The sequence below is a fragment of the Actinospineispora spinosispora DSM 44797 genome (genome assembly GCF_000429025.1).
Classification (GTDB): domain Bacteria; phylum Actinomycetota; class Actinomycetes; order Mycobacteriales; family Pseudonocardiaceae; genus Pseudonocardia; species Pseudonocardia spinosispora.
In genome coordinates, this window is sequence record NZ_AUBB01000006.1 from 453,796 (window position 1) to 510,126 (window position 56,331).

The 56,331-nt window shown below is 69.8% G+C and carries 55 protein-coding genes, 2 tRNA genes and 1 pseudogene (2 of these 58 cut by a window edge); 19 read left to right on the forward strand and 39 right to left on the reverse strand.

The window, feature by feature from the left end:
• Window positions 1-200, forward strand: partial view of a dihydroxy-acid dehydratase gene (gene ilvD, locus G406_RS0102270; RefSeq protein WP_028932537.1) — the final stretch only. It extends 1,642 nt beyond the left edge of the window; the window shows 200 of its 1,842 coding nt (coding positions 1,643-1,842); its start codon lies beyond the left edge, outside the window; the stop codon is at window positions 198-200.
• A 43-nt stretch (window positions 201-243) separates the two neighbouring features.
• Here the strand turns inward: ilvD and G406_RS44165 are convergent, their stop codons facing one another.
• Complete coding sequence (locus G406_RS44165) at window positions 244-852, reverse strand: DoxX family protein (RefSeq protein ID WP_051341337.1); 609 nt, start codon at window positions 850-852, stop codon at window positions 244-246.
• Between the two features lie 102 nt (window positions 853-954).
• Here G406_RS44165 and G406_RS0102280 point away from each other — a divergent pair, with 102 nt between their 5' ends.
• Window positions 955-2,145 carry a PQQ-dependent sugar dehydrogenase gene (locus G406_RS0102280; RefSeq protein ID WP_245606980.1) on the forward strand — a complete coding sequence of 397 codons (1,191 nt, stop codon included), beginning with the start codon at window positions 955-957 and terminating at the stop codon, window positions 2,143-2,145.
• 96 nt (window positions 2,146-2,241) lie between these two features.
• Here the strand turns inward: G406_RS0102280 and gatB are convergent, their stop codons facing one another.
• Genes gatB through gatC form a run of 3 tightly spaced genes read right to left on the reverse strand, consistent with a single transcriptional unit; the run spans window position 2,242 to window position 5,554 of the window.
• Window positions 2,242-3,741, reverse strand: coding sequence for an Asp-tRNA(Asn)/Glu-tRNA(Gln) amidotransferase subunit GatB (gene gatB / locus G406_RS0102285; RefSeq protein WP_028932539.1), 1,500 nt, complete (start codon window positions 3,739-3,741; stop codon window positions 2,242-2,244).
• A complete protein-coding gene (gene gatA, locus G406_RS0102290) occupies window positions 3,738-5,258 on the reverse strand; it encodes an Asp-tRNA(Asn)/Glu-tRNA(Gln) amidotransferase subunit GatA (protein ID WP_028932540.1) in 1,521 nt (506 codons plus the stop codon). Before gatA ends, gatB begins: the two co-directional genes overlap by 4 nt.
• On the reverse strand, window positions 5,255-5,554 hold the full coding sequence (gene gatC / locus G406_RS0102295; RefSeq protein ID WP_028932541.1) for an Asp-tRNA(Asn)/Glu-tRNA(Gln) amidotransferase subunit GatC: 300 nt from the start codon (window positions 5,552-5,554) through the stop codon (window positions 5,255-5,257). The genes gatA and gatC overlap by 4 nt, the downstream gene beginning before the upstream one ends.
• Window positions 5,555-5,851: 297 nt before the next feature.
• Here gatC and G406_RS0102300 point away from each other — a divergent pair, with 297 nt between their 5' ends.
• A complete protein-coding gene (locus G406_RS0102300; protein WP_028932542.1) occupies window positions 5,852-6,505 on the forward strand; it encodes an ACT domain-containing protein in 654 nt (217 codons plus the stop codon).
• 26 nt (window positions 6,506-6,531) lie between these two features.
• On the opposite strand, the gene G406_RS0102305 is transcribed toward G406_RS0102300, so the two are convergent.
• The 4 genes from G406_RS0102305 to G406_RS0102320 form a co-directional block, all read right to left on the reverse strand.
• Window positions 6,532-7,260: a 3-keto-5-aminohexanoate cleavage protein gene (locus tag G406_RS0102305; protein WP_028932543.1), complete on the reverse strand. Its 729-nt coding sequence runs from the start codon at window positions 7,258-7,260 to the stop codon at window positions 6,532-6,534.
• Window positions 7,261-7,333: 73 nt separating this feature from the next.
• Entirely contained in the window at window positions 7,334-9,535 is a 2,202-nt protein-coding gene (ligA, locus tag G406_RS0102310; RefSeq protein WP_028932544.1) for an NAD-dependent DNA ligase LigA, read from the reverse strand.
• A gap of 412 nt (window positions 9,536-9,947) precedes the next feature.
• Complete coding sequence (locus G406_RS0102315; protein ID WP_028932545.1) at window positions 9,948-10,358, reverse strand: YccF domain-containing protein; 411 nt, start codon at window positions 10,356-10,358, stop codon at window positions 9,948-9,950.
• Window positions 10,359-10,513: 155 nt separating this feature from the next.
• Window positions 10,514-11,614 carry a pyridoxal-phosphate-dependent aminotransferase family protein gene (locus G406_RS0102320; protein ID WP_028932546.1) on the reverse strand — a complete coding sequence of 367 codons (1,101 nt, stop codon included), beginning with the start codon at window positions 11,612-11,614 and terminating at the stop codon, window positions 10,514-10,516.
• A gap of 85 nt (window positions 11,615-11,699) precedes the next feature.
• Between G406_RS0102320 and G406_RS0102325 the strand changes: the two genes are divergently transcribed.
• On the forward strand, window positions 11,700-12,617 hold the full coding sequence (locus tag G406_RS0102325) for an LLM class F420-dependent oxidoreductase (protein WP_028932547.1): 918 nt from the start codon (window positions 11,700-11,702) through the stop codon (window positions 12,615-12,617).
• Between the two features lie 4 nt (window positions 12,618-12,621).
• Here G406_RS0102325 and G406_RS0102330 read toward each other — a convergent pair whose 3' ends face one another.
• The 7 genes from G406_RS0102330 to G406_RS0102360 form a co-directional block, all read right to left on the reverse strand.
• Window positions 12,622-13,656 carry a methionine synthase gene (locus G406_RS0102330; protein WP_028932548.1) on the reverse strand — a complete coding sequence of 345 codons (1,035 nt, stop codon included), beginning with the start codon at window positions 13,654-13,656 and terminating at the stop codon, window positions 12,622-12,624.
• 175 nt (window positions 13,657-13,831) lie between these two features.
• On the reverse strand, window positions 13,832-14,911 hold the full coding sequence (gene mnmA, locus G406_RS0102335) for a tRNA 2-thiouridine(34) synthase MnmA (protein ID WP_028932549.1): 1,080 nt from the start codon (window positions 14,909-14,911) through the stop codon (window positions 13,832-13,834).
• 5 nt (window positions 14,912-14,916) lie between these two features.
• Complete coding sequence (locus G406_RS0102340) at window positions 14,917-16,146, reverse strand: cysteine desulfurase family protein (RefSeq protein WP_028932550.1); 1,230 nt, start codon at window positions 16,144-16,146, stop codon at window positions 14,917-14,919.
• Between the two features lie 80 nt (window positions 16,147-16,226).
• Window positions 16,227-17,201: a lysophospholipid acyltransferase family protein gene (locus G406_RS0102345; protein WP_051341339.1), complete on the reverse strand. Its 975-nt coding sequence runs from the start codon at window positions 17,199-17,201 to the stop codon at window positions 16,227-16,229.
• The gene (locus tag G406_RS0102350) at window positions 17,198-17,974 is read right to left on the reverse strand and encodes a GNAT family N-acetyltransferase (protein ID WP_028932552.1); all 777 of its coding nucleotides are present in this window, start codon (window positions 17,972-17,974) and stop codon (window positions 17,198-17,200) included. The genes G406_RS0102345 and G406_RS0102350 overlap by 4 nt, the downstream gene beginning before the upstream one ends.
• A 377-nt stretch (window positions 17,975-18,351) precedes the next feature.
• The gene (locus tag G406_RS0102355) at window positions 18,352-19,308 is read right to left on the reverse strand and encodes an electron transfer flavoprotein subunit alpha/FixB family protein (RefSeq protein ID WP_028932553.1); all 957 of its coding nucleotides are present in this window, start codon (window positions 19,306-19,308) and stop codon (window positions 18,352-18,354) included.
• Between the two features lie 28 nt (window positions 19,309-19,336).
• Window positions 19,337-20,119 (reverse strand): electron transfer flavoprotein subunit beta/FixA family protein, encoded by a 783-nt coding sequence (locus tag G406_RS0102360; protein ID WP_028932554.1) that lies wholly within the window; start codon window positions 20,117-20,119, stop codon window positions 19,337-19,339.
• A gap of 331 nt (window positions 20,120-20,450) precedes the next feature.
• Between G406_RS0102360 and G406_RS0102365 the strand changes: the two genes are divergently transcribed.
• From G406_RS0102365 to G406_RS44175, 3 genes are read left to right on the forward strand one after another with little or no spacing between them, the layout of a single operon-like run.
• Window positions 20,451-21,221: a class I SAM-dependent methyltransferase gene (locus tag G406_RS0102365; protein ID WP_028932555.1), complete on the forward strand. Its 771-nt coding sequence runs from the start codon at window positions 20,451-20,453 to the stop codon at window positions 21,219-21,221.
• Window positions 21,218-22,762 carry a 1,4-alpha-glucan branching protein domain-containing protein gene (locus G406_RS44170; RefSeq protein ID WP_037074671.1) on the forward strand — a complete coding sequence of 515 codons (1,545 nt, stop codon included), beginning with the start codon at window positions 21,218-21,220 and terminating at the stop codon, window positions 22,760-22,762. The genes G406_RS0102365 and G406_RS44170 overlap by 4 nt, the downstream gene beginning before the upstream one ends.
• 5 nt (window positions 22,763-22,767) lie before the next feature.
• Window positions 22,768-24,078: a glycosyltransferase family 4 protein gene (locus G406_RS44175; RefSeq protein WP_051341341.1), complete on the forward strand. Its 1,311-nt coding sequence runs from the start codon at window positions 22,768-22,770 to the stop codon at window positions 24,076-24,078.
• 316 nt (window positions 24,079-24,394) lie between these two features.
• Here G406_RS44175 and G406_RS0102380 read toward each other — a convergent pair whose 3' ends face one another.
• From G406_RS0102380 to G406_RS0102415, 8 genes are all read right to left on the reverse strand, one after another.
• Window positions 24,395-25,150 carry an acyltransferase gene (locus G406_RS0102380; protein ID WP_028932556.1) on the reverse strand — a complete coding sequence of 252 codons (756 nt, stop codon included), beginning with the start codon at window positions 25,148-25,150 and terminating at the stop codon, window positions 24,395-24,397.
• 11 nt (window positions 25,151-25,161) lie between these two features.
• On the reverse strand, window positions 25,162-25,338 hold the full coding sequence (locus tag G406_RS56450; RefSeq protein WP_156934631.1) for a hypothetical protein: 177 nt from the start codon (window positions 25,336-25,338) through the stop codon (window positions 25,162-25,164).
• Between the two features lie 97 nt (window positions 25,339-25,435).
• Complete coding sequence (locus G406_RS0102390) at window positions 25,436-26,086, reverse strand: response regulator (RefSeq protein WP_028932557.1); 651 nt, start codon at window positions 26,084-26,086, stop codon at window positions 25,436-25,438.
• Window positions 26,083-27,183: a MacS family sensor histidine kinase gene (macS, locus tag G406_RS44180; protein WP_037074675.1), complete on the reverse strand. Its 1,101-nt coding sequence runs from the start codon at window positions 27,181-27,183 to the stop codon at window positions 26,083-26,085. Before macS ends, G406_RS0102390 begins: the two co-directional genes overlap by 4 nt.
• 156 nt (window positions 27,184-27,339) lie before the next feature.
• A complete protein-coding gene (locus tag G406_RS0102400; protein WP_037074679.1) occupies window positions 27,340-28,008 on the reverse strand; it encodes a response regulator in 669 nt (222 codons plus the stop codon).
• A 211-nt stretch (window positions 28,009-28,219) separates the two neighbouring features.
• A complete protein-coding gene (locus G406_RS0102405; protein WP_028932559.1) occupies window positions 28,220-29,176 on the reverse strand; it encodes a class I SAM-dependent methyltransferase in 957 nt (318 codons plus the stop codon).
• Window positions 29,177-29,219: 43 nt separating this feature from the next.
• Entirely contained in the window at window positions 29,220-29,999 is a 780-nt protein-coding gene (locus tag G406_RS0102410) for an enoyl-CoA hydratase/isomerase family protein (RefSeq protein ID WP_028932560.1), read from the reverse strand.
• Between the two features lie 11 nt (window positions 30,000-30,010).
• Entirely contained in the window at window positions 30,011-30,850 is an 840-nt protein-coding gene (locus tag G406_RS0102415; RefSeq protein WP_037074950.1) for an ABC transporter ATP-binding protein, read from the reverse strand.
• Window positions 30,851-30,861: 11 nt separating this feature from the next.
• Between G406_RS0102415 and glgX the strand changes: the two genes are divergently transcribed.
• The 4 genes from glgX (at window position 30,862) to G406_RS0102435 (ending at window position 36,226) form a co-directional block, all read left to right on the forward strand.
• Entirely contained in the window at window positions 30,862-32,907 is a 2,046-nt protein-coding gene (gene glgX / locus G406_RS0102420; RefSeq protein WP_051341342.1) for a glycogen debranching protein GlgX, read from the forward strand.
• Between the two features lie 96 nt (window positions 32,908-33,003).
• On the forward strand, window positions 33,004-34,200 hold the full coding sequence (locus G406_RS0102425; RefSeq protein WP_028932563.1) for a PepSY-associated TM helix domain-containing protein: 1,197 nt from the start codon (window positions 33,004-33,006) through the stop codon (window positions 34,198-34,200).
• Between the two features lie 29 nt (window positions 34,201-34,229).
• The gene (locus G406_RS0102430; RefSeq protein WP_245606981.1) at window positions 34,230-34,727 is read left to right on the forward strand and encodes a PH domain-containing protein; all 498 of its coding nucleotides are present in this window, start codon (window positions 34,230-34,232) and stop codon (window positions 34,725-34,727) included.
• On the forward strand, window positions 34,724-36,226 hold the full coding sequence (locus G406_RS0102435; RefSeq protein ID WP_051341344.1) for a PH domain-containing protein: 1,503 nt from the start codon (window positions 34,724-34,726) through the stop codon (window positions 36,224-36,226). Before G406_RS0102430 ends, G406_RS0102435 begins: the two co-directional genes overlap by 4 nt.
• A 1,075-nt stretch (window positions 36,227-37,301) precedes the next feature.
• Here G406_RS0102435 and G406_RS0102440 read toward each other — a convergent pair.
• Window positions 37,302-38,828, reverse strand: a complete 1,527-nt coding sequence (locus G406_RS0102440; protein ID WP_028932566.1) for a helicase HerA-like domain-containing protein — start codon at window positions 38,826-38,828, stop codon at window positions 37,302-37,304.
• Window positions 38,829-38,974: 146 nt separating this feature from the next.
• Between G406_RS0102440 and orn the strand changes: the two genes are divergently transcribed.
• Both orn and G406_RS0102450 read left to right on the forward strand, forming a co-directional pair.
• Entirely contained in the window at window positions 38,975-39,595 is a 621-nt protein-coding gene (gene orn, locus G406_RS0102445; RefSeq protein ID WP_028932567.1) for an oligoribonuclease, read from the forward strand.
• A 76-nt stretch (window positions 39,596-39,671) separates the two neighbouring features.
• Window positions 39,672-39,747 (forward strand) — tRNA-His (locus G406_RS0102450).
• A 54-nt stretch (window positions 39,748-39,801) separates the two neighbouring features.
• Here the strand turns inward: G406_RS0102450 and G406_RS0102455 are convergent.
• Complete coding sequence (locus G406_RS0102455) at window positions 39,802-40,911, reverse strand: Ig-like domain-containing protein (protein WP_156934632.1); 1,110 nt, start codon at window positions 40,909-40,911, stop codon at window positions 39,802-39,804.
• 222 nt (window positions 40,912-41,133) lie between these two features.
• On the opposite strand from G406_RS0102455, the gene G406_RS0102460 reads away from it, so the two are divergent.
• A tRNA-Lys gene (locus tag G406_RS0102460) sits at window positions 41,134-41,209 on the forward strand.
• Window positions 41,210-41,539: 330 nt separating this feature from the next.
• Here the strand turns inward: G406_RS0102460 and G406_RS0102465 are convergent.
• The 3 genes from G406_RS0102465 to G406_RS56460 form a co-directional block, all read right to left on the reverse strand.
• Window positions 41,540-42,412 carry an alpha/beta fold hydrolase gene (locus G406_RS0102465; RefSeq protein ID WP_028932569.1) on the reverse strand — a complete coding sequence of 291 codons (873 nt, stop codon included), beginning with the start codon at window positions 42,410-42,412 and terminating at the stop codon, window positions 41,540-41,542.
• Window positions 42,413-42,448: 36 nt separating this feature from the next.
• The gene (locus tag G406_RS56455) at window positions 42,449-42,592 is read right to left on the reverse strand and encodes a hypothetical protein (RefSeq protein WP_156934633.1); all 144 of its coding nucleotides are present in this window, start codon (window positions 42,590-42,592) and stop codon (window positions 42,449-42,451) included.
• Between the two features lie 299 nt (window positions 42,593-42,891).
• Entirely contained in the window at window positions 42,892-43,095 is a 204-nt protein-coding gene (locus G406_RS56460; RefSeq protein WP_156934634.1) for a hypothetical protein, read from the reverse strand.
• A gap of 426 nt (window positions 43,096-43,521) precedes the next feature.
• Here G406_RS56460 and G406_RS53555 point away from each other — a divergent pair, with 426 nt between their 5' ends.
• Window positions 43,522-43,935 carry an ATP-binding protein gene (locus G406_RS53555; protein WP_156934635.1) on the forward strand — a complete coding sequence of 138 codons (414 nt, stop codon included), beginning with the start codon at window positions 43,522-43,524 and terminating at the stop codon, window positions 43,933-43,935.
• Window positions 43,932-44,720 carry a SigB/SigF/SigG family RNA polymerase sigma factor gene (locus tag G406_RS0102480; RefSeq protein WP_028932570.1) on the forward strand — a complete coding sequence of 263 codons (789 nt, stop codon included), beginning with the start codon at window positions 43,932-43,934 and terminating at the stop codon, window positions 44,718-44,720. The genes G406_RS53555 and G406_RS0102480 overlap by 4 nt, the downstream gene beginning before the upstream one ends.
• 111 nt (window positions 44,721-44,831) lie before the next feature.
• On the opposite strand, the gene G406_RS44190 is transcribed toward G406_RS0102480, so the two are convergent.
• Window positions 44,832-45,101: a hypothetical protein gene (locus G406_RS44190; protein WP_245606982.1), complete on the reverse strand. Its 270-nt coding sequence runs from the start codon at window positions 45,099-45,101 to the stop codon at window positions 44,832-44,834.
• 250 nt (window positions 45,102-45,351) lie between these two features.
• On the opposite strand from G406_RS44190, the gene G406_RS56465 reads away from it, so the two are divergent.
• Window positions 45,352-45,801, forward strand: a complete 450-nt coding sequence (locus G406_RS56465) for a hypothetical protein (RefSeq protein ID WP_156934636.1) — start codon at window positions 45,352-45,354, stop codon at window positions 45,799-45,801.
• Between the two features lie 413 nt (window positions 45,802-46,214).
• Window positions 46,215-47,213: a MerR family transcriptional regulator gene (locus tag G406_RS44195; RefSeq protein WP_051341350.1), complete on the forward strand. Its 999-nt coding sequence runs from the start codon at window positions 46,215-46,217 to the stop codon at window positions 47,211-47,213.
• On the opposite strand, the gene G406_RS59610 is transcribed toward G406_RS44195, so the two are convergent.
• From G406_RS59610 to G406_RS0102505, 4 genes are all read right to left on the reverse strand, one after another.
• Window positions 47,135-47,371 carry a hypothetical protein gene (locus tag G406_RS59610; protein WP_425414555.1) on the reverse strand — a complete coding sequence of 79 codons (237 nt, stop codon included), beginning with the start codon at window positions 47,369-47,371 and terminating at the stop codon, window positions 47,135-47,137. The two genes, G406_RS44195 and G406_RS59610, sit on opposite strands and share 79 nt — an antisense overlap.
• A 13-nt stretch (window positions 47,372-47,384) precedes the next feature.
• A complete protein-coding gene (locus G406_RS59615; RefSeq protein WP_425414556.1) occupies window positions 47,385-47,651 on the reverse strand; it encodes a hypothetical protein in 267 nt (88 codons plus the stop codon).
• Between the two features lie 137 nt (window positions 47,652-47,788).
• Entirely contained in the window at window positions 47,789-48,559 is a 771-nt protein-coding gene (locus tag G406_RS0102500) for a GAF and ANTAR domain-containing protein (RefSeq protein WP_037074684.1), read from the reverse strand.
• Window positions 48,560-48,589: 30 nt separating this feature from the next.
• A complete protein-coding gene (locus G406_RS0102505) occupies window positions 48,590-49,363 on the reverse strand; it encodes an ANTAR domain-containing protein (protein WP_342666179.1) in 774 nt (257 codons plus the stop codon).
• A gap of 378 nt (window positions 49,364-49,741) precedes the next feature.
• On the opposite strand from G406_RS0102505, the gene G406_RS57710 reads away from it, so the two are divergent.
• Complete coding sequence (locus G406_RS57710) at window positions 49,742-49,897, forward strand: DUF6131 family protein (protein ID WP_169736567.1); 156 nt, start codon at window positions 49,742-49,744, stop codon at window positions 49,895-49,897.
• 4 nt (window positions 49,898-49,901) lie between these two features.
• On the opposite strand, the gene G406_RS44200 is transcribed toward G406_RS57710, so the two are convergent.
• The 6 genes and pseudogenes from G406_RS44200 to G406_RS0102540 form a co-directional block, all read right to left on the reverse strand.
• Window positions 49,902-50,765: a glycosyltransferase family 2 protein gene (locus G406_RS44200; RefSeq protein ID WP_051341354.1), complete on the reverse strand. Its 864-nt coding sequence runs from the start codon at window positions 50,763-50,765 to the stop codon at window positions 49,902-49,904.
• A complete protein-coding gene (locus G406_RS0102520) occupies window positions 50,762-51,775 on the reverse strand; it encodes a glycosyltransferase (RefSeq protein WP_028932575.1) in 1,014 nt (337 codons plus the stop codon). The genes G406_RS44200 and G406_RS0102520 overlap by 4 nt, the downstream gene beginning before the upstream one ends.
• Window positions 51,772-52,836: a glycosyltransferase gene (locus tag G406_RS0102525; RefSeq protein ID WP_028932576.1), complete on the reverse strand. Its 1,065-nt coding sequence runs from the start codon at window positions 52,834-52,836 to the stop codon at window positions 51,772-51,774. The genes G406_RS0102520 and G406_RS0102525 overlap by 4 nt, the downstream gene beginning before the upstream one ends.
• Window positions 52,833-53,891 carry a glycosyltransferase family protein gene (locus G406_RS0102530; RefSeq protein WP_028932577.1) on the reverse strand — a complete coding sequence of 353 codons (1,059 nt, stop codon included), beginning with the start codon at window positions 53,889-53,891 and terminating at the stop codon, window positions 52,833-52,835. Before G406_RS0102530 ends, G406_RS0102525 begins: the two co-directional genes overlap by 4 nt.
• A gap of 265 nt (window positions 53,892-54,156) precedes the next feature.
• Window positions 54,157-54,399 (reverse strand): annotated as a pseudogene (locus G406_RS0102535) (NAD(P)/FAD-dependent oxidoreductase); the annotation flags it as partial.
• Window positions 54,400-54,502: 103 nt separating this feature from the next.
• A protein-coding gene (locus tag G406_RS0102540) for a M13 family metallopeptidase (RefSeq protein WP_028932579.1) crosses the window boundary here: on the reverse strand, window positions 54,503-56,331 show its 3' portion. It continues 169 nt past the right edge of the window; the window shows 1,829 of its 1,998 coding nt (coding positions 170-1,998); the start codon falls outside the window, past its right edge — the gene reads right to left on this strand; the stop codon is at window positions 54,503-54,505.

Sequence of the window (56,331 nt, forward strand, 5' to 3'; positions counted from 1 at the left end):
GCATCCGCATCGACGTGCACTCGCGGTCCCTGGAGCTGCTGGTGTCCGACGAGGTGCTCGCCGAGCGGCGCGCCAAGATGGACGCCTCCGAGCGCCCGTGGCAGCCGGTCGACCGCCAGCGTGTGGTCTCGAAGGCCCTGCGCGCCTACGCCGCGCTGGCCACCTCGGCCGCCACCGGCGCCGTCCGCGAGGTCCGCTAAACCACCCGTGAGTGATGTGGGCTGCCAGAGCAGCCCACATCACTCACGGGGTGTGCAGTAGGAGGCGGGCGGCGACGGCCGCGCCGACGCCGAGTACCAGGCAGGGGAAGCCGATCGCGGCCGAGCGGCGGAACAGCGGGAGCACCCGGTCCAGGGCGAGCCTGCCCGCGCCGGTGAGGACCACGGCCGTGGCGGCACCGGCGAGCACCAGCTCGAACTCGTAACCCCTGCCCTCGGGGGCGAGGAAGAACCCGCCGGGCAGCTTGAGCCAGATCGCATTGATCATGATCGCCAACAGGCCGGCGGCGGCGAGCGGGGTGAACGCGCCCAGCACCAGCATCGCGCCGCCACCCAGCTCGGTCACCGCGGTGAGTCCGGCGAGCAGTGAGCTCTGCTGGAAGCCGTTCGTGGCGAGGAACGCGGCCGCGCCGCTGATCCCCGGTCCACCGAACACGCCGAACATCTTCTGCGCCCCGTGCCCGATGAAGATCACACCGAGCACCACCCGCAGGACCAGCAGGCCCAGGTCCGCGCCGGAGTGCCACCGCACCTGATGGGCCACCCGGCCGGGCTTGTCCATGGTGACGGTCGGTTCCTCGGGGTCAGCGTCGTAGGCGCTGTACCGCTGCTCTCGCCCGGACGCCCACGTCATCGACGCAGAGTAACCAGCGTCGAGATGATGTCGCCGCAACCGGTACGCGACGCGCCGAACTCCTCACCTGAGGTTCACGGCCCGCTGCCTAAGGTTCAGCGCGTGACCCGATCGCCGTCCCGCGTCTCGGCGCGCCGGCACACGGCGCTCCCCCGCCGGCCCACCCTGATCGCCGTGGTACTGGCGATCGCGGTGACGTTGCTGGCCGGTTGTGCCACGTTCCAGGACACCGGCGCCCGCCAATGGCACGACAAACCCCAGGAGGGCGGGCCGCTGGCCGCGCCACCGAGGGTCCCCGACCAGCCGCCGGAGTCCGAGCAGCCCGCACAGCCTCCCGGTTCGCCGGGCGGGCAGGCGAGCCCCAACGGTTGCGTCGACCCCGACCCCCAGGTGGTCGCGACGTGCCTCAACCCGGTGTCCGCGATCGCCGTCATGCCGGACGCCCAGAGCGCTCTGGTCGCGGAACGGGCCACCGGCCAGGTGTTCCAGGTCCAGAAGGGCAAGCCCGCCCAGCTCGTCTCGAGCATCCCGGTCGACGCCGCGAGCGGCGGCCTGATCAGCCTGGTCCTGTCCCCCAGCTACGACGAGGACCAGCTGCTCTACGCCTACATCGCCACCCCCGCCGACCACCGTGTGGTGCGGATCGCGCCGGGTGACCCGCCGGTGCCGGTACTGACCGGTATCCCGCGGTCGACCGGTAGCGACGCGGGCGCGCTGGCTGTGGGCAGGGACGGTGCGCTGCTGGTCGCCACCGGGAGCGCGGGCGGCGACAACGGCTCGCTCGCCGGCAAGCTGCTGCGCATCGACACGTTCGGGCATCCGCTCAAGGACAACCCCAACCCGGCGTCACCGATCTACAGCTCCGGCCTGCAGACCCCCGGCGGTCTGTGCGTCTCGCCGACCGACGGCACGGTGTTCATCACCGACCACCTGTCGGACCGCGACGTGCTGTACCAGGCGACACCGGGCCAGCTCGGCACTCCGGCCTGGAGCTGGCCGGACCGCCCCGGGGTGGCGGGCTGCACCGCGCCGCCCGGCGCCATCGCGGTGGCCGAGCGCACGTCGTCCGCGCTGTTCCTGCTGCACACGAGCCCACAGGGTGGCTTCACCGGCGTCCCGCAGACGATGCTCGCCGGCACCTACGGCCGCCTGGGCCCGGCCACCCTGGCCTCCGACGGCCTCATCTGGCTGGGCACCAACAACAAGGGCGCGGGCGGCCCGATCGTCTCGAGCGACGACCGGGTGATCCGCATCCAGCCGCCGTCGGGCGGCAGCGGCTCAGGCCCCGACTAACCACACAAAACCCCGACCGGCTACGCGGCCGTCGAACGCGCCGCGCGGCTCGTGAGTGGTACGGGCGCCTATAGGCGCCCGTACCACTCACGAGGGTCAGGAGCAGCGTTCGACGATGAGCTCGCGGACCCGCTTCGCGTCGGCCTGGCCCCGGGTCGACTTCATGACCGCGCCGACGATCGCCCCGGCCGCGGCGACCTTGCCGCCTCGGATCTTCTCCGCGACGTCCGGCTGCTCGGCGAGTGCGGCGTCGACCGCGGCGATCAGCGCCGAGTCGTCCGACACGACCTTCAGGCCACGCGCGGCGACGACCTCGTCCGGCGAACCCTCACCGGCGAGCACACCGTCGACGGCCTGCCTGGCGAGCTTGTTGTTCAGCTCACCGGAGGCGATCAGCTCGATCACCCTGGCCAGCTGAGCGGGCGTGATGGCCAGCTCGTCGAGCGCAACACCCTGGGTGTTGGCCTGCTGCGACAGGTAGGACACCCACCACGAGCGAGCCTCACCGGACGGTGCACCGGCCTCGACCGTGGCCGCGACGAGGTCGAGCGCACCGGCGTTGACCAGGTCGCGCAGTTCCTCGTCGGTCAGCGACCACTCGGTCTGCACCCGCTTGCGCCGTTCCCACGGCATCTCCGGCAAGGTCTGGCGGATCTCCTCGACCCACTCCCGGGACGCCTCGATCGGCACCAGGTCCGGCTCGGGGAAGTAGCGGTAGTCCTCCGCCGTCTCCTTGCGCCGACCGGCCGAGGTGGAGCCGCTGGACTCGTCGAAGTGCCGGGTCTCCTGCACGACCGACTCGCCCGCGTCGAGCACACCGGCCTGGCGGCACATCTCGAACCGGACAGCGCGCTCGACCGACCGCAACGAGTTGACGTTCTTCGTCTCGCTGCGGGTACCCAGCTCGCCCGAGTCGCGCGGCGCCAGCGACAGGTTGACGTCACAGCGCATCGAGCCCTGGTCCATCCGCACGTCGGACACATCGAGCGCCTTGAGCAGGTCCCGCAGCGTCGCGACGTACGCCCGCGCCACCTCGGGCGCCCGCTCCCGCGTGCCCGGGATCATCTTCGTGACGATCTCGATCAGCGGCACACCTGCGCGGTTGTAGTCCAGCAGCGAGTAGTCCGCGCCGTGGATACGTCCGGTCGCACCGCCCACGTGCAGCGACTTGCCGGTGTCCTCCTCCATGTGCGCGCGCTCGATCTCCACCCGCACCGTCGAACCGTCGTCCAGCACGACGTCCAGCCAGCCGTTGACCGCGATCGGCTCGTCGTACTGCGAGGTCTGGAAGTTCTTCGGCATGTCCGGGTAGAAGTAGTTCTTCCGGGCGAACCGGCAGCGCGGCACGATCTCGCAGTTCAGCGCTAGACCGATGAGGATCGCCGAGCGAACCCCGATTCCGTTGACCACCGGCAGCGAACCCGGCATGCCCAGGCACGTCGGGCAGACCTGCGTGTTGGGCTCGGCCCCGAAGGCCGTCGGGCAGCCGCAGAACATCTTGGTGTTCGTGTTCAGCTCGACGTGGACCTCGAGCCCCATCGTGGGGTCGAAACGCTCGACGACGTCGTCGTAGTCGACAAGTTCGAGAGTCGTCATACCGATGCCTCCAGGCCGTTCACCCGCTGGATCAGCGGACCACCGTCGGCGGCGTCGCGGGCGGCCTCCAGCGCGGCGGCCACCCGATACATCACCGCCTCCCCCAACGCGGGCGCCATGATCTGCAGACCCACCGGCAGCCCGTCCGACTCGGAGATACCGGCCGGGACGGACATCGCGGCGTTGCCCGCCATGTTGGACGGGATCGTGCACAGGTCACACAGGTACATCGCCAGCGGGTCGTCGACCTTGTCGCCGAGCCCGAACGCGGTCGTCGGCGTCGTCGGCGAGACCAGGACGTCGGCCTTGCCGAACGCACCGGCGAAGTCGTTCGAGATCAGCGTGCGGACCTTCTGCGCCTGCCCGTAGTACGCCTCGTAGTAGCCGGAGCTCAGCGCATAGGTGCCGAGCATGATGCGGCGCTTGACCTCGGGCCCGAAGCCCACCTCACGCGTCGCGGCCATGACCTCCTCCGCCGAGGAGTACGCCTCCGGCGAGACCCGCAGGCCGTAGCGCATCGCGTCGAACCGAGCGAGGTTCGACGACACCTCGCTCGGCATGATCAGGTAGTACGCGGACATCGCGTACTCGAAGTGCGGACAGCTCACCTCGACGAGCTCGGCCCCCAGCGACTCGAGCCTGCGCAGCGAGGCCTGGAACGCGGCCTCGACCTCGGGCTGGTAGCCCTCGCCGCCGAGTTCACGGACGATGCCGACCTTCAGGCCGCGCAGGTCACCCTCGGCACCCTGACGGGCGGCCTCGACGACAGCGGGCACCGGTGCGTCGATCGACGTGGCGTCCCTCGGGTCGTGCCCGGCGATCACCTCGTGCAGCAGCGCGGCATCCAGCACCGTGCGGGCGCAGGGCCCGGCCTGGTCCAGCGAGGACGCCGCGGCCACCAGGCCGTACCGGGACACCCCACCGTAGGTCGGCTTCACGCCGACCGTCCCGGTGAGCGCGGCCGGCTGACGGATCGAGCCGCCGGTGTCGGTCCCGATCGCCAGCGGCGCCTCGAACGCGGCCAGCGACGCCGCCGAGCCACCGCCGGAACCGCCGGGGATCCGTGAGGTGTTCCACGGGTTGTGCGTCGGACCGAACGCGGAGTGCTCGGTCGAGCTGCCCATCGCGAACTCGTCCATGTTGGTCTTGCCCAGGATCGGGATCCCGGCGGCCCGCAACCTGGCGGTGAGCGTCGCGTCGTACGGCGGCTGCCAGTTCTCCAGGATCCGCGAGCCGCACGTCGTCGGCATGTCGATCGTGGTGAACACGTCCTTGAGCGCCAGCGGCACACCGGCGAGCGGCGAGACCGGAGCTTCGCCCCCGGCCAGCGCCGCGTCGACGCGCGCGGCCGCACCCAGCGCCGACTCGGCACCGACGTGCAGGAACGCGTGCACCGCCGGTTCGACCGCCGCGATGCGGTCCAGGTGCGCCTGGGTGACCTCGACCGAGGACACCTCGCGGGCGTGAATCTTCGCGGCCAGTTCCGCCGCGGTCAGCCTGGTCAGTTCGGCGCTCATGCTTCCTCCCCCAGAATCCTGGGAACCTGGAACCGGCCCTGTTCGCTGGCCGGCGCGCCGGCCAGTGCCTGCTCCTGTGTCAACCCGGGACGCACCTCGTCGGCGCGGAACACATTGGTCAGCGGCACGGCGTGCGAGGTCGGCTGGATGTCGTCGGCCGCGATCTGGCCAACCCGCGCCACCGACGTCAGAATGACGTCGAGCTGCTGGGCAAACGTGTCGAGCTCGTCCTGCGTGACGGCGAGCCGGGCCAGCCGGGCGAGGTGCGCGACCTCGTCACGGGAGATGGCAGGCATGTCCCTCCTGGTGTTCAACAAAGCCCTCGGGGACGAAATAGTGGTGATCATGGTGATCGGCGCACGAGCCCCGGGAGAGGTAGACAACCAGTCTAGTGCTCCTGGTCAGGGCATTTTTACCGGCTCCCGGGCCAGTCGCTCTCACCCCACGTAGCCTCGCTATCACCCGCTGGTGCAGCAAATAGGGCCCCTCTGCCGAGCCAACCAGGACACCGGACTGACACAATTCGTCGGGTTTGCTCTTCGTTCGACATACCCACCTGCACGTGCACGCGGTAATGAGGAGGCGGTTGGAGCGTGTCTTTCCTGATCCGGGTCCAGGTCCCGGACCAGCCTGGCATGCTCGGCGCGATCGCCACCGCGCTGGGCCACGCCGGGGTGGACATACTCGGTCTCGACGTCGTGGAACGGGCCGAGGACGTCGCGATCGACGATCTCACGGTGGACCTGCCGAACGGCCGCCCACCGGACGTGCTGATCACCGCCGTGGAGTCGATCCCGGGTGTCCACGTGGAGTCGGTCCGGCCGCACACCGGAAAGCTCGACACGCACCGCGAGCTGGAGCTGATCGAGGAGATCAGCGCGAACCCGGCCGACGGGTTGCAGACCTTCGCCGACGGAATCCCACGCATCTTCCGCGCGGGCTGGGCACTGGTCGTCATCCAGGAGGACCGGCGCGCCTACCGGCTCGCCGAGAGCCAGGCGTCACCGGAGACGCGGGCCGGCAGCCTCCCCTGGCTTCCCCTGACCAAGCCGATCGTGCTCGACCCGTCGGTGCACTGGGCACCGGAACCGTGGTTCGAGCTGGACACCGAGCTGGCGGCCGCGCCGTTCGCCTCCAAGGACAAGGCGCTGGTGGTCGGACGGCCGGGCGGCCCGGGCTTCCGACCCTCCGAGCTGGCGCGGCTGGCTCACCTCGGCGGGATCGTGTCCACCATCCTCGGCCTCTGAGCAGACCCCGACGGGTCCGCTCGGCCTCAGGTCATCAGGGCGTGAGCAGTCTTGATCAGGTCCTCGTTGCCGGTGGCGAGCCACTTGTCCGGGCGCACCAGCACATCTTCGAAACCCATCCGGGTGTCGATGTTCTTGACGCTCAGCGCGTAGTTGAACACCGGCCACGCGCCGTCTTCCTCGCCGTGCAGCAGCACCGAGACACCGGACTTCGGGGTGCCGAGCGCGCGCATGATCCGAGCGGCCTCGGCCACCGCGGTCTCCGGTTCGCTCACCGTCGGCTCGGCGACGATCCGCACCGTGCCCGGCGGGATGCCCAGCTGCTTGAGGGTGACCGCGTCGGCAGTCGTCCAGATGCCCAGCTCGAGACCGATACCGAGCGAGTAGGCGGCGGCGCACACCTCGCGCCAGCCGAGATCGTGCACGTTGACCGCGACGACGTCCGGCTTACCGGTGCCCAACCTGCCCCAGGCCATGACCGCGTCGATCCGGTCCTTCGGGTCGGGCTGAACCCAGCGCGCGGCGGGCACACCGACCTCCATGCCGGGGACCTCGGCGTGGATCGCGGCGACCGCGTCGCCGACGTGCAGCGGGTCGAGCGTCTCCAGCCCGTCCGGGCTGCGGGGATGAACGTGCACCGACGTGACGCCGTAGCGGGACACCGCCCGCGCATCACGAGCCAGGTAGTAGGGCGTGACAGGCAAGGCGGGGTGCGCATCCGCCGGCCGCGCACCGTTCAGACAACCTTGCAGCACAGAACTACCTCCCCGACGTACTTAAGATTAAGCCACGAACCGCCTGGATGGGCGTCTCGATCAGCGCTATTCGCTAATCCGAACGTGACGCTTCCAACGCGGCTTCCGGACCTTGATCCAACAATACGGTGAACCCATCCTCGTCCAACACGGGCACACCCAGTTCCACCGCCTTGTCGTGCTTGCTCCCCGGAGCCTCGCCGGCGACCACGAAGGCCGTCTTCTTGGACACCGATCCGGCGGCCCGACCACCACGCGCGGTGATCGCTTCCTTGGCCTCGTCGCGGGAGTAGCGTTCCAGACTCCCGGTGACCACGATGGACAGCCCCTCCAGACTGCGCGGAACGGACTCGTCCCGCTCCTCCGCCAGCCGGACGCCCGCCGCCCGCCACTTGGCCACCACGTCACGGTGCCAGTCGACCGAGAACCACTCACGCACCGCCGAGGCGATGGTCGGACCTACCCCGTCGACCGCCGCCAACGGGTCGACCCGCTTGGTCTTCTCCTTCGGCGCGTCGTCCTCACCGGTCTGCTCGTCGAGCTCCTGGCTCCCGCCGGTGTCGGCGACGGCCACCTCGATCGCGTCGAGCGAACCGAACTCCCTGGCCAGCGCCTGCGCGGCGGTCGGGCCGACGTGCCGGATCGACAACGCGACCAGCACCCGCCACAGCTGTTGGTCCTTGGCGGAGTCCAGGTTGGCCAGGAGCTTGCGCGCGTTCGCGGACAGCTCACCGGCCTTCGTGCGGAACAGCTCGACGCGTGCCAGGTCGTCCTCGGTCAGCGCGAAGACATCACCCTCGTCGGTCAGCACGCCCGAGGTGAGCAGCGCCGTCGCCGCCTCGTAACCGAGCACCTCGATGTCGAACGCCTTGCGACTCGCCAGGTGGAACAGCCGCTCACGGAGCTGGGCCGGACAGGACCGCGAGTTCGGGCAACGCAGGTCGATGTCGCCCTCCTTCTGGTGGGCCAGCTCCGTGCCGCACTCAGGGCAGTGCGTCGGCATCACGAACTCGCGCTCGTCACCGGTGCGCACGTCGGCAACCGGGCCGAGCACCTCGGGGATCACGTCGCCCGCCTTGCGGATGACCACCCGGTCACCGATCAGCACACCCTTGCGCCGGACCTCCTGCGCGTTGTGCAGCGTCGCCATCGCCACCGTGGAGCCCGCCACCACAACCGGTTCCATCACCGCGAACGGCGTGACCCGGCCGGTGCGCCCCACGTTCACCTGGATGTCGAGCAACTTGGTCGTCGCTTCTTCCGGCGGGTACTTGTAGGCGATCGCCCACCTCGGGGCGCGGGAGGTCGCGCCGAGCCGACGCTGCAGCGTCACCTCGTCGACCTTGATCACGATGCCGTCGATCTCGTGTGCGATGTCGTGGCGGTGCTCGCCCCAGTACGCGACGTGCTCGACGATCTCCTCGGCGCCCCGGCGCACGACCGTGTGCTCGGACACCGGAAGACCCCAGGCGCGCAACGCGTCGTAGGCCTCTGACTGGCGCGCCGGCGCGAAACCCTCCCGCTTGCCGAAACCGTGGCAGATCAGCCGCAGGTTGCGGCTCGCGGTGACCCTCGGGTCCTTCTGCCGCAACGAGCCCGCCGCGGTGTTGCGCGGGTTGGCGAACGGCGGCTTGCCCGCCTCGACCAGGGTCGCGTTGAGCGCGGCGAAGTCCTCCAGCCGGAAGTACACCTCGCCGCGTACCTCCACGAGCGCGGGCAGCGGGAACTCCTCGGTGCCGGTCAGCTTGTCCGGCACCTCGCGCAGCGTCCGCAGGTTGAGCGTGATGTCCTCGCCGGTGCGCCCATCACCCCGGGTGAGCGCCCGGGTGAGCTGGCCGTTCTCGTAGAGCAGGTTGACCGCGAGGCCGTCGATCTTGAGCTCGCACAGGTAGTGCAGCTCGTGCCCGACCTCCTTCTCGACCCGCTCCACCCAACTGCGCAGCTCGTCGGACGAGAACGCGTTGTCCAGGCTGAGCATCCGCTCCAGATGGTCGTGCGCGGTGAACTCGGTGGAGAACCGCGCCACCACCCTCTGCGTCGGCGACTCGGGAGTGACCAGCTCCGGGTACTGCTCCTCGAGCGCGACCAGCTCACGCCACAGCTCGTCGAACTGGCCGTCCGACACGACCGGCGAGTCGAGCACGTAGTAGCGGAACTGATGGTCGGCGATCTCGGTGGCCAGCCGGCCATGGCGCTCACGTTGCTCACCGGGGACCGGTGTGACCTCGGCGGTCTCGGTTCCGGAGGTGGCTGTTGCGGGATCGGCGGCGCTCACGGGACAAGGTTAATGCTCACCACCGACGGTTTCTCTCGGGCCTGTTCCGCCGTCCTTTCGGGCCTGTTCCGCGCGGAGTTTTTCTGTGACCACCCCGGCTCGCGTAAACGCTCGCTGGGGTACTCCAAGAAAAACAAACCTCGTTCCTCGGTTGAGCGCGCGCTTGTCGTCACCCTGGGAGCCGCCGTCCTGCTCGGGAGCCTGGTTGCGGACATTCACTACGCCTGCCTTCGCCGGAACTCCTTCGGAGACTCGCGGAGCCGGCTCAGCCGTTGCTCGGTTGGGTGCCTCCGTGGGGGCTCCCATCGGGAGATCCGCGGAGCCGGCTCAGCCGTTGCTGGTTGGGGTGCCTTCGCCGGAACTCCACTCGGAGACTCGGGGAGCCAACGGGCTCTTTCCGCCGGTCGTGGGGTCAGGCGACCGCGTAGGTCCGTGCGGTGCCGACCGGGTGGCCCATCGGGACGATCTCCTTGCCCAGCGGGAGGAGCGCGACCGGGATCAGCTTGAGGTTCGCCCAGGCGAGCGGGATGCCGATGATGGTGATCGCCAGGCAGATCGCGGTCATCAGGTGGCCCAGTGCCAGCCACCAGCCGGCGACGATCAGCCAGATCACGTTGCCGATGACCGAACCCGCGCCGGCTCCCGGGCGGTCCACCAGGGTTCGACCGAACGGCCAGAGCGCGAAGTTGGCGTTGCGGAACGCCGCGAGGCCGAACGGGATGGTGATGATCAGAACGCAGCAGATCACCCCGGCCACGACGTACCCGACCGCCATCCAGAAGCCGCACAGCACCAGCCAGATGACGTTCAGCAGAGTCCGCATAGCTTCCATGGTGCCAGCGGATCCTGGTTCAGGTCTCGGACAAATCGGCTCGTCCCCGCTGGCCACAGCAGTCACACCTCGCAGAGGGTCGTGTCGTGTCGCAGATGCTGCAGCGTCTGCGACACGACGAGAGGGTCTGCGAGGTCGCCGGTGGGCTAGGTGATCAGGTCGTCCATCGCTGCCAGGAGGGTTGCCACCGAGCGGTCTCGGGCGTTGTGGCCCATCAGGCCGATGCGCCAGGCCTTGCCGGCGAACTGGCCCAGGCCGCCGCCCACCTCGATGCCGTAGCGCTTGAGCAGCTCCACCCGCAGGGGTGCTTCCTCCAGGCCGTCCGGCAGCAGGGTGGCGGTGAGCTGCGGGAGGCGGTTCGCCGCGTCGGCGACCAGGCCGAAGCCTCGCTTGCCCAGCGCGTCCTGGAGTTTCGTTCCGATCGCCAGGTGCCGGTCCCAGGTGGCTTCCAGACCCTCGTCGAGCAGACGGCCGAGCCCGGCGTGCAGCGAGTAGGCCAGCGTCGAGGAGGCGGTGTGGTGGTAGCGGTGCGAGGGCGCCAGGTAGTACTCGTGCAGCAGGCCCAGGTCCAGGTAGAACGAGCGCACCGGGGTCGTCCGGGCGCGCATCACCTCGACCGCCCTCGGCGAGAGGGTGACCGGCGCCAGCCCGGGCGGCGCTCCCAGGCATTTCTGGCTGGCGGAGTAGCAGGCGTCGACCTTCCAGTCGTCGACCCGCAGCTCGGTGCCGCCCAGCGCCGTGACCGCGTCCACCAGCAGCAACGTGTCGGTGTCGGCGAGAGCGGACAGCGGGGCCACGTCGTTGCGCACCCCGACGGAGGTCTCGGCCGCGACCACCGCGAGCAGCCGGGCGTCGCTGTGCTCACGCTGGGCGTCGAGCAGGTCGGCGGGGTCCAGCGCGCGTCCCCACGGGGCCTCGACGCGCACGACCTCGGCACCGCCCCTGGTCGCCACCTCGCACAGCCGCTCGCCGAAGTAGCCGTTGACGCCGACGATCGCCTTCTCCCCCGGCTGCAGCAGGCTCGCCAGACACGCCTCCATGCCGGCGGAACCGGTGCCGCTGACCGCGAGCGTCAGCTCGTTCGCGGTGCCGAACACGGCACGCAACCGGTCGCTGACCTCGGCCATCAGGGCCAGGTAGTCGGGGTCGAGGTGGCCGAGAACCGGTCGGGCCAGTGCCTCCATCGCCTCGGGGTACGGGGTCGACGGGCCGGGACCGAGCAACAGAGGATCCGCGTGGGCGCTCACGTCTGAGCACCCTACTGACGTCCCGGGGAGGTCCGCATCTCCACGCGGGTTGGCGCCGGAACCGTCGCGGGTATTGGATCGGGGAATGCAGTACGCGATCTCGATCCCACAGACCGTCGGCCCGGACTTCGACCCGGCGCTGCTGCGGCACTTCGTCATCCGTGCCGAGCAGCTCGGCTTCGACAGCGCGTGGACCCAGGAACAGGTGCTCGGCACGGCGCCCCAGCTGAGCCCGCTCACCACCATGACGTTCGCGGCCGCGTGCACCGAGCGGATCCGGCTCGGCTGCTCGGTGTTCGTCACGCCGCTGCACAACCCGCTGCACCTGGCGAAGAACCTCGGGTCGCTCGACCACCTCAGCAAGGGGCGCGTCGAGGTCGGCATCGGGACCGGTGGGCGCGGACGTCCGTTCGCCGCGTTCGGGCTCGACCCGGACGCGATGGTCACCCGGTTCACCGAAGGCCTCGCCGTCATGAAAGCGCTGTGGACCGAGCCGGAGGTGACCATCGACGGTCGGTTCTGGAAACTCGACCGCGCCACGATGGAGCCCAAGCCGGTACAGAAGCCGCACCCGCCGGTGTGGTTCGGAGGCTCCGCCCCGGCCGCGCTGCGCAGGGCGGTCCGGCTCGGTGACGGCTTCTTCGGCGCCGGGTCGACCACCACGGCGAACTTCGCCGACCAGGTTCGGCTGGTGCGTGAAGCGCTCACCGAGGAGGGCCGCGACGCCGCCGGCTTCCCGATCGCCAAACGCGTCTACATCGCCGTCGACGAGGACGCCGACCGCGCGCGGGCGCGGATGACCGCCGCCCTGGACACCCTCTACGGCCGGTCGCAGCCGAACAAGCTGATCGACGTCGCGGTGTGCGGCACACCGGAGAACTGCATCCAGGGCCTGCGTGAGGTCGTGGACGCGGGCGCCGAGATGCTGCTGTTCACTCCCCTGTTCGACGAGGCCGCCCACATGGAGGTCCTCGCCGAGGAGATCATCCCCGAGATCGACTGACGCGTCAGTCCTGCGCGGACCAGCTGGCCGGTGGTTCCACGAACGCCTTGCCGAGATCGCGGCTCAGTGCCATGGCCCGGCGCGCCCACTCCGGGGTCGCGCCGGCCAGCCCGCAGCTCGGGGTCGGCAGCACGAGCTCGGCGAGGCGTTCACGCGCGAATCCCACCCGGTCGGCCAGCTCCACGGCCGGACGGCCCAGCTCACGCAGCGTCCGCTCGGGCTCGTCGGTGTTGCGGCGGCTGGGCACGAGACCGAGCAGCACCGGGATCCCCGCATCCCAGGTCTCACCGATCGCGTCCAGCGCGGCGGTGTGCGTTCCGATCATCCGCAGGTCGAGCGCGAGCGCCCGAGCACCGGCGTTGCGCAGCAGCGCGATCGGGGCCTTCGGCGCGCAGCAGTGCACGATCACCGGCTCCGGGAGCCGCTCGATCACCCCGCGCAGTACCTGTTCCGCCTCCTGCTCCTCGACGGCGGCGACGGTGCCGAACCCGGACGGGGTGGGCAGTGCGCCCGCGAGAACCGACGGCAGGCTCGGTTCGTCGAGCTGGACGGTGACCCGCGCGCCGGTTCTCCTGGCCACCTCGTCGACGTGTGCGACCAGCCCCTCGGCGAGGCTGTCCGCGAACTCCCGGCGAGCACCCCGGTCGGACAGCACCCGGTGCCCGTTGCGCAGCTCGACGCCGGCGCAGAGCGTCCACGGCCCGGCGACCTGCAGCTTGACCCACTCGGGGCGGGTCGTGTCGAGCGCTTCCTCCAACGCGTCGAGATCGGTGCGCAGCAGGTCGACGCCGCGCCGGTGTTCCCGTCCCGCACGAGCGGTCACTCGGTAGCCCGACGGTACGAGCTCGGTCGCCAGGTCCACCAGCAGCGCGGCAGCGCGGCCGATCATGTCCGCGCCGACACCCCGTCCCGGCAGCTCCGGAAGGTGCGGCAGCCCCGGTAGCTCACCGGCGACGGTGCGCGCGGCTTCCAACGGGTCGGTCCCCGGCATCGATCCGATGCCGGTGGCGGTGCCGGGCGCCCAATAAGAAGTACTCACAGCCCGGTGTCTACCAGTAACCCGCCGCGAGCAACCGGGCAGCTCGCACAGAGACTCATCGTGGGCACTTTGCACGTGTTCGTGCTGCGTCGCACATGTCCGGACATGTGCGACGCAGCACGTAGATGTGCAAAGCCAGCCGGCCGCGCAGCGTGTGGTGGGTCTGTGCGAGCTGTCAGACGAGCGTGCCCGAGCCGATCACCACGTCGCCGGTGGGGTCGGGGCGGTACAGGGCCACGGCCTGGCCGGGGGCCACACCGCGCAGGGGTTCGCGCAGGTGCACCCGCAGGACGGTGCCGTCCAGCTCGGCCACCGCGTCGGCGAGGCCGCCGTGCGCGCGTACCTGGGCCACGCACTCGATCGGGCCGTCGGGGGCCGTGCCGGAGGCCCACACGGGACGTTCCGCGGTCAGCTCGTGGACGTCGAGCTCCTCCGAGGGGCCGACCTTGACCGTGCCGCTCACCGGCTCGATACCCAGCACGTACCGGGGGCGGCCGTCGGCCGCCGGTCGGTCCACACCCAGGCCGCGTCGCTGGCCGACGGTGAACCCGTGCACTCCGGAGTGCTCACCGAGCACCTCGCCGCTCAGTGCGTCGACCACCGGGCCCGGCTTGCTGCCCAGACGTTCGGTCAACCAACCGGCCGTGTCACCGCTCGGGATGAAGCAGATGTCGTGGCTGTCCGGCTTCGCCGCGACGGACAGACCGCGCCGGGCCGCCTCCGCCCTGATGTCGGCCTTCTGCGTGTCCCCCACCGGGAACATCGCGTGCGCCAGCTGCAGCTCGGTGAGGACGGACAGCACGTAGGACTGGTCCTTGCCCGCGTCGACGGCACGGCGCAGCACCCGGTCGCCCGGCGGGCCGTCCAGGCGTGCGTAGTGACCCGTGCAGACCGCGTCGAAACCGAGGGCCAGCGCCTTGTCCAGCAGCGCGGCGAACTTGATCTTCTCGTTGCACCGCAGGCAGGGGTTCGGGGTGCGGCCGGCGGCGTAGTCCTCGACGAACTGGTCGACGACCTCCTCGGCGAAGCGCCCCGCGAAGTCCCACACGTAGAACGGGATGCCCAGCACGTCCGCCGCGCGGCGGGCGTCGGCCGCATCCTCCTTCGAGCAGCAGCCCCGCGACCCGGAGCGCAACGCGTCGGGAGTCTCGGACAACGCCAGGTGGACCCCGACGACGTCGTGTCCCGCGTCGACGGCGCGCGCGGCGGCCACCGCCGAGTCGACGCCGCCGCTCATCGCGGCCAGCACTCGCACGCCGGTCACCGCCCGGCTGTCCGGCCGGCGCTGACCGCCTGCCTGCTACCCGCGTGACCGGCCCGTCGCGCGCGTTCCACGACCGGCCCGATCGCCTCGACGACCGCGTCGATGTCCGCACTCGTCGAGTCGTGGCCCAGTGAGAACCGCAACGAGCCGCGCGCCGTGGCCTCGTCGGCGCCCATCGCCAACAGCACGTGGCTGGGCCGGGCGACGCCTGCGGTACAGGCCGAACCGGTGGAGCACTCGATGCCCTGCGCGTCCATCAGCATGATCAGGCTGTCGCCCTCGCAGCCGGGGAACGACAGGTGCGCGTTGCTGGGCAGCCGGGACGGCGCTCCGCCGATCACGTCACGACCGGCATCACCGTTGAGCACCGCGTCGGGCACGATCTCGATCACCCGGCGGACCAGGTCGTCCCGCAGTTCGGCCAGCTCCGGCGCACGCCGGGGTGCGTCGGCGACCGCCTCACGCACCGCGACGGCCAGCCCGACGATGGCGGGCACGTTGAGCGTCCCGGACCGGACGTCACGTTCCTGTCCCCCGCCGTGCATCAGCGGCGTGCACGCGACGTCCCGGCGCAGCAGCAGTGCGCCCTGACCGTAGGGGCCGCCGAGCTTGTGCCCGGTCAGGGTGAGCGCGTCGGCGTTGCTGGCGGCGAAGTCGACCGGCAGCACCCCGACGGCCTGGACGGCGTCGGTGTGCAGCGGGACGTCGAACTCGTGCGCCATCGCGGCCAGCTCGGGGATCGCGTTGACCGTGCCGACCTCGTTGTTCGCCCACATGACGCTGACCAGCGCGGTACGGTCCGGCGCCTCGGACAGTGCGGCGCGCAGCGTCTCCGGCCGCACCCGCCCCGCCGCATCGACCTCGAGCAGGTCCAGCTCGGCGCCCTCGTGCTTGACCAGCCACTCGGCGGCCTCCAGCACGGCGTGGTGCTCGGTCGTCGAGATCAGCAGCCGGGTGCGGCGCGGGTCGGCGGCGCGGCGTGCCCAGTAGATGCCCTTGACGGCGAGGTTGTCGCCCTCGGTGCCCCCGGTGGTGAACACCACCTCGGACGGCCGCGCCCCGAGCGACGCGGCGAGCGTCTCCCGGGACTCCTCGACCTCACGGCGTGCCATCCGGCCGGCGGAGTGCAGCGACGACGCGTTGCCCGTGCGCGACAGCGCCGCGCTCATCGCGGCGACCGCCGACGGCAGCATAGGTGTGGTTGCGGCGTGATCCAGGTACGTCATATCGGGTCCCAGGTTAGACGCCTTCTGGCCCTCGGGTCACGTCGCATGCCCGGCCGACCGCCATCGGCGGACCCTGAGAATCAGGCCGCGGCGACGACCAGCTCGGACCCGGCCGACGCCGTGCGCAGGACACGCCTGGCCTCGGGAGCCGCGACTCCGGTCGCCTCGGCGATGACCAGCTGGGCCCGACGAGCCAGCTCACGCCGGTCGACTCCGTCGGCGGGAACCAGGAGCGGCAGCACATCGATCTCGATCGTCAGTCCGGGCAGTCGCACGACGCGCAGCAGCGAGTCGAGCAACGTCTCGTCGCCCACGAAACAGCCCGCGGTGGTCACCGTTCCGTCCGGCAGGCACATCCGCTGCGCCACCGGGCGGACCGGGACACCGGCGTCCAGCGCGGCCTGGAAACCGGCCCGGTGGAACTCGCCGACGGCCGCGCCGCACCACGTCGTGCCCTCCGGGAACAGCCCGACGACCGAGCCGCCGCGCAGCGCCTCGGCCACATTGCCCACCAGGGTCGGCAGGGTGCGCAGCTCGCTCCGGTTGACGAACAGGGTGCCGATCCGGACGGCCAGCAGGCCGAGCACCGGCCAGTCGCGGGTGTCGTGACGAGCCACCATGCGCATCGGCTGGATCGCTCCCAGCGCCATGATGTCCAGCCAGGACAGGTGGTTGCCGACCATCAGCACGCCACCGGATCCCGGGCCCGCGTCGAAGCGGTCGTCACCGCGCAGGGACAGCCGGACACCGATGACCCGCAGGACGGTGCGGAAGATCGCCCGCAGGACCCTGGCCCGCCGGCGGGCACCGAGGAGCGGAAGCACCGTCGCCACCAGTGTGGCGAGCAGGATCAGTGAGACCAGACCGACCAGACGGCTGACGACCAGCGCCGCGGGGACTCTGGGCAGCTCGTCCGGGCGCGGCAGGCAGCCGTCGGTGCACGGCGCGACGGGTTCCCAGCTGTGCCCGGGGCGTTGCACCGCCGGCGGCAGTACCGGGTGTGTCGGATTCGCCGGCGGTGACGCCAGCTGCTGCTCGGCGGTGGGGGTGCTCATGCCGCCGCGCCGAGGAAGAAACGGAGATAGCGGGAGTCGATCCGGTCCAGCGACAGCAGCACGAGGAAATCCGCGACGCCGAACTCGGGATCGTGCGCGCCCGGGCCGCACACCCAGGCGCCCAGGCGCAGGTAGCCGCGCAGCAGCGGGGGGATCACGGTGCGTTCGGGGCGCGGAGCGGCATCGGAGTCCCACGGGTGCAGCGGGTCGACCCGCAGCTCCGGCGGGGACAGGTGCTTGGCCTTCGCCACGTCCCACACGCCTCTGGCCAGCGCACCACCGTCGGCGAGCGGCACGCTCGCGCAACCCGTCAGGTGGGTGTGGCCGGTGAGCAGCAGGTACCGGGCGATGCCGGCCCACACGAGGCTCACCACGGCGCCGCTGCGGTGGTCGGGGTGCACGCAGGACCGGCCTGCCTCCACCAGTGACGGGCGCAGATCGGCGAATGCGCTGAGGTCGAACTCGGTCTCCGAGTAGTAGCCACCCGCCTCGATCGCCCGTTCCGGCGGCAACATCCGGTAGGTCCCGACGATCTCGCCGGTGCTGTCGGCTCGCACGACCAGGTGGTCGCAGTACTCGTCGAAACGGTCGACGTCGCGGCCGTTGACCGGGTCGCTCAGGGTGGCGCCCAGCTCCCCGGCGAAGACGTCGTAGCGGAGCCGCTGCGCGGCGTCCACGTCGGCGTCGTTCCTGGTCAACAGCAGTGAGTAGCGGGAGTGTGAACCGGTCTGCTCAGTCGGTGGCGTGCTCACCAACAGCTGCGCCTGCGTCATACCAGGGAGAATGAGCCCCAGATGGAACGGCCGGGCTCACCTGCGGCGGCGCTGCGGTGGCAACTGGGTGAACCCCTGGCTTTCCCACCCACCCCACCCGTGAGTCGGTCCTCTCAGCACCGCGAGTCGGGTCTTACGGCACCGCGAGTCGGTCACCTCAGCACACCGAGTCGGGCGCCCGAGCACACCTAGTGCGACGCCGGCCGCACCGGAGTGTGCCGTGGTGCCCGACTCGGTGTGCTGAAACTCCCGACTCGCGGTGCCCAGGCGCCCGACTCGCGGTGCCCACGCGCCTGACTCGCGGGCGGGTTTCCCGGACGCAGTGACGGGGTGGCGCCCGGCCGTTGAGGCCGGGTGCCACCCCGTCGCGGGTGGTACTAGGACTTGCGCTTGGTGACAGCCTCGGTGAGCTGCGGCGCGACCTTGAACAGGTCGCCCACCACGCCGTAGTCGGCGATCTCGAAGATCGGCGCCTCGGTGTCCTTGTTGACCGCGATGATCGTCTTCGAGGTCTGCATGCCAGCGCGGTGCTGGATGGCCCCGGAGATGCCCAGCGCGATGTAGAGCTGCGGCGACACGGTCTTACCGGTCTGCCCGACCTGGAACTGGTTCGGGTAGTAACCGGAGTCGACAGCGGCACGCGAGGCACCGACAGCGGCACCGAGCGAGTCGGCGAGCTTCTCGATGACCTCGAAGTTGTCCGCCGAACCGACACCGCGGCCGCCGGAGACCACGATGGAGGCCTCGGTCAGCTCGGGGCGGTCGCCACCGACGATCGGCTCACGGCTGGTCACCGTGGCGTGCCGACCCTCGAGGGCGGGCACCTCCACGGACTCCTCCGCGCCGGCACCGTCGGACGGCTCCGCGTCCACCGCGCCCGGACGGACCGTGATGACCGGGTGCTCGGTGTTCGCCTTGGCGGTCACCACGAACGCGCCACCGAAGATCGAGTGCTCGGCGGTGCCGTCGCTGCCGGCACCCACCACGTCGGTCAGCAGTGCCGAGCCGGTGCGCACCGCGAGACGACCGGCGATCTCCTTGCCGTCCGCGCTCGCCGCGATGAGGACCGCGGCCGGCGAGGCCGAGGAGACCAGCGACTCGAGCACCGCGACCTGCACGCCACCCAGGTACTTGTCGACCTCGTCCGACTCCGCCACGTAGATCTTGGCGGCGCCGTGTGCCTTCAGACCGTCGGCGAGCTTGCCGGCGGTACCGGGAGCGCCGGTCACGACCGCCGACGGCTCACCCAGCCCACGAGCCACCGTCAGCAGCTCGTAGGTGACCTTCTTGATCTCGCCGTCCGCATGGTCGACGAGGACCAGAACCTCACTCATGTTCGTTCTCCTCCTTCGGCTATACGGATCAGATGATCTTTTGACCAACGAGGTACTCGGCGATCTTCGAACCGCCGTCGCCCTCGTCCTCGACCTTCTCGCCTGCCGACTTCGGCGGCTTCGGCGCCGACTCGGTGACCGAGCTCAGCGCGTTGGCGAGGCCCACCTCGCTCGCATCGATCCCGGCATCGGCCAGCGTGATCGTCTGCACCGGCTTCTTCTTCGCCGCCATGATGCCCTTGAACGACGGGTAACGCGGCTCGTTCAGCTTCTCACCGACGCTGACCAGCGCGGGCAGCTCGGCGGTCAGCTTCGTGATGCCGTCGTCGGTGCCCCGGGTGACGGTGACGGTGCTGCCGCTCACCTCCAGCTCCTGGGCGTGCGTCAGCGAAGGCAGACCGAGAACGTCGGCGATCATGGCCGGCACAGCGCCGATCCGGCCGTCGCTCGCCTCGTTGCCGGCGATGACGAGGTCGTAGCCCTCGACGGTGCCGATGACCTTGGCCAGCGCTTTGGCGGTCTGCACCGCGTCGGAGCCGTGCAGCGCCTCGTCGGACAGGTGTACTGCCTTGTCGGCGCCCATGGAGAGCGCCTTGCGGATCGCTTCGGTTGCCCGATCGGGACCCATGCAGACCACGGTGACCTCGCCGTCGTGCGCTTCTTTCAGCAGCAGCGCGGCTTCCACGGAACGCTCGTTGATCTCATCGATGACAGCCTCGGTGGCTTCCCGATCGAGCGTGTGGTCGGAATCGGCCAGTGTGCGCTCGGAGTAGGTATCCGGCACTTGCTTGACCAGCACGACAATGTTCATCGGTCCCCTTCGACCTCCTGTCTTGAGTGAGTGGACCGGCGAGCCTCCCATGCTCACGAAACGGGAGGCTCGGTGCCCAGCGGTGTGCCGACACTACGCGGGACCGGCCCGGCAGACGCTTCTCGTCTCCCAGGACACCGTCACCACTTCGGCGTAACCCTTAGGTCATAGTTACCAAGTACCCCTGCCAGCTCATATAACCCCACCCGGTGATCCTTCTCACCTGCGCAGGTCAGAGCAGGGGTGACGCTACTCACGAGTCACTTACCCGGACGTCGGCCGCTACTGTGCCCTGAGCCTTGTCGACGACCAGGAAGGACCGTCTGCGTCCATGAGCGCCGTACCCGACAGTCAGGCCACGCTGGCGCTCACCGGCGAGCGCACCGTCCCCGGCATCGAGCTGGAGAACTACTGGTTCCGCCGCCACGAGGTCGCCTACGAGCACCTGGCCAGGCACTGCGCCGATGCGGTCGTGCTGGAGGCCGGCTGTGGCGAGGGTTATGGCGCGGCGATGCTGGCCGAGCACGCGCGTCTGGTCATCGGACTGGACTACGACGAGCAGGCGGCGGCGCACGTCGCGGCCCGCTACCCGAGTGTGCACGTCACGCGGGGCAACCTCGTCCACCTTCCGCTACCGGACGACGCGGTCGACGTCGTGGTGAACCTGCAGGTCATCGAGCATCTGTGGGACCAGCCGGGCTTCCTCGCGGAGTGCGCTCGGGTGCTGCGCCCTGGCGGGCTGCTGCTGATCAGCACCCCCAACCGGATCACCTTCTCCCCCGGCAGGGACACCCCGCTCAACCCGTTCCACACGCGTGAGCTGGCCGCCGCCGAGCTGGACGAGTTGCTCGTGGACGCCGGGTTCGAGGTGCGGGAGATGCTGGGGCTGCACCACGGAGCGGGGTTGCGCGAGCTGGACGTACGTCACGGCGGGTCGATCATCGACGCGCAGGTCGCGGTCGCGGTCGCCGGTCTGGACTGGCCGGAGGAGCTACGCGCGGACGTCGCGTCGGTCCGCTGCGCCGACTTCGACATCCACCCCGACGAGATCGACGCCAGCCTGGACCTGATCGCCGTCGCGCAGCTGCCGGGTCTGCGGTGAGCGCCCGGGAGCCGGTCGGCACCTTCTGCCTGGTGCTGCACAGTCACCTGCCCTGGCTGTCCCGGCACGGCGCGTGGCCGGTCGGCGAGGAATGGCTCTATCAGGCGTGGGCGGGTTCGTACCTGCCGGTGCTGCGCATGCTGCACCGGCTCGGCGAGGACGGTCTGCGCGACGTCCTCACCCTCGGGGTGACCCCGGTGCTGGCCGCCCAGCTGGACGACCCGTACAGCCTGCGCGGCATGCACGACTGGCTGGGCAACTGGCTGCTGCGGGCGCACGAGGCAGCGGGCAGCGGCAACGCCGCACTCGCCGGGCTGGCCGCGCAGGAGCACCGCGCCGCGACCGCCGCGCTCACCGACTTCGAGCTGAACTGGCGCCACGGCGGCTCCCCGGTGCTGCGTCCGCTCGTCGACGACGGTGTGATCGAGCTGCTCGGCGGACCGGCGGCGCACCCGTTCCAGCCGCTGCTCGAGCCGCGCGTGCGGGAGTTCGCGCTGCGCGCCGGGCTCGCCGACACCGAACGCAGGCTGGGCTCGCGGCCCGCCGGCATCTGGGCGCCGGAATGCGGTTACGCCCCCGGTATGGAACAGGGCTACACCGAGGCCGGGGTGGCACGCTTCCTTGTCGACGGACCCGCGCTGCGCGGTGACACCGCGTTCGGCCGCACGGTCGGCTCGTCCGACGTCGTGTGCTTCGGCCGGGACCTGCCGGTCACCTATCGCGTCTGGTCGCCCCGCTCCGGTTACCCGGGCCACCGCAACTACCGCGACTTCCACACCTACGACCACCTGACCGGCCTGAAACCGTCCCGGGTGACCGGGCGCGACGTGCCGCCCGAGCAGAAGAAGCCGTACGACACCGCGCTGGCGGCGGAGACGGTGCGCCGGCACGCGGCCGAGTTCGTCGGGGTCGTGCGGGACCGGCTGACCGAGCTGCGCGCCGAGCACGGCCGTCCCGCGCTGGTCGTCTCCGCGTACGACACGGAGCTGTTCGGGCACTGGTGGTTCGAGGGCCCGCTGTGGCTGGAGGAGGTGCTGCGCGGGCTGCCCGAGGCCGGTGTCCGGGTGAGCACGCTGCGCGGCGCCGTCGACGCGGGCCTGGTGGCGGGCCCGGTCGAGCTGCCCGCGTCGTCCTGGGGTTCGGGTAAGGACTGGCGGGTGTGGGACGGCGAGCTGGTCGCGGATCTGGTGACGCAGGGCTCGGACGTCCAGAACAGGCTGCTGAAGACCGTCGACCACGTGCCGCCGCCCCTCGGCAGGGACCCGCTGCTGGACGGGCTGGCCCGGCAGGCGACGCTCGCGCTGTCCAGCGACTGGGCGTTCATGGTGAGCAAGGACTCGGCCGCCGACTACGCGCGTGCCAGGGCGGCGCTGCACAGCGGCCGGGTCGTCGAGCTGTCCGACCTGATCAACGCCGGGCGCCGCGCCGAAGCGCTGTCCGCGGTGAACCGGTACGACCGGCAGGACACCCTGTTCGGGCAGCTGGACGCCCGTCTGTTGACCGGCGTCACGACCTTCCGTGCACAGCGGCCGGTAAGTTAGCCCGTATGCGTGTCCTCATCGTGTCGTGGGAGTACCCGCCGGTGGTGGTGGGCGGGCTCGGCCGGCACGTCCACGCGCTGGCCTGCCGGCTGGCCGCCGCCGGTCACGACGTACGGGTGCTGTCTCGGCAGTTCGGCGGGACCGACGCCAGCACGCACCCCACGCTGGCCGAGGAGGTCGACGGGGTTCGCATCCTGCGGGTCGCCGAGGATCCCGCGCATCTGGAGTTCGAGCGCGACATGATCGCCTGGATGCTGGCCATGTGCCACGGCATGCTGCGCGCCGCGCCCGCCTGGCTGGACGGGTGGCGGCCCGACGTGGTGCACGCGCACGACTGGCTGGTGACACACGCCGCGATCGGCATCGCCGACCAGCTCGAGGCGCCGCTCGTGGTGACACTGCACGCCACGGAAGCGGGCCGCCATGCCGGATGGCTGACCGGCGTCGTGAGCCAGCAGGTGCATTCGATGGAATGGTGGCTCGCGCAGCGCGCGGACGCACTGATCACCTGTTCCGAGGCGATGCGCGGCGAGGCGGCCGGGCTGTTCGACCGGGAGCCGGACGAGATCACCGTGCTGCACAACGGCATCGAGCCGCGTCGGTGGCGGGTCGCGCAGGCCGATGTGGACGCGGTGCGCACCCGGTACGCGCCGGACGGTGCGCCGCTGCTGCTGTACTTCGGCAGGCTGGAGTACGAGAAGGGCGTGCACGACCTGATCGCGGCGCTGCCTCGCATCCGGAAGGCCCATCCGGGCACTCGTCTGCTGGTCGCGGGCAAGGGCACCCAGCTGGACTTCCTGGTCGAGCAGGCGCGCACGCATCGGGTCCGCCGCGCGGTGCGGCTGCTCGGTCACCTGTCCGACGACGAGCTGGCCGCGACCCTCGCCGCGGTGAACGCGGTCGTGCTGCCCAGTCGGTACGAGCCGTTCGGCATGGTCGCGCTGGAGACCGCCGCGGCCGGGGCGCCACTGGTGGCGTCGACGGCGGGCGGGCTCGGTGAGGTCGTGCGTGATCGGGTGACCGGCCTGTCGTTCACGCCGGGCGACGTGGCGGGCATCGCGAGCGCCGTGCGCGAGGTGCTGGACGAGCCGAGGGAAGCGGTGGTGCGCGCCGAGGCGGCCCGCGCGAGACTGCGCTCGGAGTTCGACTGGGACCACATCACCCGTGCCACGGTCGAGGTGTACGCGTCCGCCCAGCGCCGCGAGCCCCGCGCGATCCCCCGCCCCAAGATCCCCACGGGCAACGCTTTCATCCCCGCCGCAATCCCCAAGACCCGCGCAAACGCTAAACCCGCCCCCAAGCCGCACAACAGCTAAACCCGCCCCCAAGCGGCTCAACAGCTAAGCCGCCTCCCCAAGCCGCACAACAGCCAAACCCACCCCCCAAACCGCACAACAACCAAGGCCCCCTAAAAAACCGCACAACAGCTGAGCCGGCTCCGCGAGTCTCCGAAGGAGTTCCGGCGAAGGCCGGCGCAGTGAATGTCCGCACCCAGGCTCCCAAGCCGGACGGCGGCTCCCAAGGGAACAACAAGCGCGCGCTCAACCGAGGAACGAGGTTTGTTTTTCTGGGAGTACCCCCGACGGCGAAGCCGAGGGGGTGGTCACAGAAAAACTCCGCGCGAAACAGGCCCTAGGATTCCGAGAGGGACTCCTGGACCGCGTTCGCCGTCTTGCGGGCTATGTCGGCCAGGGCGGCGCGGCGGACGGCGTCGGCCTCGTAGTCGTCCTTTCGGCTGCGGACCACCCGAGCCGGTGAGCCGACCGCGATCGAGTAGTCGGCGATCTCGCCGCGGACCACGGCGTGCGCGCCGAGTACACAGCCTCGGCCGACGCGGGTGCCGCGCAGCACCGAGACCTTCGTGCCGATCCAGCAGTCGGGGCCGATCCGGACGGGTGTCTTCACGATCCCCTGGTCCTTGATCGGCAGGTGGATGTCGGCGATGACGTGGTCGAAGTCGCAGATGTAGACCCAATCGGCGACCAGCGTCGCGGCGCCGAGCTCGACGTCGAGGTAGCAGTTGATCGTGTTGTCCTTGCCCATCACGACCTTGTCGCCGACCCGCAGCGATCCCTCGTGGCAGCGCAGCGAGTTGCCGTCGCCGATGTGGACCCAGCGGCCGATCTCGAGGCGTCCGTAGCCGGGGCGGGCGTGCAGTTCCACGTTCTTGCCGAGGAACACCATGCCGCGCAGCACGACGTGCGGGTTGGCCAGCCGGAACCGGAGCAGCCGGAAGTAGCGGACCAGGTACCAGGGCGTCCACGCGCGGTTGCGGATGACCCAGCGCAGCGACGCGACGGTGAGGAACCGGGCCTGCCGGGGGTCGCTGCGGCTCACTCGCCATGCCGTCCACCGGGTCCGCACCGGCGAACCCCACATGCTCGTCATGGTCCGACAGCCTAGGACCTGGTCGCGTCCGCCATGAGCTGTGCCGCCTCGTCCGGGTAGCTCGCGGCGATGGCCTCGATCTCGTCCTCGCGGCGACCGTCCTCGACGGCGCTGTTGACCAGGAACACGTAGTGCTCGTGCAGCTCCCGCAGGCGCTGTACGACGTCGGGTCGCATGTCCGCGCGCATTGGTCTCTTCCTCTCGGATCCGGGTGGCTCCCCAGCGTATCGAATCGATTCGATAGATCGCTCGAAATTAGCCCGACCGGTGAGCGAACCGACAGTCTCAGCCGTCCTCGGTGAGCCCGCGCTCGATCGCGAATCGGGTCAGCTCGACCCGGTTGTGCAGGTGCAGCTTGCGCAGCGTGTTCTGCACGTGGCTCTCGACGGTGCGCGGGGACAGCACGAGCCGCTCGGCGATGCGCCTGGACGTCATGCCCTTCGCCACGAGACGCAGTACGTCGGTCTCCCGCTCGGTCAACCGGGTCTGCGGGTCCGCCGACGCCGAACCGCCCGGCCGGAGCTCGCCGAGCACCAGACCGGCGAGCCCGGGGGTGAACACCGGTGAGCCCTCGGCGGTCCGGCGGACCGCATCCACCAGCTCGGTCACGCTCGCCGACTTGACCAGGTAGCCGTTCGCGCCTGCCTTGACCGCGTCCAGGACGTCCTGGTGCTCCCCGCTCGCGGACAGCACCAGAATCCGGGTGTCCGGGAGCTTCCCGATGATGGCCGAGATCGCGTCGACGCCGCTGGTGGCGCCGAGGTTCAGGTCCATCAACACGACCCGCGGCCTGGTGGCGATCGCGATGCGCACGGCCGAGGGACCGTCCGGTGCCGTGGCGACCACGGTGAGGCCCCGGTCCGCCAGATCGCGGGCGACGCCGTCCCGCCACATGGGATGGTCGTCGACGATCATGACGGTGACCGGCTCAGTCATCGCGCATCGACCGGAACCTCGAAGACCCACTCGCAACCCATCCCGACCTCCGACTCGCAGCGCGCCGTGCCGCCGACCGCCTCGATCCGACCCTTGATGCTCTGCCGCACACCCAGCCGTCCCTCCGCCTCGGCGGCCGCCAGCCGATCCGGGGCCATGCCGGGGCCGTCATCGCGCACGCTGACCACCACCCGCTCGCCCAGATCCTCCACGAAGACCCAGGCCGGTTCACCCGCGCCCACGTGTACCTCGACGTTGTGCAGCGCGGCCTTCACCGCCGCCACCACCTCGTGAGCGGTGTGGGCCGGCACGAGCACGGCGGTGGCGGGCATCGACGTCGTGACGTGCGGGGTGCTGAGACCGGCGATGAGCGTGGCGAGATCGACCTGACCGGCCGGTTGCTGGTCCGGCGGGCCGGTGGACATCAGCGTGCGCAACGCGACCTCCTGCTCGCCGGCCAGCTCGGCCAGCTCGGCGGCCGGTCCGCCCAGCTCGCTCCCGCGCCTGCGCACCCTGGCCAGGACCTGCAGGACACCGTCGTGGATGGACCGGGCCAGGCGTTCCCGTTCGGCCACGGCCGCGCGCAGCGCGGTCGCGCGGCTCAGCTGTTCCGCCGAACGGCGCAGCATGACAGCGGCGTACCCGAGGGCCAGGGTCGCCGACACGGTCAGCAGCAGGTCGGTCAGCTCGGGGCTGCCGACCCTCCCCCGGACCAGAAGCACCGCACCCTGCATGACCAGCGCGGCCGCCAGACCGCTGACCGGGCCGAACGCCAGTGCGCACGCGATCGCCGAGCCCGCCGACCAGACGGTGGGCAGGATCGGCGCACCCGCCGCGATCCGTTCCGGGCTCTCGACCAGCAGGGTGGCCGCGATCGCGGCGAGTGTGACCAGGAGGTCGAGCACCGCGAGCAGGCGACGCCCCGGACGCAGGTAGGCGACGGTGGTGAAGGCCGTCCAACCGGCCATCAGCGCCAGGACGACCACGGCCGTCGTCGGCGCGAGATAGGCGTCGTAATTCGCCACGCCCATGGCTACGGCGTAGGCGAGAGCCAGGAGCCGGTAGCCGACCAGGCCCCGCCAGAGCGGCTCTACCACTCGCTTCTCCTTGTGGCCGGGTCTACTACCCGTGAGTGCGAAGTGGTCCTATAGCGCCACTTGCCACTCACGACGAAGAGCGTGTCGTGAGTGGCAAGTGGTGCTACGCCTTCGGCGCCGCTTCGCGGTAGAACCACTTCCCACTCACGGTGGTGGTTACTCGGTCAGGCCCTGGGAGATTGCGTAGCGGACCAGCTCGACGCGGTTGTGCAGGTGCAGCTTGCGCAGGGTGCTCTGGATGTGGTTCTCCACGGTGCGCGGCGACAGGAACAGCTTGCCGCCGATCTGCCGGGCGGTCAGGCCCGTCGCCACCAGCTTCAGCACCTCGGTCTCGCGCGCGGTGATCCTCGGCACGGCCTTCTCCGGCGTGGGCTCCGCCGCGAGGCGCTGGTACTCGCCGAGCACCAGGTCGGCGAGACCGGCGGTGAACACCGCGTCGCCGTCCGCCGTGCGCCGGACCGCGTCGACGAGCTCCTCGGCGGTCGCCGTCTTGACAAGGTACCCGGCGGCACCGGCCTTCACCGCGTCCAGCACGTCGCGGTGCCCGGCACGCTCGGACAACACCAGGACCCGGGTCTCGGGCATGGTGTTGGCGATCGTCCGCACCGCCTCGACGGCGGACAGCTCGTCCAGATCCAGGTCGATCACGACGACGCGGGGCTGCGTCGCGGCGGCGATCCGAGCGGTGAACGACGAGTCCGCCACGGTCGCCACCACGACGAACCCGTTGGCAGCGAGATCCCTCGCCACACCTTCGCGCCAGATCGGGTGATCATCAACGACGACGACCGTCACCGCACCCGGATCGTCGTAGGTCGCGCTCATCAGAGTGGCCCTTTCCGAAGACCCATATCACCCACATGCACACGGAGGAGTCGCACGCGTCACCGCGCGAGAAATCCTCCGGTGGGTCAATGTAACCGACCACCAGCCGACCGGCGCTGTCAGAACCGGGCTGTGTCGTCAGGTCGGCAGTACTTGGCGAGTCCTGTCACACTTGGTGTGATAACGCTCACTCCAGTGCCGCGCCGACAGGTCAGCTGGGCTTCGTGCCGGTGATCAGGGCGTTGTAGAAGAACCGCTTGGGCACCACCCGACGCAGCACCTCGGCGTCGAGCACGGACAGCTTCTCCCAGGTACGCCAGGCGAACATCGCCCAGCGCATCCCCAGCTTCCCGGGCGGAACGGCGGCTTCGAAGGTCCGGACCGGCCAGCCGAACAGCGCGGCCGACAGCTCCTCCGTGACGACCCGCACATCCTGACCACCCGCCGCGCGCGCCTGCGCCTCCAGCTCGTCCGGGTCGAACGTGTGGATGTCGACGACTGCCTCCAGGGCGGCGGCCCGTGACGATTCGTCGAGCTCTTCCTGCGGGCGACGCCAGTCGCGCAGCGGGCCCAGCCTGGTCACCCGGGTCGCGGCCCACCAGGTCGCCTGGCTCACCTTGCGCGCGTACCGGTCACCGAGCTTGGTCGGCTCGCCGGCGAAGACGAACCGGCCGCCCGGCTTGAGCACCCGCAGCACCTCGCTCATCGCCGCCGGTACGTCCGGGATGTGGTGCAGCACCGCGTGCCCGACGACCAGGTCGAAGGTGTTGTCCTCGTACGGGATGCGCTCGGCGTCGGCGACCCGACCCTCGACGTCCAGCCCCAGCCCCTTCGCGTTGCGCAGCGCGACCTGCACCATGCCCGGCGAGAGGTCGGTCACGGCGCCCTGGGTGGCCACGCCACCCTGCATCAGGTTGAGCAGGAAGAACCCGGTGCCGCTGCCCAGCTCGAGCGCCCGGCCGTACGGCCAGCCGTAGGAGCCCGCGACCAGACGGAACCGTTCGGTGGCGTAGTTCACACAGCGCTCGTCGTAGGAGATCGACCATTTCTCGTCGTACGAGCCGGCTTCCCAGTCGTGGTACAGCACGTTGGCCAGCTTGGGATCGCGACGGGCGGCTTCCACCTGCTCGGCTGTCGCGTGCGGGTTGGGCGCGGGATCGGGGCTCATTACCTCAGAGTAGGTCAACGATTTGAACGCTGATCAATGTGGCTCATCGACCGGTGAACTTCGCCTTGCCCGGCCCGTCCGCCAGGAACGACTCCATGCCCGAGGTCCGGTCCTCGGTGGCGAACAGCGCCGCGAACAGCTCGCTCTCCAGGTTCAGACCCGTGTGCAGCTCGCCGTCCAGTCCGCCGTCGATCGCCTTCTTCGCGGCGGCGAGCGCCTGCGCGGCGCCACCGGTGAACTTTCCGGCCCAGGCCAGCGCGGCCGAGTACACGTCATCGGGCGCCACGACCTGGTCGACCATGCCGAGCGTCAGCGCCTCGTCCGCCTCAACAAACCGACCGGTGTAGATCACGTCCTTGGCCTTCGCCGGTCCGATCAGCCGAGACAGTCGCTGCGTCCCGCCCGCGCCGGGAATGATCCCGAGCAGGATCTCCGGCTGCCCCACCTTCACGTTGTCGCCGATGACGCGTCGGTCACAGCACAGCGCCAGCTCGTAGCCGCCGCCGAGTGCATAACCGGTGATCGCCGCGACCGTGGGCTTCGGGATGTCCGCGACCGCGGTCAGCGACGACGACAGTGCCCGGGCCCGGGCCGTCATGTCCGCGTGGGACATCGCGGCCATCTCCTTGATGTCCGCGCCCGCCGCGAACACCTTCTCCCCGCCGTAGACGATCACCGCGCGGATGTCGGCACGTTCGGAGGCCTCCGTGGCGCAGGCCCGGATCTCCTCCTGCATCTGCTTGTTCAGCGCGTTCATCGGCGGCCGGGCCAGCCGAATGGTGCCGATCGCGCCGTCGACCTCGAGCCGGACGAACTCGGCCACGGTGGTTCCTCTCACGCACGGCGCGCGCTGTAGCGGCCGGCCTCGTAGTGGACCTTCAGCGGCAGGCCGAAGGTGCGGGACAGGTTCTGCTCGGTGATGACGTCGCTCAGCAGCCCCTGCGCGACGACGCCGCCGTTGCGCAACAGCATCGCGTGCGAATAGCCGGGCGGGATCTCCTCGACGTGGTGGGTCACCAGAACGCTCGCCGGCGCATCGGCGTCCTCCGCGAGCGTGGACAACCGCGCGACCAGGTCCTCCCGACCGCCGAGGTCCAGACCGGCGGCCGGTTCGTCGAGCAGCAGCAGCTCGGGATCCGCCATCAGGGCCCGCGCGATCAGGACGCGTTTGCGCTCGCCCTCGGACAGCGTGCCGAACGGCCGCTCAGCGAAACGCCACATCCCGATCGTGTCCAGCAGCCGGTCCGCGCGCGCCAGGTCGGACCGGTCGTACTCCTCGCGCCAGCGCCCGACCAGGCCGTATCCGGCGCTGACCACGACGTCCCTGACGATCTCGGCACCCGGCACCCGCGCGGCGAGCGCCGCCGAGCAGAACCCGATCCGGGGTCGCAGCTCGAACAGGTCGGTGCGGCCGAGCCGCTCCCCCAGCAGCGCCACCGTCCCGGTCGTCGGGTGCAGCTCGGCCGCCGCCAGTCGCAGCAGCGTCGTCTTGCCCGCGCCGTTGGGCCCGAGGATCACCCAGCGCTCGTCCAGCTCCACGGACCAGCTCACGCCGTGCAGCAATGTCGTCGGGCCCCGGCGTACCGAGACCTCGTCCATACGAATGACCAGGTCGGCCTGATCGGGGTCAGGCTCCAGTGCTGTTCGCTCGCCGTACTCGCTCACGGCCCCTATCCTTGCCGATGATGCCGTCCGACGATCGCCCCGCCGCGCCGCCGGCCGACACAGTCTTTCCACTAGGTGCTCACCTGACCGAAGGTGGTGCCCGGTTCGCGGTCGCGTCCAGCAGTGCCGAAGCGGTCGAGCTGTGCCTGATCGAGCCCGGTCGGGACGGTGAGCCACCCACCGAGCGACGCGTCGAGCTGGTCGAGCGGACGTTCGGGATCTGGCACGGGCAGGTGCCGGGGATCCGCGCGGGCCAGCGGTACGGCTATCGCGTCCACGGCCGCTACGACCCCGCCGTCGGGCTGAGGTCGAACCCGGCCAAGCTGCTCGTGGACCCGTACGCGCGCCGGATCACGGGTGAGCTGACCGATCTGGACGCGGCACTCGGCTATCTCGAGGATCCGGTGCACGGGCCGGTGAGCACCGCGGACTCGCTCGGCTACGTCCCGTTGTCGGTACTCACCGAACCCTTGACGACCACGACGGCACCCCGTCCGGACGTGCCGTGGGCCGACTCGGTCGTCTACGAACTGCACGTCCGGGGTTTCACCAGGTGCCACCCGGAGGTCCCCGAGCACAAGCGCGGCACCTACCTGGGGCTGGCGCACCCGTCGGCCATCGAGTACCTGCTCCGGCTCGGGGTCACCGCTGTCGAGCTCCTGCCCGTCCACTCGTTCCTCGACGAACCGTCGCTCGTCCGCAGGGGCGCACGCAACTACTGGGGTTACTCGACGCTGGGCTTCTTCGCGCCGCACGCCGGCTACGCGTCGGTGCCGGGCAACGAGGTCGCCGAGTTCGCCACGATGGTGTCCGCGATGCACCGGGCCGGCATCGAGGTGATCCTCGACGTCGTCTACAACCACACGTGCGAAGGGGACGTCGCCGGTCCCACGGTGAGCTTCCGGGGTCTGGATGCACCCGCCTACTACGCGCACGACCACACCGGGACGCAGATCGACATCACCGGCTGCGGGAACACCGTCGACCCGGCGTCGCCGACGGTCGCGCGGCTGGTGTGTGACTCGCTGCGCTACTGGGCAGAGCTGGGCGTGGACGGTTTCCGGTTCGACCTGGCCAGCGTCCTGGGACGACCGGGTGCCGGCCCGTTCGACCCGCGTGCCGGGCTGCTCACGATGATCGCGGCCGATCCGGTGCTGGCCACCCGCAAGCTGATCGCCGAGCCGTGGGACGCGACCGGTGAGGGCTACCGGGTCGGTGGGTTCGGCGTCCAGTGGGCGGAATGGAACGGGCAGTACCGGGACGTGGTCAGGGACTTCTGGCGCGGCGCCGGCGGCATCGACGACCTCGCCCGCCGCCTCAGTGGCTCCGAGGACCTCTACGCACCCTCCGGCCGGCGCCCGTGGGCCTCGGTGAACTTCGTCACTGCGCACGACGGCTTCACACTGCGCGATCTGGTCTCCTACCAGGACAAACACAACAAGGCCAACGGGGAGGACAATCGCGACGGCACCGACGACAACCGGTCGCGCAACTTCGGCGTCGAGGGCGAGACGACCGATCCGGAGATTCGTGCCGCGCGGCACGGTGCCGCGCGGGCCATGCTCACCACGCTGCTGCTGTCCGCCGGTACGCCGATGCTGACCGCCGGCGACGAACGGTGGCGCACCCAGCAGGGCAACAACAACGCCTACTGCCAGGACAATCCAGTCTCCTGGCTCGACTGGGAACCCGGCGAGGACGCCTCGGCGCTCACCGCGTTCACCGCGCGCCTGCTGAAGCTGCGCCGAGACGAGCTGGCGCCGAAACGCGACCGGTTCTACCGGCCGGAGGACGTCACCTGGTGGCGTGCCGACGGCGAGCAGATCACCGACGACGACTGGCACGACCCCGAGCTGCGCACGGTGGGCATGCTGTCCGGCAAGGAATGGCTCGTCCTGCTGCACAGCGACACCGAGCCGATCGACTTCCGGCTGCCGGACACCGTCCTGGTTCCGGTGCTGGACACCAGCAGGCCGGACGGCGAACCCACCGATCCCGAGCCGCTCGCCGTGGGCTCGTCGATCCGGGTGCCGCCGTCGACCGTTCTGGTCCTCACCGCGCCCTGAACGCGAAACTGTAGTGTGATATCGGTCCTTGGTTAAGTTAGGCAACCCAACTTAGGCTGCGGCGTGCTCACCGGTGGACCGACGCGCCTACGTCGCATGGCGGCCAAGCTGCACCGCTGGATAGCGATCGTCGGTGGCGTCGTGCTGGTGGTCTTCGTCACGACCGGTGCCCTGCTGGTGTTCCGTGTGGACATTCAGCGAGCCATGAACCCGGCCGCCACCGCCATCGAACGGCTGCCCGGTGACCGGCCGGTCTCGCTGGCCGGTGCGCGGGAGGCCGTCGAGAATGCCCACCCGGAGTTCCAGACCGGTCGAATCTGGTTCGAGGGCAGCGTGCTGCGCGTCTACAACACGACCCGCACCCATTGGTGGAGCGTCGACCCGGGTAGCGGGCGGGTGCTCGGCCACGACGGCACCGCGCTCGATGGCGCCTGGGGTCTGCTGGCGAACCTGCACATGTGCGCGATGTCCTGCCCCCAGTACCCGGGCTATCTCGCCTGGATGGCGAACCCGCTGTTCGGTACCGGCGTCACGCCGGAGATGGTGTTCTACACCGGCCTGCTGCTCACCGTGCTGACGCTTGTCACCACCGGTCTGTGGCTGAGCCTGGGTTCGCTGCGGACGGCGCTGCGCGTTCGCTGGTCCCGGCGCGGCAGCTTCGCCCGCAACAGCGACCTGCACCGGGTCGTCGGCCTGGTCATGGCTCCGTTCCTGCTCGTGTGGGCGTTCACCGGCGCCGGTTTCGTGGTTCCGGCGGTCGAGGACCTGTGGTTCGCGCTGACCCCGGGTGAGCACCGGGTGGTCGAGGACCCGGTGCCGCCCGCGCAGCACGGTCCGGACATCGGGCTCGAAGCCGCATTGCAGAGTGGCCAGAAGCTGGTAGGGCCCGGTCACCCGGCTGTTCACGCGCTGCTGCCCAAGGGCAAGGATCCCAGCTACCAGTTCCGTTTCGAGACCGCGCCGACGACCTACGGCGACGTCACCGACGGCTTCCGGGTGCGGGTCGATCGCTACACGGGTGCCGCGACGTATCTGAAGAACCCGCCGGGCAGCCCCACCGCGACCGTGCTGTGGGAGAACTGGGCGTTCCCGCTGCACTCGGGGATCCTGGTGCCAGGCTGGTGGCGCGCACCCTGGCTGTTGATCGCACTGACACCCTTGGCGCTCGGCCTCACCGGGCTGAGCGCCCACCTGTTCCGCCGTTCCGTCCGACGCCGGATCCGTGACCAGCGCTCACGGCGAGCCGCTCCCCCGGCCGGCAGTGCGGTGGAGACTCCCGCCGGGAGACGGTGAGCGTTGGTCGTCCTGGCAGAGTGGGCCGGGTGGATGTGTCGCGCTCAGCTCCGCCGTTGCGCCCGCCCGAGCACCGGGTGGACCCGAGGGCGCTGCGCTGGTGGACGCTGCGCGCGGTGCTGATCGTGGCCGCCGTGCTCGCCGTCGAAACAGCCGCGCTGACCGTCCTCGGCAGCGGGTGGCTCGTGGCGGCGCTGGTCGTGACCGTGCCGGTGGGCGCCGGATACGTGGTGGTCATGCCACGCTGGCGGTACCGGGTCCACCGCTGGGAGTCCGACGACTACGCGGTGTACACCCTCTCGGGCTGGTTGAGCCTTGAGTGGCGGGTGGCGCCGATCTCCCGGATTCAGACGATCGACACGGAGCACTCGCCGTTGCAGCGGCTGTTCGGCCTGGCCAGCGTGACGGTGACCACAGCGTCCTCGGCGGGGCCCGTCCGCATCGAGGGGCTGGACGCCCACGAGGCGGCCGCGCTCGTGCGGGAGCTCACCGAGATCACCCAGCACGAGCAGGACGACGCCACGTGAGCGGGTTCGCACACAGTGCCCAGCTCGACGAGCTGGTGGCCGACGACGACACCCCGTGGCGTCGCCTGGATCCTCGGATGCTCGCGGTCTTCCCGCTCAAGCAGGCGGTCGCGCTGGTCCCGCTGGCCGTAGTGATCATCTCCGGGAGCACCGACGAGGGCGGCTGGCGCCTGTTCGGTGCGCTCGCACCACCCGCGATCGTGGTGCTGATCGGCGCGGCCCGCTGGTTCACCGTGCGCTACCGGGTAGGTGCCGATCGAGTGGAGCTGCGCAGCGGCCTGCTCCAGCGTCAGCAACGGTCGGTACGCCGCGACCGCATCCGCACCGTCGACCTGCACGCCAGCCCGCTGCACCGGCTGTTCGGGCTCACCGTCGCCGAGATCGGCACCGGATCGGGTGCCGCGAAGGAGGGCAGGCTCAGCCTGGACGGTGTGACGACGTCCGAGGGTGAGCTGCTGCGCCACGAGCTGCTCGACCGCTCACCGGACGCCGCCGTGCCCGTCCGTCCGGCCGCGCCAGCACGCGACGCCGCCTCGGGCCACACGGTGGCGGAGCTTCGGTTGTCCTGGCTTCGCTACGCCCCGTTGACGACCTCCGGCCTGGTCGCCGTCGCGGCGATCGTCGGGACGGCGTTCAAGATCTCGAACGACCTCGGAGTGAACCTGATCACCACGAGCACCGTCCACCAGGCCAGCGACCAGCTCACCGCGGTGCCCTTCTGGACTGTCGCCGTGGTGCTCGTCGTAGTGGTCCTGCTGGTGTCCGCGGTCGGTTCACTGGCCATCACGGTCGAGGGCTGGTGGCACTACCGGTTGAGTCGTGAAGCGGACCGGACACTGCGGCTGCGCCGGGGCCTGCTGACCACCCGTTCGCTGTCGATCGAGCAGAGCAGGCTGCGCGGCGCGGAGGTGACCGCCCCGCTGCTGCTGCGTCTGGTCGGCGCCGCGCGATGTGCAGCGGTCACCACCGGCCTGGACGACAGGACGAGCAGCGGCGGAACGCTCCTGCCGCCCGCTCCGACCGCCGAGGCACACCGGGTCGCGGCGGCCGCGCTGTGTCTGCACGACCCGGCCGAGGGCACCGCCGCGACGCTGACCCGCCATCCCCCGGCGGCGCTGCGCCGCCGGATCACTCGCGCGGCGCTTCCCGCGGTCGTGGTCGTGGCCGTCCTGTCGTGGCTGGTTCCGATCTGGCCCGTCTCGGTGCTGGTGATCCCGCTCGCCGTATTGCTCGGCGCGGATCGCTACCGGAATCTCGGCCATTCGCTGCGCCGCGAGTACCTGGTGATCGGGTACGGCTCGCTCGTCGCCCGCCGGGTCGCATTGCAGCGGCGGGGCATCATCGGCTGGCGGATTCGGCAGAGCCCACTTCAGCGGTGGGCCGGGGTGGTGACCCTGGACGCGATCACGGCTGCCGGGCGTGGGCGGTACTCGGTTGTGGACATCGCTCCTGAGCGGGCTGTTTCCTTGATCGAGCGGGTCAGTCCTGGGTTGTTGTGAGTCATCCCCGCTGGCTTTCAGTGTGCTTGGCGTGGCCGCCCGCTCTCAACCCCCGGCTGGCGCCGGCCTCGCGCAGATTCCTGGTTGCGCGGGTTCGGGGGCGAGGTTTCAGGGTTGACAGCGGGCGGCCACGCCAAGTGCTGAGCCAGGATCGCGGGGAAGGGGGTGGTGTGCGTGCATGCCGTGCTTGGTGGCGTGCCGATGGCGCTGTCTTTGCGCATTGGGCTGCGCCCTCGCGCGATCACGTAGCCCCAGGAGTCTCTGTGGTCGCTTTTGTCACGCCTCGCAGAGCTACGTGTTGCGTCGCAGATGTTGGAACATGTGCGACGCAACCTGAGCCTCTGCGAAGTCGCCCCGAGCGTTACGCGTGTGACAGATGGGGCGATCTTGGATACCCCGAGCACGTGCACTCAACGAGCGCGGTGCACCCGGAGACCGCGAGGGGCGCGGCGCAGCCGTGACCAACACAAGCGCCGCGCAGCTCCCCCATCCCCCGAACTGACCGACACTTGGCGTGTCCAAGATCGCGGGGAAGGGGCAGGCGTGCGTGCACGCCGCGCCTGGTGGCGGACCGATGGCACTGTTGTTGCGCATCGGGCTGCGCCCTCGCGCGATCACGTAGTCCCAGGAGTCTCCGTGGTCACTTTTGTCACGCCTCGCAGAGCTACGTGTTGCGTCGCAGATGTTCCAACATCTGCGACGCGACATGAGCCTCTGCGAAGTCGCCCCGAGCGTTACGCGTGTGACAGATGGGGTGATCTTGGATACCCCGGGCACGTGCACACAACGAGCACAGTGCACCCGGAGACCGCGAGGGGCGCGGCGCAGCCGTGACCAACAACAGCGCCGCACAGCTCCCCCATCCCCGCGATACTGGCCGGCACTTGGCGTGGCGGGCCGGGGTCAACCCTGAAACCTCGCCCCCGAGCCCGTGCAACCAGGAACCCGCGCGAGGCCGGCGCCAGCCGGGGGTTGAGGCCGGCCCGCCACGCCAAGCACACTGACGAGCCAGCGGGGATAGCGACTGCACCCCGACCCCGAGCCACACTGAAAGTGCCAGCGGGGATGCGAAACCCTACCGCCGACGAGTCCCGAACAACCCTCGCGTGATCTCCCGCCCGGCCGAACTGGCCGCAGACCGAAGGAACGACTTCACAGCGGGATTCGACAGGATCTGCTCGAACATCCCGGGCTCCTCCTTCTCCTGCCGCCGAGGCGCCTCAGCGGCAGGAGCGGGAGCCTCCGGCGCCGATTCGATCTTCGCGGTGAGCTTCTCGTACGCCGACTCCCGGTCGACCGTCTCGCCGTACTTCGCGTGCAACGGCGAAGCCTGCGCCGCCGCCGTGATCGCGTCACCGCCGAGCGCCCCCATCAGTGAGCGGGGTGCCCGCAGCCGGGCCCAGGCGACGGGCGTCGGGGCACCGCGTTCGGACAGGACCGTGACGATCGCCTCGCCGATCCCCAGCGAGGTCAGTACCTCGGCGAGCTTGTAGTTCGGCGTCGTCGGGTAGGTCTTGACCGTGCGCGACAGCGCCTTCTGGTCGTCGGGGGTGAACGCGCGCAGCGCGTGCTGGATGCGGGCGCCGAGCTGGGACAGCACGTCGTTGGGGATGTCGGTGGGCAGCTGGGTGCAGAAGAACACCCCGACGCCCTTCGACCGGATGAGCTTGACGGTCTGCTCGATGCGTTCCAGGAACGCCTTGGACGCGTCGTCGAACAGCAGGTGGGCCTCGTCGAAGAAGAAGACCAGCTTGGGCTTGTCCAGGTCACCCGCCTCGGGCAGGTGCTCGAACAGCTCGGCGAGCAGCCACATCAGGAACGTGGAGAACAGTTTGGGGTTCGCCTGCTGGTCGGCGAGCTCCAGCAGCGAGATGACGCCCTTGCCGTCGATCTCGCGCATCAGGTCGGAGGGTTCGAACTCCGGTTCGCCGAAGAAGTCGGCGCCGCCCTGGGCCTCCAGGTTGACCAGCGCGCGCAGGATCACCCCGGCGGTCGCGGAGGACACGCCGCCGATGCCCTTCAGGTCGGCCTTGCCCTCGTCGCTGGTCAGGTGTTGGATGACCGACCGCAGGTCCTTCGTGTCGAGCAGGGCCAGCTTCTGCGAGTCCGCCCAGTGGAAGATCAGCCCGAGAGTGGACTCCTGGGTCGCGTTGAGGCCAAGGACCTTGCTCAGCAGGACCGGGCCGAAGCCGGTGATGGTGGCGCGGATCGGGATCGCGCCGCTGTCGCCCCCCAGGGAGAGGAACTCGACCGGGTAGCCGGTCGGAGCCCAGTCGTCACCGGTCTCGGCGGCCCGCGCGGTGATCCGGTCGGAGGACTCGCCGGCCTTGGCGAGGCCGGACAGGTCGCCCTTGACGTCGGCCATCAGCACCGGGACGCCCGCCGCCGAGAGCTGCTCGGCCAGGTTCTGCAGGGTCTTCGTCTTGCCGGTACCGGTGGCACCCGCGACCAGCCCATGCCGGTTGATCATGGAGAGCGGGATGCGCACCCGGGCGGACGGGTCGACCTGACCGTCGACGAACACCGTGCCCAGTTCCACCGCCGCGCCCACACTCTCGTAGCCGGCGGCGATCTCCTGTGCCGCTGTTCTGCTGTCCGCCATGCTCGCCTCCGAGTACGCACAATCGACACACGGGTCCATACAACTGTTGCGCGGAACACTAGTACCGCGTCGGCGCCGCGCCGCCCGGACTTGCGGTGTGTTGCGTTCGCCGAACATCAACGAGCCATCGACACTAGGCTAGGAGGGTGAACGACCGCTTGGTGTGGATTGACTGCGAGATGACAGGCCTGGACATCGGCTCCGATGCCTTGATCGAGATCGCCGCTCTGGTGACGGACAGTGAGCTGAACGTTCTCGGTGAAGGGATCGACGTGGTGATCCACGCCGACGACCACAAGCTCGACGGCATGGTGGATGTCGTGCGCGACATGCACGAGCGCTCCGGGCTGACCGAAGCGGTGCGGGTGTCCACCGTCACGGTCGCCGAAGCCGAGCAGACCGTCCTGGACTACATCCGTGAGTACATCCCCGATCCGGGTTCCGCGCCGCTGGCCGGCAACTCGATCGCGACCGACCGCACGTTCCTCGCCAGGGACATGCCGGAGCTGGACAAACACCTGCACTACCGGATGGTCGACGTCAGCTCGATCAAGGAGCTGTGCCGCCGCTGGTACCCGAGGGTGTACTACGCGAAGCCGGAGAAGGGCCTGGCGCACCGCGCGCTCGCCGACATCGAGGAGTCGCTGCGGGAGCTGCGCTACTACCGGGGCACCGCGTTCGTCCCGCAGCCCGGTCCGAGCACCGATCAGGCCAGGTCAGTGGCAGCCGAAGTCCTGGCACAACCGGTCCGGACCACGCCGAGCTGAACCGGTTGCCGGGCGTGGAAACCGACACGCTAAACTATGTGCACTGCCGCGAGAGAACGTTTCTCCGGCGTACATGGTGGGTGTAGCTCAGCTGGTAGAGCACTGGGTTGTGATCCCAGGTGTCGCGGGTTCAAGCCCCGTCACTCACCCCAGACATGACAGGGCCCGTGTCCTCGGACACGGGCCCTGTCTTGTTGTGTCCTGTCTCAGCGCAGCAGGCCGCCGGTGGCGCTCCTCGGCTCGTCCCTCTCGTCGGACGAGTCGGAATCCGAGTCCGAGTTGGACCGCCGGGCGGGCTTACTGGTCCGGGTCGTCGTCGAGTCCGATTCGGCGCTCGACGGCGCACGCGAGGCCTTCGTCGACCGGGCGGCCGGAGCACTCGGCTTCGGCGTGGCAGCGGGCTTCGGCGTCGGGTTCGCCGCCTGGGCACCGAGAGGCGCGACGGGCGCACCGGGCCTCGGCGCCGCGTGCGGAGCGCCGGTCGGCCGGGCGGCCGGGTCCGTGAGGTCGTCGCGCGCCGCGACCGCGAGGTCCCGATCGGCATTCCGATCGGCGTCGCCCCGGCCCGCGACCCGGAAGACCGACCGCTCATCGGCCGCGCCGAACAGGTTCGGGCCGACAGCCCGGCCGTAGAAGTCGAGGCTCGCCGTCACCTCGCTGCCCTCGGGCCACGCCCCGTCCGGCTGCCACACCAGCTGACGGTCGCCCTGCCAGCGACTGCGGCCACTCACCGTCGGGTTCGAACTCACGCGCAGCGCCTGCTCGACGGCACGATGGTTGGCGATCGGCTTGTCGAAATCGATCACCACCGGTTTGTCGGTGCCCACCGAGGTCCCGTTGGCCGGCGTGATCTTTCCCCTGACCTGCTGCCCGGGCGACTGCGTGCTGAACCGCGCGGTACTGGTGGCCTGCTCCCCGGTGACCGACCGGGTCACCGTGGTCAGCGTGTACGAGGTGTCGGGTCTGAGCGGCGTGCTCGAGGTCCACCGCTCGCCGTCGGGTGACAGCACCCCATCGAGCTTTCCGCCGTCGGCGGACCGCAGGTCGACCTGTGCGAGCTGCCCACTGGCGACCACCGCGGTCACCCGTTCACTGGGCGCGACGCCCACGGCGCCGTCCTGGGGATTCATCGTGAGAGCCGGCTGAACCGCGTCCGGCGCGGCGCGATGCGCCACGTCCTCGATCGAGCCGATCGCCCCCGAAGCTCCGCCGATCTCGGAACACCCGGACACCACGGCACCCACGAGAGCAATGCTCGCCGTGAGGTAGCCGAACCTCAGCCACCGCTGACGACTCACTCGTCCCAACAAGCTCATCCACCCCGACACGACTAGTGACAGCGCCACCTACTGGAGTGCTCAACGAGCCGAACATCGGCGAGTTACTTGACCTTGTATTAAGACTTCGATATAGGCCCCATTCGGAGCAGCGGCTCACCCGACAGGGCAACGAGACCCCCGGAAAACCGTCTGTTCGAGCCATGCTAGTCTTTCTCCAACGCGCTCGACGGGGCGCGCAGAAAAAAGCGAATACGCAATGCGCCGCTAGCTCAAGTGGTAGAGCAGCTGACTCTTAATCAGCGGGTTCGGGGTTCGAGTCCCTGGCGGCGCACCAGCACATTTCCCTCTCTGACCAGTGTCTTCTCTAGATCAGCCTGGTCACGGTCGTCCAGTACCGATCATGTGTGGACGCGACGTGAGCGCAATGTGGTCGCGGCATTTCTTGCTCCTTTCGATCCATTCCGCTTGGCGCATCGTCGACCGATTCTCGGCCTCGCCCGCGCTGATCGTGACGTGCTCGTGGCCGCCGCCAGCACCAGCCTCGCGGTGGCTTCGGCGGCGTCATGCGCCGGGCATGGCAACACGCTGGTGTAGGTATCCGCGGTGACCACGATGCATCGGAGCCAGCCAGGTCCCGAGGGCCTGATCCACCACCGCGGCGGTATCAGCTGAGAAAGTCCGTCAGCGCGACGATGACCGCCTCCGGCGACTCCTCCGGGAGGAAATGGCCGCCGGGCACAGCGGCTCCACGCACATCGTCGGCCCATTCCCTCCAGACTTCGAGCGGCTCGTACCAGCTGTCCACAGGCCCACCCTCGCTCCACAACGCGAGCACCGGGCAACGCAGCCGATGACGACCTCGATCGGCCTCGTCATGGGCCACGTCGAGGGTCGCGGCCGCGCGGTACTGCTCACAGATCGCATGGACGGCCACCGGGTCGGAGAACGTCTCGATGTACCGCTCCCGCACCTCAGGAGGAAACGACGCCGACGACGCCGACCACGAGTCGAGCATGTGATCCACCAGCGTGGCCGGTGCGCCCGCGATGAGCTGTTCCGGAACCGGATACGGCGCGGCGAGGAAGGACCACACCCAGTAACCCAGGCAGAAGTCCCGGTCCGCCCGACGGAACACCTCCGCGGTCGGCACGATGTCGAGCACGGCCAACGCGGTGACCACCTCGGGGTGGTCGATCGCCATGCGATAGCCACAACGAGCACCCCGGTCGTGGCCGACCACGGCAAACCTCGGATGCCCCAACGCAGCCATGACCCGCACCTGATCCGCTGCCACCGCACGCATCGCGTACGGCGAATGGTCGGCCGTGCTGGACGGGCTGCCGCTGTCGCCGTAACCGCGCAGGTCAGTGACAACCACCGAGAACCTCTCGGCCAGAGCCGGGGCGACCCGATGCCACATCAGATGAGTTTCCGGGATGCCGTGCAACAACAACAGCGGCGGCCCGGACCCGCCGCGCCGACCGTGAACCGAGACACCGGACACCACGATGTCGAACTCCACGAAACCGTCGAACACACGCCCTCCTCACGGGGGACGAATCCGTTCGAGGGTTCACCGGCGGGCCGCGGCGTCCAGCACGCCCCACTCGACAAACCCCCCGACGAACCCCGCTATTCCAGACGGGCCAACTGTGGCCTGGGCGAAGTGGCCACTGCGCTCGAGGGCCAGCAGCGTCGCGTCGGGAAGGCCTGACATCAGTTGCTCCCGCCCATAACGGCCCACTCATGACCTCGACAGACCGGTGACGACAAGCGAGGACCCGGGGAATGCCCGACCGCTGGTCCTCCGCTTGCCTGTCTCCCGCTACCCCGCGACGACGGCCGCCTCGACACCCTCACCGCCGCAACCCGCGAGGCGCCCAGCGCTCCGCTGGTGGTCCGGGCTACGTCCCGATTCCGGTCATTGTCGGAAGCGGATCCCTTGGCCGCGGTGAAGGTGTCAGACCAGGACCGTGTCGAACGAGCTCGACTTCGATTCGTTCGTGTCGCCCGGGCTCACCCAGCCGTCGGCCCACGATCCTCATCCGTTCCCTCGCTATCGGCCGACCTCGCTTCGGACCGTCGTCTGGCCAGGTTCACCGCGGCCCGGCGAAGGCGGTACTGCCGCAGGTCGACGGGCTCACGCGGCACCACCCCGCACCGGCAGCCGACGCCGTCGACCGCGACGTCGCCGCAACGATCACAAATCAGGACGCTCATGGACATCTCACCCCGCGCAGATAGTCGATCCGGAATCGCCGGGGGCACGAGCGAGAACCCAGCATGACACATCCGCGATCTCCTTGCATACGCAACAAGATCTCCCTCAGTCATCGCCGCAACGGTTGCGCAACGCTCCGGGTGGTCGTAGCGTCGTAGAAGTTGCCCCTGCCCCCGGCGACAGTCACTCACTGTCGCAGCGGAGGCGTCTCGATCTTGTCGACCAAAAGTTTTCGTCCGCGGTCCTGGGAGCCACACATCGTCGGTCTCGACCGTGCTGGCGACCGCGATGTCACAGCGGAGCGGGCGATTCGTGGAGTCGCCGATCGCGAGCAGCTGGCGGCACCCCGTTCGGCGGGGGTGAACCGGCGCTTCCCCCTTGTTCCGGTTCCCGGCTTCGGCTCGGCGGACGACGGACCATCGGTCATGGGGGTGCTCGAGGTACGACTGCCCGCGCTCGCGGTGCTGCTGCCTACCGTCCTGGCGATCGCGGCGGATCTGGCCCACCGGGCCGATCTCGATGTCTCAGAGGTGGACGAGTTCCAGATGGCGGTCGAGGAAGCATGCCGGCCGCTCATTCCGATGGCCATTCCCGGATCGGTGCTCAGTTGCGATTTCGTGTCGCATGAGAACGGCCTGGAACTGACCGCCAGTGTCGCGGTGGGACCGTCGCACACCCCAGGCGCGGGGCTGGACACCGCGAGCGTGCAGTGGCACATCCTGTGCACGCTCACCGACGAACTCAGTGTGCTCACCCCGGGTGGCGGCCGAGGTGCTCGCGCCGGGGTCCGCCTTGCCAAACATCGATGCAACGGCGACGGACGCGAGCCGGGGCCATGACTGCCGTTGCCTCGGTCGACCAGCGCGGTGACGAGGAGTACGCGCACCTACTGCCGTTGCTCGATGCCTACTCCGCGATGCGCCCTGGCGACTCCTGTCGCGAGCAGTCGCGCGAACGGTTGATCGCCGGGTTCCTCCCGGTCGCGCAACACATCGCGCAGCGCTACGCCCACCGAGGCGAACCGGTGGAGGACCTGACCCAGGTGGCCACCATCGGGCTGATCAACGCGATCGACCGCTATCGCCCGGGGCAAGGCCACCACTTTCTCGGTTACGCCATCCCGACCATGACCGGAGAAGTACGTCGCTACTTCCGCGACCGGGGATGGGCGATACGCGTGCCCCGGCGGCTCAAGGACAACGGCCAACTGATCAACGGGGTCACGGTCGAGCTGTCCCACCAACTCGGCCGAGCGCCCAAACCGAGCGAGATCGCCGACGCCCTCAACCTGTCGACCGACGACGTCCTGGAGGCCATCGAAGCCGCCCGGTCCTACCGCGCCACCTCCCTGGACGAGCTGCTCACCGATGACACCGACTCCGACTCCCTGGTGAACCTGCTCGGAAAGTCCGACACCGAGCTGGAGAAGGTCACCTACACCCACAGCCTCGCGCCGCTGTTGGCCGAGCTCACACCGCGCGAGCGCAACATTCTGATCATGCGGTTCTTCCACGACATGACCCAGTCCCAGATCGCCGCCAACATCGGATGCTCCCAGATGCACATCTCGCGCATCCTGGCCCACACCCTCAGTCACCTGCGCGACAGAATGAACCAGGACTGAGCCCGGCGGCCCATCCGGGAGAGACCTTCATGACCGTGCCGCGACCGTGATCCGGAGCTGTTCCTCCCGATCGGCGACGCGGCATGGTCGAGGTGTACCGGAGCCCCGCGATCAGCTCGTCCGGTGTGATTCGTCGTGCTTCGGCTGGGTGTCGAGAGCGCGAGCCTCGGCCCCGGAGAGCCCCACGTCGCCCTCGTCCTGACCGGCGACCCGGCCGACGAACTCCTCGCTGGGGGCCGTGCCGGTGGTGGAAGCGGAGTCACCACCCGCGTCGCCGTCGACACCACCGGTGGCCCGGCTCTGCGCCACATGCGAGTCCTCGGCCACGTCGGACTCGAGATTCTTCGGTGAGCGGCTCAGCAAGCCTCGTACCTTGTCCATCAACGACATCACAGACACTCCCCTACCTCGCCGGCCGACACCGGATCAGCGACCCGAGAACGACTGGTTGCGTTGGCAAATCTCGCGCGGTGCTCATGAGCGAATCGCTCACGTCACTTCCCGACCGTCTACCCACCCTCGCCGCAGGTATGTCAGCCGAGCCGGACCCACGTCGACGCACCCCGATCGCGGTCGACCGGTCGGGCTGAACGGCTCGAGCGCACGGTGTGGAACGAGGTCAGATCATCGGTTGGTCGGTGTTTCGGCCAATGTGGGCTGGGTAGCCGAGCAGGTGGCAGTAAATCGCTTTCCGTTTACATTCAGCACCGGCTTTCGCCTCGCCGGGCTCCCGTTCGGAATCCTGCCGGTGACGAGCGGCGTCGTGCTGGACAACAACACGTTCACCGCGCGACTCGGCTTCTGGCGGGTGCGCACTCCACTGGCCAACGTGCGATCAGCAACGCTGTCAGGACCGTTCAGTCTCATGAAAACGGCTGGTCCGGCGCGTCTGTCTCTCGCCGATCGCGGCCTGACATTCGCCACCAACCCGGATCAAGGCGTATGTGTGCAATTCCATGAGTCGGTCAGCGGGGTCGATCCTCTGGGAATGATCCGCCACCCAGGCCTGACCGTCACTGTCGCGGACTGTTCCGGCCTGGTGCGGGCGTTGAGCGTCGCGGTGACACGAAACCCTAGATAGTCGCCGTGACCCAGGCTGCACGATCCTCGATCCGAACCGACGATCGACACGAGGAGATCGCATGCCGCACTTCGCCACCTCACACTCGCTGCTCCGCCTCGGCGGGCACGATTCACGGTGAGTGGAGAGCATGCCGAGCTGGGCGAGGACCGCGGCTCGACCACGGGCACCGGTCGAGCCGGGGCCTTCGCCGGGCGGGTCGCCGGAGACGACGTCGGTTACCCGGGTGAGACCGGCGCGGAGGCTCTTCGGCAGCACACCTGTCCCGCTGTCCCGGGTCCCGACGGTCCCCTCGGCCCCCGACGCGTCCACGCGGTGACCGAGCCGGGGTGCCGATCGTTGCGCGCGCGATACTCCTCTGCGCGAAGCGCTGGGCCTCCGGCCCCGTGCGCCGCCTCTCCGAGTGAGCGCTGATGGCCCCCCGCACCGGTACCGGCACCGTCGTCGACGGTGCGACCGCTGTCGAGCTGCGCGGGGCGTGGACGGTGGCCGCTGTGGCCAGGAGGCTGGGTGTCGCACCATCGACGTTGCGCAGCTGGAGTCTTCGGTACGGCATCGGCCCTCGGGGTCATGAAGCCGGGCGGCACCGCCGCTACTCCGCCGCCGACGTCACCGAGCTCGACAGGATGTGCCACCTGGTCGAGGGCGGGATGGCGCTGGCCGCAGCGGCCGATGTCGCCAGAGCCGACCGCGCGAGCGACGCCGCGGCGGACCCGGTGCCGCACGCGTGTCCGGCACGGGGCGACGGGGCGATGTCCGCATCGGGTCCGGTCGGTCGGGTGGGTTCGGCAACGGTGCGACGGGTGGTTCGGGCAGCCCGGTGCTTTGCAACCGAAACGATCTCGGCCGCCCTCGGCGTCAGTTTCGACTCCCTCGGGGTGATCGCCACCTGGGACCAGCTGTGTCGTCCGGCGCTCGTTGCACTGGCCGATCCACGTCTGCGGCCCGACGGTTGCATCGACGCGGAGCTGCTGCTGAGTTGGACGATCGCCACCAGCCTTCGCAGGCTGGTGATCCCGGAGGTCGTCCCCGGAGCAGGCCGGGTGCTGCTGGCCTGTGGTCCCGGCGAGCATCACAGCCTGCCGCTGGAAGCCCTGGCCGCCGCACTGGCCGAGTCCGGTGTGCACGTTCGCATGTTGGGGCCGGCGGTGCCCGACACGGCGTTGCTGCACGCGGCTGAACAGCTCCACCCGACGGCGGTCGTGGTGTGGGCGCAGCTCGCCAGGTCCGCGAAACCCACCCAGCTACGGCGGCTGCTCGACGTGACCGGCGTGGTGGTGGCCGCCGGCCCGGGTTGGGTGGATCGTTCGCTGCCTACCGCGGTCGCCCGGGTTCACACCCTGTGGGAAGCGCTCGATCTGGCCACCCGTCGGGGCCGACCCCCACCCGGAGCAACGCCTACCTCGGGATGAGGCGTCTCGCGTTGCTCGGCGGCATGTCCGATCGCGCGGGCCCATGCTGGTGAGATGGAGATCCCGTCGCGGTCGTAGACGACGGTCAGGTTGCCCAGCTCCTGTCGCACTGCCAGCGACGACGCCTCCGAGGTCACGCCCTCTTCGAATGTCCCCATCGGATGCGATCACCTAGATCCGGTGGTCGAACGGGCCGTCCTGTGCGCCGCGTCCGGATCGAAGGTGTCCCTCCGGTTCCATGCCGTACCCCGCGAAGTAGAGCTGCAGGTACAGGGTCGAGCTGGAATGGCCGGCCGACAACACGATCAGCCGGTGTCGGCCGGGTCGTGGCGCATCACCCTCCGTCCGGTCCTCGGGTACCCGGGCACGGGTCAGAGCGGCCATGCGGCCCCGCGAGGTCGTCCCACCGGTGCCGACCGATGGAGAAGTGATGGTCACAGAGCCCCTCACCGCACGGTGGGTGTGGATCAGCCGCGGCCGGTCGGATTCATGATCGACACGATCCCGACGCCGAGAGCGCGGACCGTGCAGGCAGGGGCAGGGCCGTCATTCACCCGTTCCTCGCGCCGCGCGCGTTATCGCTGAGTGACCTGTGCTGATGTCGGGGTCGACGAGCTCAGCACCCCGGGGTCGAGTTCGCGGGTGACGAGCTGACGCGCGACGTCGGCCAATCGCAGGTTGTGTCCGCGGGCGTAGCCGCGTAGCTGATCGAACGCCTGGTCCATCCTGAGGCCGAGATGCTGGGAGAGGACACCTTTGGCCTGTTCGATGATGATGCGGCTGTTGAGCGCGTGCTGGAGCTGTTCGTTCACGATCTCGCCGCGGTGGATCGCTCGTTCCTGCAGGATGCCCACCGTGGCGACGTCAGCCAGTGCCTGGGCCACGACGAGATCGTCCTCGGGTAGGGGGCCGGGCTGGCGGTGGAACAGGTTGAGCGCCCCGATCGCCTCACCGCGCAGTCGCAGCGGCAATGCGTGCACCGAAGCGAACGTCGTACGCCTGCTGATGATCGCGGCGAACCGTGGCCACCGATGCTCGGCTTCGCTCAAGTCCGGCACGCTGACCGGTGCCCCGGTCCGGATGCACTCCACACAGGGGCCCTGATCGGCCTGGACCTGCAACAGGTCCAGCACATCGGCGTCCTGGCTGGAGGACGCGACCGCATGCAGCTGCCCTCGGGCATCGATCACCATGATCGCCGCCGCCTCGGCCGTGAAGAGCCCGACGCTGTAGCCGACCAGGCGATCCAGCAACTCGATCATGTCGTAGTCGTCGACCAGCGTGTCGGTCAGATCGACGAACGCGCGAGTCAGCAGCCGTTCCCGGCCCGCCTGTGTCTGCACCATGACAGCTTTCCTTCCCACCAGGACACACGGCTAAGCCATGTCGTCGGTGAACACCAACCGACGGTTCACCACGTCGGTTGCTACGTCAATCAATAGCCTGCGATGGGCGAAAGCGTGACCACGCAGCCGCGCCAACGCCTCGGTAGCACTGACTCCGAGCTGCACCAGCACCATCCCGATGGCCTGATGCACCTCGGCGCGGTTACCCGCCGACAGATCCAGCCAGTGCTCGTCGCCGCCAGTGTTGCTTGCGTCCTGACCTTGGTTCTGGTCAAGGCGAGCCTCGGGTGCGGTCAGCAGCCCCAACATCACCAACGTCGCAACGTCGACCGCCGCCGAGACGTCGTTGAACTGGGCCCGGTTCAGCCCACCCGCCGTGGTCCGGTACATGTCGAGGACCCCGAGATTGGTCGCCCCCCACTGCAACGGCAGCGCGAACAACGCCCGGATCAGGGTTTGTTCGGCGACGGAGGCGGCGAAGATCGGCCACCGTTCCACCTCGACGGAGTGCAGGAGATCCGGGACCAGAACCGACCTCCCGGACGCCGCCGCCTGGACGCAAGCACCCTCGTTGAGAGTGAACTGCAGCTCCTCGAGCCGCTGCGCGGTCGCGTCGCTGGCCCACAACGTCTCCGTCGTCTCGGTCGCGGTGAGCACCGACATCGCGGCACCGTCCACGTCCGCACCAGCGACACACGCCCGACAGACCTGCCGCGCCAACTCTCGGCCATCACCGCGGACACCGTGCGGGGAGTCGGCCATCGACTCCAACAGCGCACGGGTCACAGGACCCTGTTCAGCCATCGCGGACCAGCCGATGACGCCGCATGAACACCAACAATCCCGCGCGCGGAAGTAGGGACACGGAGCACGACAGGGGCCGGGTCGACGCCGGTCGGATAGTAGGTCATCCGCCGCGGCACGAACCGGCCCGCACACATGCGTACGAGGAGAGCCACGCGGCGCATTATGAATGCACCTACCCCGTGAGAAACCGGGCAAACTCACACCGCGCGCTCGTCGCACTCCGGCATACCCATCGCACGGCGCTCTTTCCGACTCCCGCGCACAATGCCTGCTGAGCGTGGACTTCCCGATCGGCGTGGCGGCCTTGCGCGAGCGATGTCGCTCTGTAGCTTGTGCGCAGCCACAGCCTTGTGAGCACAGTCCCTAGGAGGAACGATGATCGTTCTCGGCGTTATCCTGCTCTTGATCGGCTGGCTGACCGGTATTTCGATCCTCTACACCGTCGGGGCCATCCTGCTCGTCGTAGGCCTCGTTCTTCTTCTGCTCGGCTCGGTCGGTCGTGGTGTCGGCGGCCGTCGCTGGTACTTCTAGCGCCCTACGAGAAGTCGGTAGCGGGCACGTCATGGTGCCCGCTACCGAGTTCGAGCAGGCTTCGCTCGGGAGCAAACCTCACCTGTCCGTCGGCGGCGAGTTCGTGCAACCAGTCGACCATCGGCCACCGCCCCCATCTGCGGTGGAACGTGTGGGCGTTGCGCACGATCTCCGCCACGTGCGCAGAGGAACCGCGGCTCGGCGGGTGGTGTTGGTGGTAGGCCAACGCGCCACCCACCCAATAGAAATACGCGCCGGCGGCCGAGGCGGTGAGCGCGAAATCGGTGTCCTCGCCACCGTAGCCGGTGTATTCCTCGCAGAACCCGCCCAACCGAGACCAGTCGCGGACAGTCATCGCGAAGGACAGCGACCAGAACAGCTCGAATCGGGATTCCGGCCACAGTTGCCGGTCCGGTGGTACCGGGCGCGCCGGGTGTGGACCGGCCAGCGAAGCGAGGCGGCCAACGGGATATCCGTCGGGGCCTGCCGGGGGCAGGTAGGCCACTGGCCCACACAGCAGCGCAGGATGGCCGCAGACCGTGGCGGCGTGTGCGTAGCGATCGAGCAGTCCCGGTTCGGGAATGCAGTCGATATCGAGTAGGACGAGCAGCTCGGCGCCGAGTCCCCTCGCCTCGGCCGCTCCCGCGTTGCGTGCCGCGGCGAGCGGCAGCCCGGCCGGAGACACCGGCACCTGCAGCACGACAGTGGGCGGCGCGCCGGGAACGTCTTTCAGCGCCGGGGTCTCCCCCATCCCGACGATGACGTGGTGCCCGGGTGGGTCAGCGGCCAGCGCGAGGCGTTGCCGGTGCAGGTGGGTCTCCCGGCCACGGGCGATGGTGATCACCACCGTGTTGAGTCGTGCGCTCATTCGGCGAGCCGGTCGAGCTCTGCCGCGGCGCGAGCGGCCGCGTCACCCCGGGACCATTCGCACCACCGGTGTCCACCGCGGTGGAGCGCCTGTTCGAGCAGGGACCGCCACTGCCGTGCCGGCGGCCACCGGTCCGCAACGACCCCGATGCCGGCGTCGCGCAGGGCGGTCGCTGTGGCGTGCTGCTCGCCGTGCGGACGTTGCTGAGGGATCACGACCGCGGGGCGGCGGGCGGCCGCGACCTCGGCGACGGCGTTTTGTCCGGCATGGGTCACGACGATGTTCGCACTGCTCATGGCGTCCCACGGTTGATCGAGCCAGCCGTGCCAGCGCAGGTTGGGCGGGCCCGGGACTCCCCGCGGTGGGCCGCCCGCCACTTCCCATGTCCAGTCCGGTGTGGCGATCGCCGCGGCGCGCAGATCGTCCGGGGTGACGTCGAGACCTCCGGAACCGCACAGCACCAGAACACGTCGTGTCTCGCCCGGCACCGCCGCGGTCACTGCGTCGAACCGGGACAACCCGCCCAGGTGGACGGTCTTGTCCCGCCACTCCCTCGGCCAGTCCGGTTGCGGCCTCGACGGCCACGGGGCGAGCAACGAGACGGCGAGGTCGTAGGCCGTGCGGTGCGCCCGGTCGGTGCGGTCGCCCGGCTGGGCCATGACGACGACCGGTACTCCGTGTAGCCGGGCCAGCAGGCTCACCTCGACCGACACGTCGGTCACCATCAGCCGGATCGGCCGCTGTGCCAGTACCTCACCGATGCGGCTCATGCGACCGCGCAGTCCGGTGTGGTCGAGCGGCACCCAGTGCAGAGTGCCGCCCGCGGTGACATCCCGGGCCGACACGTCGGTCACCGCGTCGTCGTCCGGCAAACGCGTCCACCGTCCTGCCCAACCCGGCGGCGCCGGTGCGCTCGACAACCCGATGATCTCGGTCCGGGTGTGAGCGGCGATGGCGGCGGCGCGGTGTGCGTGGCCGCTGCCCCGGTGGTGGACGTAGTAGGCGATCATGCGCGCAGCCGGTGGTAGAGCTGTTCGTAGCCCTCGACCATGGTGTCGATCGAGCAGGTCTTCTCGGCGTGCTCCCGTACGGCCCGTCGGTCCAGGCCGCCCGCCTCGAGGATGGCCTTCGCCAGTCCGTCGACGTCTCCGGGCGCGGCGAGCCGACCGCTGCGGTCGTCGAGAAGCTCCCGCAACGCGCCACGCGCGAAACCCGCGACAGGCGTCCCGCAGGACAGGGCCTCGGCGACGACCAGGCCGTAGGGCTCGTCCCAGCACGGTGAGACGACGGCGACGCGCGCCGAGCCGAGCAGCGCACGCAGCCGCGTGTGATCGAGATGTCCGAGGTACTCGATGCCGTCTCCGAGCAGCGGCTCGACCTGCTCGGCGAAGAATCTCGGCTGGGGGATCGGCCCGGCCAGACGCAGCCCGGTGCCAGCTCGTCGGGCCGAGGTGATCGCCTCGACCGGGCCCTTCTCCGGCACGATCCGCCCTGACCAGACCGGCACTCCACCGCCGACCCCCATGCTCCAGAAACCGGTGTCCACACCGTTGCTGACCACCGTGGAACGGCCGATGAGTGGACGCCACTGCGCCGCTGTGTACCGGCTGACCGCGACGAAGTGCACACCCGAGTTCGGTCGGGTGCGAACCGCGGATTCCAGCCACGGCGTCGGCGGTGTGTGCAGCGTCGTGACCATCGGCTTCGACAGCGACGGCGCCATCGCGATCGGCAGGTAGTGCAGTGAGTTGTTGTGCACCACGTCGTAGGGGCAGTCGCGGTCGGCGAGTTCGAGCATCAGGCTCAGGTAGCCGTGGTGCTCGGCCAGGAAGCGGTCCGAGGGCATGCTGACGTCCCCACGGGCCTGCTCGGAGATCGAGGGCAGGCCCGGCATCTCACGCACACCGAGGTTCTTGTCCGAACCGGGGCCGGCGTAGACCTCGACCCGATGACCCCGCGCGCGCAGCTGGGTGGCCAGTTGCCAGGTGTGTGCTTCCAGACCACCCGCGAACGGCTCGCGGATGGGATACCGGGCCGAGCCGATCAGCGCCACGTTCAGCGGTGCGCTCATGCCAGCGCCCGTTCGTACAGGTCGCGGTGTGCCGCCGCGACCTGGCGGCGCTCGGCGCGGCGTGCCGTGACACTCGCACGCCACTGTGGGCGTCGCCGATATGCCGTGCGCACCGCGTCGGCCAGCGAATCGGTGTCCAGTCCGGTGTCGTCGTGCCGGTACTCCAGGCAGGGGCGTTGCTGGACGTAGAAGCCGCAGCTCGGAGCCACGACGACGGTCCCGAGGTCGTGGCAGGCCTCCAGCCATCCCGAATGAGTACCGAAGCGGTAGGGCAACACGGAGACGTCGATCTCGTCGCGCAGATAGGCCCACAGCTGCTCGTCGGTGAAGAAGTCGTGCACCCGCAACCGCAGCGCCCCTCGGTCACGGGCGTCGAACAACCAGGTCACCAACTCCGGGTGGTGGTGCGCGCTGGCCGGGTCCAGCACCTCGGAATGCACGTCCACCCGCAGCACCGCGGCGGGCAACGCGGCGACCGTTCGGGCCAGGGTCTCGATGACCGGCCGGCAGTTCATGTTCGCCCGCAGGCTCTTGACGTGAACACCGACGACGAACTCGTCACGTCCGGCACGCGCGACGCCGGCCTCGTCCGGACCGACGACGTGCGGATGGGAGACGACCTCGGCTGTGCGGCCCCAACGCCGGTCGATCACCTCCGCCGCGCCCGGCGTCAACGTGATCAGCTCGTCCGCGGCCGGAACCAGCACGTCCAGGTGCGCGTCGTGGGCCGAAGGGTCGCGGTGGTGGGGGTTACGCAGGTCGTGCACCGTGTAGATCAGCGGCTTGGCGTGAGCCCGCAGGGTGCTGGTCAACTCCCGCAGACCGGCCGGCGTCTGGGCGTCGAACCCGAAATGCAGGTGGAACACGTCGAACGACCGGTGATTCTGACCGACCCAACCCGGGTCCAGCATCACCGGTGGCCACCAACGCGACTGATCGCTCGGTGCCCCGCACGGCCGGGGGTCCGCCAGGCGCCGCACTCCGTCGTCCTCGTCCGGTGGGCTCAGATGGCGCACGTAGACATGCCCCGACGGAACGGATGCGACTCTGATCAACTCATACTCTCCTGTTCCAGGGACACCGCCCAAGACATCGGCAACCTGACGATCCCGCCTTCCCAATACCTGACCCGCTAATCCGAGCCGGCAGGACAGCGCCGGGAGAGTGTCGAAGCCGACATCGGGGGCCGGCTCGGCGGTCGGTACTCGGCCCGGTCGAGCACCCCGGGTGTCGATCAGATACCGGTGGGCTGTTCCGTCGGTAGCGTTACCCACGGGCGCACCATCCCCGCTGTCGGCGGACCGGCCAGGTGAGCGGGTCCTACCGGTACAGACGGCGGTGAGCGGCGCGGATCACGCCGCGATACACCGGGCCCGCCCATCCGTCGGCGGCCAGAGCGGCCCGGGCGGCGTTGACGCCGCAGGCGCCGTGTACCGCTCCGCCCGGATGGGCTGAGGCGCCGGCCAGGAACAGTCGATCGATCGGGGTGTCGGCACGTCCCAGTCCCGGCGTCGGGCGGAAGAACAGCTGCTGGTGCATTGCCGCCGTCCCGCCGTTGATCGCGGTCACGATGGCACGGAGCGATTCTTCCTGGTCATGAGTCGGACCTGGGCATCCTTCGACCTGGTCGAGGAAAGCGTCACCAGAGTCCGCTCGATGGTGATCGTCACCAGATTCGAACCCGTTGTGTTTCGGGGGTGAACAGTGCATCCGTCTCCGTCACGTCGAATGCGTCGTGGAATGCGTCGAGGTTGGTCGCCACGGCGTTGCACCGCAGGTCCGGGGGTGCGTGCGGGTCGCTGGCCAGGCGGCGGATCGCCTCGGCCTCCCTGGTCTTGGCTCGCCACACTCCGGCGTAGGCGAAGAAGACCCGCTGCTCACCGGTGAGGCCGTCGAGGACCGGGGGCTGCGCCGCGCCGGTTCTCGTCACCGCGAGGCGGTAGGCCCGTAACGCGATGATCATGCCGCCGAGGTCGCCGATGTTCTCCCCGAGCGTGAGGGCACCGTTCACGGTGTGTCCGGGCAGGCCGGCGGGAGACAGCGAGTCGAACTGGGCGCGCAGGGCCTCGGCGCGGCGTTCGAACTCCGCCCGGTCGGCCGGCTCCCACCAGTCGACCAGGTTGCCTTCGCCGTCGTACTGGGAGCCCTGGTCATCGAACCCGTGTCCGATCTCGTGGCCGATGGTCGAACCGATGCCGCCGTAGTTGGCTGCGTCGTCGGCGCCGGGGTCGAACAGTGGGGGCCGTAGGACCGCGGCCGGGAACACCACCTCGTTGAGCCGCGGGTTGTAGAACGCGTTGACGGTCTGCGGGGTCGTGAGCCACTCGTCCCGGTCGACCGGTCGGCCGACCTTGGCCAGGTCGTGGCCGGTGCGCCAGGCGCCGGCCCGGCGGACGTTGCCCAACAGGTCGTCCGCGCGGATGTCCAGGCTCGAGTAGTCCTTCCACCGGTCCGGGTATCCGATCTTGGCGGTGAGCCGACCCAGTTTGTCCAGCGCTCGCCGACGGGTCTCATCACCCATCCAGTCCAGGTCGGACAGACTCCGGCGGAAGGCCTCGACCAGGTTCTCCACCAGATCGAGGGCACGTGCCCGTGCCGAAGCGGAGAAGTGCCGGGCCACGTACAGCCGCCCGACGGCGTCGCCCAGCACCGCGTCGAGCAGGCCCAGCCCGCGCCTCCACCGCTCGGGCTGGTCAGGGACACCCGACATGACGCGGCCGTGGAAGTCGAAGTCGGCACCGGCCAGGTCCCGCCCCAGATACTGCGCACACGCGGACACGAGCCGCATGGTCAGCCACGCCTTCCACTGCTCCAGCGGGCGCTCGGTCCACAGTCGGCCGACCTCGGCCAGGAAACCCGGCTGGCCGACCACCACCTCGGCGACGACCTTCTCCTCGACGCCCAATCCACCCAGCCACGCCGTCCAGTCGAAGCCCGGGGCCTGCGCGCGCAGCTCGGCCCACGTCATGAGGTTGTTGACCTTCTCCGGGTCACGAACACTCACCGGGTCCATCCACGCGCGCGACAGAGCGGTCTCCAGGTCGAGCACGGATGCCGCGAGGGCCTCCGGATCCGGCAGCTCGACCAGCTCGGCCAGGCGAACCAGATGCTCGCGGTACCGGTCGAGAACGCCGGCGTCGCCCTCGTCCGAGTAGTAGGACCCGTCGGGCAAGCCCAGGCCGGCCTGGGACAGGTGCACCAGGGGCCTGGACGAGTCACGGACGTAGGTGGCAACCGACGCCCAGACCAGACCGACGAGACCTTCTCGCTGACGCCGACCCAGCACCTCGGCCAGCGCGGCTCGATCGGACGCCTCGGCGATCTCGTCCATCAGCGGCCGCACCGGATCGGTTCCGCTGGCCTCGATGGCATCGGTGTCGAGAAAGGACGTGTACAGGTCGCCGACGCGGCGGTCGTCGCCACCCGGCGCCGAACCGCCCTGGCCCCCGCCATCGGCCAACTCCACGACGATCGCCCGCACGTCGGCTTCCGCAT

Bases quoted from the DNA above. Each gene is read 5' to 3' on its own strand.
- G406_RS56460 (WP_156934634.1), bottom strand. From the start codon at position 43,095: ATGAGCGTCCTGATTTGTGATCGTTGCGGCGACGTCGCGGTCGACGGC.
- glgX (WP_051341342.1), top strand. From the start codon at position 30,862: ATGCCGTCCGACGATCGCCCCGCCGCGCCGCCGGCCGACACAGTCTTT.
- G406_RS0102440 (WP_028932566.1), bottom strand. From the start codon at position 38,828: ATGGCGGACAGCAGAACAGCGGCACAGGAGATCGCCGCCGGCTACGAG.
- G406_RS0102340 (WP_028932550.1), bottom strand. From the start codon at position 16,146: ATGACGTACCTGGATCACGCCGCAACCACACCTATGCTGCCGTCGGCG.
- G406_RS0102520 (WP_028932575.1), bottom strand. From the start codon at position 51,775: ATGATCGCCTACTACGTCCACCACCGGGGCAGCGGCCACGCACACCGC.
- G406_RS0102390 (WP_028932557.1), bottom strand. From the start codon at position 26,086: ATGACTGAGCCGGTCACCGTCATGATCGTCGACGACCATCCCATGTGG.
- G406_RS57710 (WP_169736567.1), top strand. From the start codon at position 49,742: ATGATCGTTCTCGGCGTTATCCTGCTCTTGATCGGCTGGCTGACCGGT.
- G406_RS0102405 (WP_028932559.1), bottom strand. From the start codon at position 29,176: ATGAGCCCCGATCCCGCGCCCAACCCGCACGCGACAGCCGAGCAGGTG.
- gatC (WP_028932541.1), bottom strand. From the start codon at position 5,554: ATGCCTGCCATCTCCCGTGACGAGGTCGCGCACCTCGCCCGGCTGGCC.
- G406_RS0102505 (WP_342666179.1), bottom strand. From the start codon at position 49,363: ATGGCTGAACAGGGTCCTGTGACCCGTGCGCTGTTGGAGTCGATGGCC.
- G406_RS44175 (WP_051341341.1), top strand. From the start codon at position 22,768: ATGCGTGTCCTCATCGTGTCGTGGGAGTACCCGCCGGTGGTGGTGGGC.
- G406_RS0102355 (WP_028932553.1), bottom strand. From the start codon at position 19,308: ATGAGTGAGGTTCTGGTCCTCGTCGACCATGCGGACGGCGAGATCAAG.
- G406_RS0102325 (WP_028932547.1), top strand. From the start codon at position 11,700: ATGCAGTACGCGATCTCGATCCCACAGACCGTCGGCCCGGACTTCGAC.
- G406_RS0102360 (WP_028932554.1), bottom strand. From the start codon at position 20,119: ATGAACATTGTCGTGCTGGTCAAGCAAGTGCCGGATACCTACTCCGAG.
- G406_RS53555 (WP_156934635.1), top strand. From the start codon at position 43,522: ATGGGGGTGCTCGAGGTACGACTGCCCGCGCTCGCGGTGCTGCTGCCT.
- G406_RS44195 (WP_051341350.1), top strand. From the start codon at position 46,215: ATGGCCCCCCGCACCGGTACCGGCACCGTCGTCGACGGTGCGACCGCT.
- G406_RS0102380 (WP_028932556.1), bottom strand. From the start codon at position 25,150: ATGACGAGCATGTGGGGTTCGCCGGTGCGGACCCGGTGGACGGCATGG.
- G406_RS0102315 (WP_028932545.1), bottom strand. From the start codon at position 10,358: ATGCGGACTCTGCTGAACGTCATCTGGCTGGTGCTGTGCGGCTTCTGG.
- G406_RS0102455 (WP_156934632.1), bottom strand. From the start codon at position 40,911: ATGAGCTTGTTGGGACGAGTGAGTCGTCAGCGGTGGCTGAGGTTCGGC.
- G406_RS56455 (WP_156934633.1), bottom strand. From the start codon at position 42,592: ATGTCAGGCCTTCCCGACGCGACGCTGCTGGCCCTCGAGCGCAGTGGC.
- G406_RS44190 (WP_245606982.1), bottom strand. From the start codon at position 45,101: ATGGACAAGGTACGAGGCTTGCTGAGCCGCTCACCGAAGAATCTCGAG.
- G406_RS0102480 (WP_028932570.1), top strand. From the start codon at position 43,932: ATGACTGCCGTTGCCTCGGTCGACCAGCGCGGTGACGAGGAGTACGCG.
- G406_RS0102425 (WP_028932563.1), top strand. From the start codon at position 33,004: ATGGCGGCCAAGCTGCACCGCTGGATAGCGATCGTCGGTGGCGTCGTG.
- G406_RS44165 (WP_051341337.1), bottom strand. From the start codon at position 852: ATGACGTGGGCGTCCGGGCGAGAGCAGCGGTACAGCGCCTACGACGCT.
- G406_RS0102350 (WP_028932552.1), bottom strand. From the start codon at position 17,974: ATGACGCAGGCGCAGCTGTTGGTGAGCACGCCACCGACTGAGCAGACC.
- gatA (WP_028932540.1), bottom strand. From the start codon at position 5,258: ATGAGCGCCGAACTGACCAGGCTGACCGCGGCGGAACTGGCCGCGAAG.
- G406_RS0102345 (WP_051341339.1), bottom strand. From the start codon at position 17,201: ATGAGCACCCCCACCGCCGAGCAGCAGCTGGCGTCACCGCCGGCGAAT.
- G406_RS0102500 (WP_037074684.1), bottom strand. From the start codon at position 48,559: ATGGTGCAGACACAGGCGGGCCGGGAACGGCTGCTGACTCGCGCGTTC.
- G406_RS59610 (WP_425414555.1), bottom strand. From the start codon at position 47,371: ATGGGGACATTCGAAGAGGGCGTGACCTCGGAGGCGTCGTCGCTGGCA.
- G406_RS0102400 (WP_037074679.1), bottom strand. From the start codon at position 28,008: ATGAGCGCGACCTACGACGATCCGGGTGCGGTGACGGTCGTCGTCGTT.
- G406_RS0102525 (WP_028932576.1), bottom strand. From the start codon at position 52,836: ATGAGCGCACCGCTGAACGTGGCGCTGATCGGCTCGGCCCGGTATCCC.
- G406_RS56450 (WP_156934631.1), bottom strand. From the start codon at position 25,338: ATGCGCGCGGACATGCGACCCGACGTCGTACAGCGCCTGCGGGAGCTG.
- G406_RS0102365 (WP_028932555.1), top strand. From the start codon at position 20,451: ATGAGCGCCGTACCCGACAGTCAGGCCACGCTGGCGCTCACCGGCGAG.
- gatB (WP_028932539.1), bottom strand. From the start codon at position 3,741: ATGACGACTCTCGAACTTGTCGACTACGACGACGTCGTCGAGCGTTTC.
- G406_RS44200 (WP_051341354.1), bottom strand. From the start codon at position 50,765: ATGAGCGCACGACTCAACACGGTGGTGATCACCATCGCCCGTGGCCGG.